The organism is Rhodoblastus sp. (genome assembly GCF_019449565.1).
In the GTDB taxonomy this organism is placed as follows: Bacteria; Pseudomonadota; Alphaproteobacteria; order Rhizobiales; family Beijerinckiaceae; genus Rhodoblastus.
The window spans coordinates 1-56,502 of the sequence record NZ_JAGRPM010000081.1; the positions used below are offsets into that span (position 1 = coordinate 1).

Genomic DNA, 56,502 nt, shown 5'->3' on the forward strand with positions numbered 1-56,502 from the left:
AGCGCCGGATAACGCTCAATAACGCCATGTCTATCACTCCAAAGACCCCCGCTGACGCCAGCCGGGAGAAGTTCAAACATGGGTCAAATCTCAGTGGAAATGCCCGCCCAAAGCGGGTCAGTTCTCAGTGGCAATCAACAACCCAACCTCTGGCCGCGTCGAATCTGTATACCTTCCACTCCAACCCGCCGCCTGGCTTCGGGCCTACGCCGAGGAGGGTGGGAGCGCCGCTGCAATCAATATCGATCACATGCAAGCGCGCGTCGATTACTAGGTCTCGAGGCGGAGCATGGAGAGGGTCGGGTTCCCAGCCCGTGGCGGTGTTCCGCAAGAACCCCGATTCTGTGTCGGACTGATAGAGCAAATCCGGGCCAGGCCCATGCCACCAGTTAGCAAAGCGGTACTGCGCAACAACCCGCCCGTCTCTGCTAACTACGAACGGCAACTTGTATTCGTCGTGCAGCTCAAAGGAATCTACTTTGGCCAAATAGGAAATCGTCGTCTTTTGACCGTTGATGCTGTAGCTCTGAAGAAGGTCGACGCGTCCGTCGCCATCGACGTCGGCGACAATTACTCCTAAGTCGGCGCCTTCAGCGGTCATAAATGGGACGGGTGGTTTGAACCCCGGGAGAGGGGCCCAAAAATTCGGCGCCGTTGGCCCATCGTTGCGGAAAGCGAACGCCTCGAGCTTGCCTGCGATTTGAGCGGCAAAGAGCAGGTCAGGCCGTGTACCGGTCGGCGCGAAGTGCGCGAACCGGTAGGCCGCCCCCAGGCGTTCTCTCCCCGCAAGCACGGCGGAACTTGGAAACGAATAATCAACCTTCTTCCACGCGATGGTTGGCTCCGAATATGTGAACCTCGTGGGGCTAAGCTCCTGTCCGTCGTCTCCGAACTGGTGCAGGGTGGACAGCACAAACCGGTCGGCATTCGAACGGTCTTTATATTCCAACTCATAACGAGAAGCCGGCATGCTCGGTCTATCGGCAACGACAGACTGTATGCTCTTCAAGCGCACATCCCGAACCAACAGACGACCGGCGATGTAGGACGTAAGCGGAGGCGCAGGATCATACTCGAAGGTTACGGAAGCAAACGGTGCGCGACGTACGTTAACACCGCCGGCAGGATTAGCCGTGCCTAGCCCCGTGTATTTTATGCTGGTAATATTGTAATCGCCGTTGTTGTCCGGCCGGTATTCGAACTGTATGTAATTACCAACCGTGTCAAAGACGAAGCTCTCAGCCATTGCCAATGTTTTATCAGAAAAATGGACTCTACTGTTATTAGAACCATCAAATGTAATAAGTATTCCACCCTTGGTTTGGACCCAAAAGACGGATGAGCCGAAATCGGCGCCAGTTTGCACAATCTTTGTCTGATCGTCGAATGCCTTCCTGTATTCGATTTTGCGGCTGCCCCCCGCGCCAGACTGTGAGATTGGGACTAAACGTTGGCCATCGAGATACAGTGCGTCACTCTCATCGAGATGCACACCAGCGATCGTGCCATCGGTAAACTGGTCTTTGGGGCCACGAGTGATTACAGATAGTCCGCTCAGTGACCAGCCGGGGCCCATGGCGCCGCCAATGGCTTGACTGTCGTACACTAACTGAATTCTGGGTTCGGTGCCTGCGGCTCCCGGCGCGATCTTGATCGGCACGGAATAACTCGCGCTGCCGGAGAGGGTCACATCGAATGAGCCGGGAATTGATCCGATTGCGACCTCGGCCAAAGCGAGATTCGCAACAAAAATGTTTACTGCAAGCGCGGCGAAAAGTGACAAATAGGTGCGACTGCGCATGCCCGCCCCCCCAACACATCAACAAAAATTCAATCCAATTCCTTGAACGTAACCACGAGTTGGCAGCCGAGGAAAAATCACAATTTCGTCAACTTATCGTCCAGATATCGCCTTGATACTCCGTTTTGAGGTAGCAAATGGCGGTGGACGGCGCGGAGGCCGAGCGGTTCGGACTGGACGAACTCGCCGCGTGGCTGGAAACGTCGCCGAGGGCAGCGCCCAGGAAGGCCGATCAGGACCGGGTCGATTCCGCGATCTGTCTGCTGGTCGCCATCCGCTGGCGCCTGCGTCCGCGCACGGAATGCGCGATGGTGGGCGACGTCGACGCCGGATACATGGTCGCCGCGGCGTCGCCGGCCGTCCGCGAGCGTCTCGGGGACGCCGCCGGGCGAATGGCGGTCGCGATCGACGGCGCCGTCCCCGGACGCCCTAAGGAAAAGGCGGAGCGGCCCGTCGTCGTGGCCGGCGCCTAGGCGTCCTCGAAGGGGCCGTTGATCACTTCGCGAGCCTGGGTGGTGGCGGTCATGATGACCTCCGCCGTCTCCCTTATCTCGTCGAGAATGGCGGCGAATTCCTCCGGCGAATTCGCCTCCTTGGCGAGGGCCACGTGGGTCCTGATCGCGTCAATCAAGAACACGACCTGAGTGTGCAAGACATCCATCGCTTCGATCGTCACGATCGCGCTCTCCATCAGGCGACTATGGAGCCATTTCGATATGGGAGTCGCGCGTCGTCATCAACCCCCGGACGACCCCGAAGGACGTAAGAAGAATTTTGCCCACGATCTTTCGTCGCGGCCGTTGCCGACTCACGGGATGCGTGCGACCTTGAAATTTAACGCTGCGCATATCTAGCTATCTGGATTTCCATGGTACGATTAAGGGATGAAGATTCGAATCGCCCACGGTTTCGAGGATGTGGCAGTGGTGGGTGAGGCGATCGAGCAGAGCCGTCGTCATCTTGGCGTCGCCGAACACCCCGGCTCATTCGCTGAAGCTCAGGTTCGTGGTGATGACGACGCTGGTGCGCTCGTAAAGCTTGCTGAGCAGATGGAAGAGCAAGGCGCCGCCGGAGGCGCTGAACGGCAGGTAGCCGAGTTCGTCGAGGATCACGAGGTCGGATCTGACCAGCCGCTCTGCAATCAGGCCGGCTTTCCCCTGGGCCTTTTCCTGTTCAAGCGCATTGACGAGTTCGACTGTGGAGAAGAAGCGCACCCTCTTGTGATGATGTTCGACAGCCTGAACCCCGAGCGCGGTCGCGACATGGGTCTCGTCGGTTCCCGGGCCGCCGATGAGGACGACGTTGTGGGCGCCGTCCATGAACTCGCAACGGTGCAGTTGGCGCACCAGCGCCTCATTGATCTCGCTGGTGGTAAAATCGAACCCGGCCAGATCCTTGTAGGCCGGAAAGAGGGCCGCCTTGATCTGGTACTCGACGGACCGGACCTCGCGTTCGGCGGTTTCGGCCTTCAGTAATTGCGAGAGCATGGGAACGGCTGCGTCAAAGGCAGGCGATCCTTGCTCCATGAGATCGCTGAGGGCCTGGGCCATCCCATGCATCTTCAGGCTGCGCAGCATGATCACGAGGGCGGCGCTGGCGGGGTCATGACGCATTGCGAGCCTCCCGTGTCCGGCTTTTGCCGCGTAGCGCATCGTAGCGCTCGACATCGGCGCGCGGCTCCTTGATCAAGATTAAAGCCTGCGGCGCGTCCACTTGAGGAGTTGTCGCCTCCTTGCCGTCGACCAGCCTGTGAAGAAGATTCAGGACATGGGTCTTGGTGGGAACGCCCGCGGATAACGCCATCTCGACGGCGCATAGAACGGCCTGCTCATCATGATGAAGGACAAGGGCGAGGATCTCGACCATTTCCCTGTCGCCGCCTGGACGCTTGAGAAGATGCTGTTGCAAGCGTCTGAAGGCCTCCGGCAGATCGACGAAGGGCGCGTCGTTGCGCAAGGCGCCCGGCTTGCGCTGGAGCACCGCCAGATAATGGCGCCAGTCATAAACCGTTCCTCCCGGCAGATGATGGGAGCGCTCGATGATCCGCGGATGTTCGCACAGGATCTGCCCTTCCGCGGCGATGACGATCCGCTCAGGGTAGACCTCACGCTGACCGGCCTGTTGGCGAAGGAAGCCGGCACACTATAGCGATTGCGCTCCAGATGAATGAGACAGGTCGGCGACACGCGCTTGGCGTGCTCGACGAAGCCGTCAAACGGTCGCGGCGGCGCCATGAGGCAAGCCGCTTCCACGGCCCAGACATCGGCGATGGTTCCAGGCTGGGTCCCATGCGGGATTTGCCGCCACAGTTCGATGCAGCGCTGTTCCAGCCAGTCGTTCAGGGCGCCCAGATCCGCAAAGGACGGCGTCGGCTGCCACAGCCGGTGGCGCGCGTCCTGGACGTTCTTTTCGAACCTGCCCCTTCTCCCAGCTGGACGCCGGATTGCAAAACTCGGCGTCGAACAGATAGTGGCTGACCATCGCGGAAAACCGAGCGTTTGCTGGACGATCTGAAAAAGGCGCTGGCGGAGCGAACCCTAAACGCTGAGATGGATCATCATCTGGCGACTGGCGACGCAGGCAACAGCCGCAACGGTTACGGCAAAAAAACTGTCACGACTGAGACCAGCCGGATCGAGCTGGATATCCCGAGAGAGCGGCAGTCGACGTTTGATCCGCAACTCATCGCCAAATATCAACGGCGTTTTCCGGGCTTCGACGAGAAGATCATCTCCATGTATGCGCGCGGCATGAGCGTGCGTGAGATCGTCGGACACTTGCGCGATCTTTATGGTGTCGACGTCTCGCCGGACCTGATTAGCGCGGTCACCGACGCCGTTTTCGACGAAGTCGCGGCCTGGCAGGCCCGCCGGCTCGGACCGGTTTACCCCTTGGTTTTCTTTGACGCCCTGCGCGTCAAGATCGGGGATGAAGGGCTGGTTCGCAACAAGGCCGTTCATGTCGCGCTCGGCGTTCGCGCCGACGGAGCCAAGGAAATTCTTGGGCTCTGGCTCGAGCAAAACGAAGGAGCCAAGTTCGGGCTCTTGAACGAGATGAAGCCCCCCGGAGTAGAAGACATCCTCATCGCCATCGTCGATGGGCTCAAGGGCTTTCCGGAAGCAATTGTCGCCGTCTTCCAGGAGGCGACTGTCCAGACTTGCATCGTGCGCGCAACAGCCGCGACTGGCAGCAATTGATCGAGATTTGCCATGTCGTCGATACGGTGTTGATCGATCCGGAGACCGTCTATGCGCCGCGACATGGCAATGATCGCCTGCTGCTCGGCCTCAAGGGCAGCCTCAATGAGTATGAACTCGATCTATTGCGGCAATGCTCCTTATCGGCGCGCTACGAAAAGGCTCGGCGCGGTGAACTCATCGTCATGGCGCCGGCGGCCTTTGTGAAGAGCCCGGCTTCGCCGGCGTCGATAGGGAACGCACGTTTGCGTTCTCAAGGCGCGAAAGCGTCCGCCGCTGGCCACGGCGGACCCATGGTCAACGGGCTCCTGCCGTTCCCGAAAAATAAAAACTGGACGTCAGCACCCGCTGGCGGACGAGCACGGATTCTCCCCAAAAGTTTCCCAAAAACGGACTTTTGAGAGCTGAAAAATAGCTAACTTATTGATTTAATTGGCGCTCCCTAGGGGACTCGAACCCCTGTTTTCGCCGTGAGAGGGCGACGTCCTAGACCGCTAGACGAAGGGAGCAGCGCGGAGAATCGTTCTATATCGGGGCGGGGCCGCCGCTGCAAGTCTTTCCCGCCAACAAGTTTTCGCGCGCCGCCGATGTCAACAGGCCGTTGAGCAAAAGGTCGGCGTGCAAGGCGATATAGGCCTCTTCGTCGATCTCGAGCCTCTGGTCGAAAATCAGGCGCATCAAGCTCAGAAACACCGAGGGCGCCACGACGAGTTCCGCCCCATGCTTCGCGATTTCGGGGCGGAATTCGCCGCTGGAGACGCCGGCCGCGAGCAATTCGGAGACCATGCGCATCGCCGGCGCGAAAAAATCCCGGTAATGGTGCTCCACAAGCCTTGGGAAGCTCTTGCCGTCCGACACCATGAAGCGAAGCATTTCACGCCCGTAGCGATCCCGCGCGCAGCGCCCATACATATAGATGAGAAATGCCTTGAGCTTTTCCGCGCAACTTCCATTCGCCGCCGCGAGCATGGCGCCCGCGTCTGACAGGATGCCCTGCGAGAAATGATCCACCATCTCCTCGAACAGGCGCTCCTTGGTGTCGAAATAGCAATAGATCGCGCCCTTGGTGACCCCTGCGCGCGCGGCGATGTCCTCCATGCGCGTGGCCGCGAAGCCGCGCTCGGCGAAGGCGTCGAAAGCGGCTTCCAGAATTTCTCCCGGCCTTTGGGCCTTGCGGCGCGCCCGCTCCTTCATCATTCTCACCCGCGATCTCATCCTTATTGACTTTCCAGTCAGTCAATAATAATCCTGATCCGGGCCAAAAGCCCAGCAGATTCTTCATTGCCTCGCCGCAAGGAGTCTTTATGACGGCCTTCCCCCGTCTCGCCGTTCTCATCCTGACCGCCCTGCCGCTTGCCGGCTGCGGAGAAAGCGCTGCGCCCGCGCCGCGCCCCCCCTTCCCCGTCGTCGCGCAAATAGCGCAGCCGCAATCCTATGAGAGCGACATCACCTTGACGGGGACGGTGCGCGCCCTCGTGCAGAGCGAACTCTCGTTCCGCATCAGCGGGCGCGTGATCGAGCGCAAGGCGGACATCGGCCAGCATGTCGGCGCGGATGACGTTCTGGCGCGGCTCGACCCGACCGAACAGGAGGCCGATCTCAAGTCGGCGGAGGCCGGACTCGCGGGCGCGCAGGCGACCAAGCGCCAGCTCGACGCCGCCTATGAGCGGCAAAAGGCTTTGCTCGCCAATGGCTACGCCACTCAGGCGGCCTATGACCTCGCGGAGCGGGCGCAACGCACCGCCGCCGGCTCGCTCGACGTCGCCACGGCGCAGGTCGCCACGGCGAAGGACGCACTCTCCTATACCTACCTGCGCGCCGGCCATCCGGGCGTGATCACGGGGCGGAACATCGAAGTCGGCCAGGTCGCGCAGGCCGCGCAGATGGCCTTCGTGCTGGCGCAGGACGGTCCGCGCGACGCGGTCTTCGCCCTTTATGAAGCCGCCTTCTCTCGCAAGCTCAGCACGCCAGAAATCGGTCTCGCACTGGTCGGCGACCCGTCCATCAAAACGGTGGGCAAGGTTCGCGAAGTCTCGCCCGTCGTCGACGCCAAGACGGGCACAGTTCAGGTGAAAGTCGAGATCGATCCCAACGGCCCGGCTCTGCCACTCGGCGCCGCCGTGACCGGTACTGGACGCCTGCGCCTCGACGACGTCTTCATCCTTCCGTGGACGGCGATGAGCGCCAAAGACGGCAAGCCCGCCGTATGGATCATCGATCCGGCAGACAAGACCGTTCATCTGCGGGCGGTCGATGTCGCGCGCTACAACAAGGAACGCATCATCATCGACGGCGGCCTCAAGCCCGGCGAAAGCGTCGTGATCGATGGCGGAAAATTTCTGCGCGAGGGACAAAGCGTCGCCCCCCGCGAGGGGGAGCATTCATGATGGCCAGGCTTGCGCACTTCCTGCCCGTTCTGCCGTTGGCCCTGGCCGCTTCGCTCGCCGGCTGCGGCAAGAAACCGGAGCCGCCGCCGCCCCCCCGCCCGGCGATGACCCTGTTGGTGGAGCCGAGCCCCGCCTTTGATATGGTGCTCTCCGGCACGGTCGAGCCGCAGGTGCAGACTCCCTTCGGCTTTCGCGTCATCGGCCGCATGATCTCGCGCCCGGTCAAGGTCGGCGATCGCGTCGAGGCGGGGCAGACCCTAGCGGCGATAGATCCGCTGTCGCTCGAAATGGCCGCCCGCGTGGCGACCGCCAATCTCGCCAGCGCCCGCGCGCAATTCGACAACGCCACCTCCACTGAGGCCCGCCAATCGGCCTTGCTCGAAAAGAAGACCACGTCGCAGGCCGCCTTCGACACAGCGGAGCAGGAGCGCGCCGCAGCCCAGGCCAACATGACGCAGGCCGAGGCGAATCTCGCCAAGGCGCGGGAACAGCTCTCCTACGCCGTCTTGAAAGCCGATTATTCAGGCGTTGTCACTGCAACCTCAGCCGAAGTGGGCCAGACCGTTTCGCCCGGCCAGTCGATCGTGACCCTGGCCGAACCGAGCCGGCGCGACGCGGTGATCGACGCCACCGACACCATTGTCGACGCCTTGTGGCTCGGACAAAAATTCAACGTTTCGCTGCAGATCAATCCGGCCGCGACGGTCTCGGGAACCATTCGTGAAATCGCGCCTGAATCCGATTCCGTGACGCGCAGCCGGCGCGTGAAGATCGCTTTGGACAATCCGCCGGATTCCTTCCGCATCGGCGCGACGATCTACGCTCGCCTTGCCAGTGAGGCCAGCGCCGCCATCCGCATTCCCGAATCCGCGCTGCTGCGTCAGAGCGACAAGGCGCGCGTCTTCGTGGTCGATCCGGCCAGTTCGAAAGTGACGCTGCGCGACGTCGAGATCGCGCCGGACCGCGAGGAAGGGCGCTGGATCGTACGCGCCGGTCTGCAACCCGGCGAGCGGATTGTCACCGCCGGCGTCCACCGCCTCAAGGAAGGCGAAACCGTTCGAATTTATGGGAGCGAGGCGAAGTGAGCCGATTCAACCTGTCCGACTGGGCGCTCGATCGCCGCTCGCTGATCTGGTATTTCATGCTCGTCTTCCTGCTGGCGGGTTTTTTCTCCTATCTCAAGCTCGGCCGCGAGGAAGATCCGAACTTCACCATCAAGACCATGGTGATCCAGGCCAACTGGCCCGGCGCCACCGCGGACGAAGTGACGCTGCAGGTCACCGAACGGATCGAGCGCAAGCTTGAAGAGCTGGAATCGCTCGATTTCACCCGCTCCATCACCACCGCTGGCGACACCATCGTCTTCGTCAATCTGCTGCCGACGACCAAGGCGCGCGATGTGGAGGGAATCTGGGTCCGCGTGCGCAATATGATCGCGGATATCAAGGGCCAGTTTCCCGCGGGCGTTCAGGGGCCCTTTTTCAATGATCGCTTCGGCGACGTGTTCGGCAACATCTACGCCTTCACAGCCGATGGACTGTCGCTGCGGCAATTGCGCGACCAGGTCGAATTCGCGCGCTCGCAGATCCTCACCGTTCCGAATGTCGGCCGCGTCGATCTGATCGGGGAGCAGAACGAAGCGATCTATCTGGAGTTCTCCACGCGCAAGGTCGCCGCGCTCGGCCTTGATCTGCAAGCGATCACGAACACGCTCGCGGCGCAGAATGCGGTGACGCCGTCTGGCTTCGTGCAGGCTGGCCCGGAACGGATCGCCGTGCGGGTGAGCGGGCAATTCACATCCGAAGAAAGCCTGCGCGCCATCAACCTGCGCATCAACGACCGCTTCTTCCCGCTCACCGACGTGGCGACCGTCCGGCGCGGCTATATAGATCCGCCAACCAAATTATTCCGCTACAAGGGCGAGCCGGCGATCGGCCTCGCCATCGGCATGAAGCAGGGCGCAAATCTGCTCGAGTTCGGCGCCGCGCTGGAAAAGAAGATCGAACATATCAAGTCGGATCTGCCGGTCGGCGTGGACATCTATCGCGTCTCCGACCAGCCCGCCGTGGTGGACGAGGCTGTGTCCGGCTTCACCCGCGGCCTGTTCGAGGCCGTGATCATCGTGCTCGGCATCAGCTTCATCAGCCTCGGGTGGCGCGCGGGCCTGGTGGTGGCCATCGCCATTCCGCTGGTGCTCGCCATCACCTTCCTGGTGATGCGCACGACCGACATTTCGTTGCAGCGCATTTCGCTCGGCGCTCTGATCATCGCGCTCGGCCTGCTGGTCGACGACGCCATGATCGCGGTTGAAATGATGGTCGCGCGGCTCGAAGCCGGCGACGACCTGCGCACCTCCGCGACCTATGTCTATACCAGCACCGCCTTCCCGATGCTGACTGGCACGCTGGTCACGGTGGCGGGCTTCATCCCGGTGGGCCTCAACAGCAGCGCGGCGGGCGAATTCACCTTCACTCTGTTCGTCGTCATCGCCGTATCGCTGATCGTGTCTTGGTTCGTCGCGGTGCTGTTCACGCCCTTGCTCGGCGTGACCCTGTTGCCGGCGCAGATGAAAGGCCATCACGAAACGGGTAAGGGCTTTTTTGGCCGCGGATTCGACCATGCGCTCGAATTCTGCATGAACCATCGCTGGCTGACGATCGGAGCGACGCTCGCCGTGTTCGCCCTTTCGATCTTCGGAATGGGCTTCGTGCAGCAACAGTTCTTCCCCAGCTCAGACCGGCCCGAGCTCATCATCGACTGGAACTTGCCGCAGAACGCCTCGATCCAGGACACCAACGACCAGATGGCCCGGTTCGAGCGTGAAATTCTGGCCGGCGACCCCGATATCGATCACTGGTCCACTTATGTCGGCGAGGGCGCCAAGCGTTTCGTGCTGTCCTTCGACGTGCAGCCGGCCAATATCGCCTTCGGCCAGATGGTCATCCTGACCAGGAGCATCGAGGCCCGCGACCGGCTGCGCGCCAAATATCAGGCCTGGCTGCGCAACGCCTTTCCCGGCACGGACGCCTTCGTCCATCTGCTGGACATCGGGCCGCCGGTCGGCCGCCCCGTACAATATCGCGTCAGCGGGCCGGACATCGAGAAGGTGCGCAACCACGCGCAGGCGCTGGGCAACATCGTCGCGAAGAATCGCCATCTCGGCGACGTGACCTTCGACTGGATGGAGCCGGCGCGCATGGTCCGCGTCAATGTGCTGCAGGACAAGGCGCGCACGCTCGGCGTGTCGTCGCAGGACATCGCCTCGACCCTCAACAGCATTGTCAATGGCGCGACCGTGACACAGGTGCGCGACGACATCTATCTTGTCGACGTTATCGCCCGCGCCCGCGACGACGAGCGCGCTTCCGTCGAAACGCTCCAGAACCTGCAATTGCCCGCCGCCAATGGCCAGTCCGTGCCGCTCGCCGCCGTAGCCAATTTCACCTATGGGCTGGAACAGCCGACGATTTGGCGGCGCTCGCGCCTACCCACGATCACGATCAAGGTCGCAGTCAACGACAGTGTGCAGCCAGCGACGGTCGTCACGGAGCTGGCGCCGGAGGTGAAGGCTTTCGCCGAGACCTTGCCGCCGGAATACAAGGTCGAGGTCGGGGGCGCGGTCGAGGAAAGCGCCAAGGCCGAAGGCCCGATCAATGCGGTCATGCCTTTGATGTTGTTCATCATGGCCACGATCCTGATGATCCAGCTTCAATCGTTCAGCCGGCTGTTCCTGGTCTTCGCCGTCGCGCCGCTCGCCATTATCGGCGTGGTCGTGGCCTTGCTGTCGAGCCATTCTCCGATGGGCTTCGTCGCCACGCTCGGCGTCCTCGCCCTGATCGGCATCCTGATCCGCAACTCGGTCATCCTGATCGTCCAGATCGAGACCTTGCTGAAGGAAGGCGTCGCGCCCTGGGACGCCGTGCGCGAGGCGACCCAGCACCGCATGCGGCCGATCATGCTCACCGCCGCCGCCGCGACGCTGGCGCTCATCCCGATCTCGCGTGAGATCTTCTGGGGTCCGATGGCTTATGCGATGATGGGCGGCATTGTGGTCGGCACGGCTCTGACCCTGCTGTTCCTGCCGGCGCTCTATCTGGCCTGGTTCCGCATCAAGCGGCCCGAGCAAGCTGGACATCCGGCCTGATGAGAGCCATTTAGGGATTGCGCCTTCACGTCGAGGCGCAATCGCCGCAATTACTCCTTGGGCCTGAAGATGGCGCGTGACAGAATCTGGCTCTGGCTGGCGGGCGGACTGTCGGTCGGTCTCGCGGGCGCCGCATTGGCGCTCTGGGCGATCTACGGGCCACTGGTATTCGTCACCGCCCTCAACGCCGCCTGGACCTGTTTTTAGGAAAGTCATGGCCGCGACCAAGGAAAACCCCTCCGGCAAGTCCCCTTCCGCCAAATCTTCCTCTCCCCGGCCGCGCGGGCTGCTGTGGCTTGTCGCCGGTTTCGCCGCCGCCCTGGCGCTTTCAGCGGCCGGCCTTTCGCTGCTGACGCCTGAAAAGCCCGGAGCGCCGGCGCCCGCCGCCATTGGCGGCCCATTCGTTCTGGAGACCGGCGACGGGCGGAAACTGTCCGATGCTGAACTGCGAGGCGCGCCTTTCCTGGTCTTCTTCGGCTATACGCATTGCCCCGACATCTGCCCGACGACCCTGTTCCAGATTTCCGAGATTTTGCGCGCATTGGGTCCTGAGGCGAAGATCAAGGCCCTGTTCGTCACTGTCGATCCGGAGCGCGACACGCCGCAAGTGATGCAGGATTATGTCGGCAGCTTCGACCCGCGCATCATCGGCCTGTCCGGCGACCGCGCGGCGATCAACAAGGTCATGGCCGAATATCGCGTCTATGCCCGCAAGGCCCCCGGCAAGTCGGACGAGTATTCGATGGATCACAGTGCGCTGGTCTATCTGATGGACCGCGACGGACGGTTCGTGCGCGGATTCAACATCGAGCGGCCGCCCGAGCAGGCTGCGGCGGAATTGCGCTCCGCGCTTGCGGCTCAGTAAAAGCCGATCGGAAAATATTTCAAATAAAGTTCGGTCAGCGCGCCGCGCTCGTCGAGACTTTGCAGCGCCCAGTTGAGCGTGCGCCGCAGGACCGCGTCGTCGGGCCGCACGGCGATGCCGATGCCCTCGCCGAAAAAAGCGGGTTCGAGGTAAGGCCCGCCCTGGAACCGGCAGCAGTCGCCCAAGTGCGGGTCGTTCATCCACAGTGCCAGGCTGACCGCGTCGCCAAAGGCGAGGTCGATGCTCCTGTCGCGCAAGGCCGCCATCATCGCGGCGCGATCGGGGAAGCTGCGGATCGTGGCGCGAGCGAAAAAGACCTTGAGAAAAGCCTCATGTGCGCCGCCTGACTCGACGCCGATGGTCGCCTGCCGCAAGCCTTCCGGCCGCGCGTCAAACGCCTTTGCGCGAGCGAGCGACACAAAACGGGCGGGCGTGAGATAATAAGGCGCGGTGAAGCGGACCCGCGCCCGGTTCGCCGGCGTCTCGCGCAACGAGGCGATAATGGCGTCGCCCTCTTTCGCTTCGAGCGCGTCAAGCAAATTGTCCCAGCGGCGCGGCTGAATCGTGCAACTCGCCTTCAGTTCCGTGCAGATCGCGCGCGCGAGGTCGATGTTGAAGCCGGCGAGCGCCCCGTCGGCGTTCAGGAATTCGAAGGGCGGATAATCATCGGATGTCAGGAAGCGGATCTGCTTCGGCGCGTCGGGACCGGGCGCAGCGGGTCGGTTATGGGGATCGAACAGGCTCGGCAGAAACACGTCCGGCCCTTGCCCCGCGGCGTGGGCCGGGAGGCCGGCAAGCTGCAAAGCCGACAGGAACCAAAGACATAGCCAAAATAGCTTGGCCTTGGCCTTAAAGTGTCGGATAAAGAACCCTGCCTGTCGAAAAAAGAAATTGCGCCCGCGCGTGGTCAAGTCCTGTTCCGATCCGCTCATGAGTTCTGGCTCTTTATACCGCAGCGGAGGGAGTTTTGAACCCGCCGAGGGCGCTGAATCGGCTCCCGAAATCGCCTTTCTCGCAGCCGCTGGCGTCGAGTCCGCCACGCTGGCTTATGCGGCGCGGCGGGCCCGCGAACTTGGCGTCGGCGCCGACGAGATCCTGATCGCCGAGGGCATCGTCGAAGAAGCCTTCTATTACGCCGCCCTCGCCCGGCGGCTGAATTGCCCCTATGTCGAACGCGCCACGTCGCTCGCGCCGGGTTTCGATTATCGCGCCGCCTTGCGCGCCAGCGTCGCCCGCGCCGATCCCGCGCTTGAGGATTTCGATTGGCTGATGGCGCCGCGCGGCGCACAGGTCCGCGCCCTTCTCACTTTGGGAGCAGAGGAAGGCCGAAGAATCGCGATCTGCGCGCCAAAAATCTTTTCCGCGCTCGTTCGCGCCAAGGGCCGGCGCGCGCTTTCCGACGACGCCAGCTTCGCCCTGTCGCGCGCCGATTCCCGCCTCAGCGCCAATGCGCCACAATTGCGCTGGAGCAATCTTTTCAGCGTCGTGCTCTGCCTCGGCGTGATCGCGGGCCTTTCGGCCTTGTCCCCCGCGCTGCTCGCCGCCGACTCGGCCCTGCTCTCCATTCTGTTCCTGGGCGGAATCTACATCCGCCTCTGCGCCTTCGCCGCCAGCCTGAAGACGCAGCGCGGCGCGCATCCGAGCTTGAGCGAGCGCGCCCTGCCGCTCTATTCGATCATCGTGCCAATGTATCGCGAGGCCCGCGTCGCGGCGCAATTGCTGGCCGCGATCAAGGCGCTCGACTATCCCGCCGCCAAGCTCGACGTGAAGATCGTGCTGGAGCACGATGATGACGAAACCGCTGAGGCCCTGCGCGCCGCCGCGCCGCCGGCCTATGTCGAGATTGTCGTCGCGCCGCCCGGCGCGCCGCGCACCAAGCCGCGCGCGCTCAATGTCGCCCTGCCGCTGGCGCGGGGGCGGCTGCTCGCCATTTTCGACGCCGAGGACCGGCCCGAGCCCGAACAATTGCGCCTCGTGGCCGCCGCTTTCGCCGCCGCCGGGCCGCGCCTCGCCTGCCTGCAGGCCCGGCTCGCCATAGACAACGGCCATGAGGGCTGGCTGCCCTATTTCTTCGCCATCGGCTATGCGGCTTTGTTCGACGTCCTCAATCCGGGCCTCGCCGCGCTCGGCTTGCCAATGCCGCTCGGCGGCACCTCCAATCATTTCCGCACCGACATCCTGCGCCGCGTCATCGGCTGGGACGCCTGGAACGTCACCGAAGACGCCGATCTCGGCCTGCGCTTTGCCCGCTTCGGCTATCGCGTCGGCGCGATCGAGGCCACCACTTTCGAGGACGCCCCGACGGAGCTGAACAACTGGATGGGCCAGCGATCACGCTGGATGAAGGGCTGGATGCAAACCTTGTCCGTCTTCCTGCGCTCGCCGCGCCGCCATTACCGCGAGATCGGCGCCGTCCAGACCTTCGCCGCGCTCTGCGCCATGTCGAGCCTGCTGGCCGGCCCCTTGTTCGGCCCCTTCTACGGGCTGCGCCTCGCGGGTGACGCGCTCTGGGGAGACCTGCTGGCGCCGCAGACCTTCGAACAGTTCACCCTGGCGAGCATCAGCCTCGGCATCGCCTTGTTCGGGACGCTGGCCTTCGTCCTGCCGCCTCTGCTCGGCATGAAGCGGCGCGGGATGAGGGCCAATCCGAGGCTCCTGCTCGCGCCCGTCTATTTGGCGTTGCTGAGCGTCGCCTCATGGCTCGCGCTATGGGAATGGACGCGCAAGCCCTTCGTCTGGAACAAGACCGCCCACCTGCCCCGCCCGCCAGTCCCTTAAACTACAGACGCCCCTCAGGCGGGGGCGGAGGCCAAAAACTTGCCGGCCAGCGCGTCGGCGATCAAGGCGCGCGTGTTGTCCACGCCATAAAGCGCCACGAAAGAGCCGAAGCGCGGGCCGCGCGCCTCGCCGAGCAGGACCTGATAGAGCATGGCGAACCAGTCATTCGACACGCCCGGTTTTTCCGGCGTCGCGCCCTTGGCGGCAAAATTCTGGTAGCGCGGGATCGGACGCGCCACGTCATAAAGCAGGGTCTGGACGTCCTCCGCGCTCGGCGCCGGCGGCAGGCCGGCGAGCGCCGTGGCAAGCTGCTCCAACGCCTCGCGCTCCACGTCGTCGGCGGCGCGATAGACCTTTTTGGGCCGCACGAAATCGCGGAAATAGACCACGGCGTAATGGATCATGCGGTCGAGGCGCGGGAATTTCTCCGGCGTCGCCTCGGGCGCATAGCGGCGCAGGAAGCCCCACAGCACGGCGGGATCCTCGCTATTGGCCACCGCCGCCAGATTGAGCAGCATGCCGAACGAGATCGCTGCGCCCTTGGCGTCCGCGCCATGGTGGATGAATTCGGGCGGCGGCGGATCGCCGGCATGGATATGCCAGGCCGGATTGCCCAGCCGCAATTTCCAATCCTGACGCGGATAAGCGTCGAGGAAGGCGAGATATTCGTCCACCGCCTTTGGAATGACGTCAAAATAGAGCCTCTTCGCCTCGCGCGGCTTCCAATACATGAAAAAGGACAGCGATTCCGGGCTGGCGTAGCGCAACCATTCGTCGATCGTCAGGCCATTGCCCTTGGACTTGGAAATCTTCTGGCCGTTCTCGTCGAGAAACAGCTCGTAATTAAAGCCTTCCGGCGCCGCGCCATCCAGTGCGCGGGCGATCTCGCTCGACAGCTTGACGGAATCGATCAAATCCTTGCCGGCCATTTCATAATCGACGCCGAGCGCACACCAGCGCATCGCCCAATCCGGCTTCCATTGCAGCTTGCAATGGCCGCCCGTCACGGGCGTCTCGAAACGCTCGCCTGTCTCAGGGTCGCGCCAGGCGACAAGGCCGCGCGCGACGTCGATCTCATCGAGCGGAACCTGCATGACATGGCCGCTGCGCGGATGGATCGGCAGGAAGGGCGCATAAGAGGCGGCGCGCTCGGCGCGCAGCGACGGCAGCATGATTTCCTGGATCGCGTCATAGCGCGCGAGCATTTTCAGCAGCGTCGCGTCGAAGCGACCCGATTGGTAATAATGCGTCGCGGAGGCGAATTCATATTCAAAGCCGAAAGCGTCGAGGAAGGCGCGCAGCCGCGCATTGTTATGCTCGCCGAAGCTGGGATATTCGCCGAATGGGTCCGGCACCTGGGTCAGGGGCTTGCCGAGATGGGCGCCGACCAGCTCCTTGTTGGGAATGTTCTCCGGCACTTTGCGCAAGCCGTCGAGATCGTCGGAAAAAGCCAGCAGCCGCGTGGCGACCCGCCCTTCCGTCAGCGTCTCGAAGGCGTGGCGCACCATGGTCGTGCGCGCGACCTCGCCGAAGGTTCCGATATGGGGAAGGCCCGACGGACCGTATCCGGTCTCGAACAGCACCTGTTTCTGCCCGGTGCGCTCCACCCTGGCCACGAGCTTTTTCGCCTCCTCGAACGGCCAGGCGTTCGATTGGCTGGCGAAAGCGGCGAGTTGGGACGCGATCTCGTTCATTCCTGGATTCCCCGCCTTCATTCCTCGACGGGCGCTCCGCCGTTACTGTTCTTTCGGAAAGGTCCGCTTTTAACTGCTGTGCGCCGCTGGCGGAAGGGCAAAAAAAATGCTGTAAATCGGCCGGTCCCGAGGGAGACGCATTTGGCCCTGATTTATAAAATCCTGAACGCGGAGATCTGGCGCGCGGCGCTCGCGCGCGGCGCTTTCGACGGCGCCGGCATCGATCTCGCCGACGGCTATATCCATTTCTCGACCGCAGCCCAGGTCGAGGAGACAGCGGCCAAGCATTTCGCGGGTCAGGACGATCTCCTGCTCGTCGCGGTCGAGGCGGAAAAGCTTGGCGACAAGCTGGTCTATGAGGTTTCGCGCGGCGGCGCGCTCTTCCCTCATCTTTACGCGCCCTTGCCCACCGCTCTGGCGAAATTCGCGCTTCCCCTCAACCGCCGCGCCGATGGCGCTCTCGATTTTGCCGGACTGGTGGAATAATGGGCTTTTTCGATTCCCTTGCGCTTCCCCTGCTGCATTCCATCGACGCCGAGCGCGCGCATCAGATGACGGTCTTCGCGCTGGAGCGCATGCCGCTGCCGCCATTGCCGAAGGATGATGACGCACTGGCGCAAAATATCTTCGGACTGGATTTTCCCAACCCGCTCGGCATGGCGGCGGGCTTCGACAAGGACGCGCGCGTCCCGGACCCCTTGCTTCACATGGGCTTCGGCTTCACGGAAGTCGGCACGCTGACGCCGCGCCCGCAGCCGGGCAATCCCAAGCCGCGCCTGTTTCGTCTCCATGAGGATCGCGGCGTCGTCAACCGCTTCGGCTTCAACAATGGCGGGCACGCCGCGGCGCGGGCGCGCCTGCTGAAACGCAGCGGCAGGGGCGGGATCGTCGGCGTCAATATCGGCGCCAACAAGGATTCCATCGACCGCGCCGGCGATTATGTCGCCGGGATCGAGGCCTTCGCCGATCTCGCCTCTTTTTTCACGGTCAATATTTCCTCGCCTAACACGCCCGGCCTGCGCGACCTGCAACAGGCGGCGGCGCTCGACGACCTGCTCGCCCGCGTTCTGGACGCCCGCGACGCCTTCGCCGCGAGTGGACCGCGCCGCCCGGTCCTACTGAAGATCGCGCCCGATGTCGCCCTCGCCGATCTCGACGACATCGTCCGCGTCGCCCGCGCGCGCGCCGTGGACGGCATGATCGTCTCCAACACCACGATTTCACGACCCGATTCCCTGCGCGACGACGCCCGCAAGGAAAGCGGCGGCCTTTCCGGCGCGCCGCTGTTCGCGCTTTCCACGCGGATGCTCGCCCAGACCTACATCCGGGTCGAGCGGCAATTCCCGCTGGTCGGGGTCGGAGGCGTGGATTCGCCCGAAGCCGCCTGGGCCAAGATCGAGGCCGGCGCCACCCTGGTCCAGCTCTATTCCGCGCTGGTCTATGAGGGCCTCGGGCTGGTCGACCGGATCAAGGACGGGTTGGTCGAACATTTACGCGCGAGAAAATTGCGGCAGATTGGCCCGGCGGTGGGCAGCGGCGTCAAGGACTGGCTCTAGCCCCGGCCAGGACGCCGTCAAAACTCAAGTTCCCGACGCAAAAAAGCGCGGCGAAAGATCCGCCGCGCCTTCGTCATTCCGAAATGTCCGCTCGGGCCTTACTGACCAGGCATTACTTGGCCAGATCGTTATAGGCGACCCGGTCAAGGACGGTGGCCTTCATGGCCTGGGCGCCGTTCAGGCAGTCGAACTGAACGAGCTTGCCTTCCGCCGTGTCGAGACGGGCGGGCTTGTCGACATCCACGGTCATCTGGACGCGCATGGACGAAGCGGCGGACGGCGCACGATCTTCGCGATAGGCGTCGGCGACGATCACGTTGAGCTTGCAACGGCCATCAGCCTGCGAAAAATAGCCGCCGAGCTGCTTCGAGCCGACGTCGAGCATGATGCCCTGATAAGGCTTGACCGTACGGACCATATTGTCTTCAGCGGCGGCGAAGCCCGCCGAAGCGACGAGGCCGGCGGCGGCGAGAATGACGGCGGTGAGGCGACGTGCTTTCTGCATTGTTCGATCCCTTCGAAATCTCTGCATCCGATTGGATGAGCCGGTCAGTCCGAGTAGCCGGACCTCCGGTCGGCGCCGCGCGAGGAGCGACGTCTATACTAAGGTCTATAATATTGCAGTGCAGCACGAAATTTGCAGTGCGAAAATTGCATAGCTGAGCCGCATATCGCGCATGGCCTGGCTCAAGGAGCGGGCCAAACGAGGTTTGGCCCGGATTTCGCTTTGCGATCAATGGCCTCCCAAATGGGCGGCCGCTCTATTATGATGGATCCATGATCGATCCCCGCCTTCATTCTCCCGCCGTCGCCCGCAATCGCGACGCCATTCTCGAGGTTCTGCGTCGCATATTGCCGACAAGAGGGCTGGTGCTCGAAATCGGCAGCGGCTCCGGCGAACACGCCGTGCATTTCGCCGCCGCCCTGCCCCGGGTGACTTTTCAGCCCTCCGACATCGATCCGAACGCCCGCGCGAGCATCGACGCCTGGACCGCCAAAAAGCGACGGCAGAACATTCATCCCGCCGTCGCCCTCGACGCCACGCGCCCGCCCCGGCCCGTGTGCCGGGCCGACGCCATCCTCTGCATCGACATGCTCCACGTCGCGCCATGGGCCGCGACCGAAGGCCTGTTCTACCAGGCCTATGACCTGCTCCAGCCGGGCGGCGCGCTTTACCTTTACGGGCCCTTCCTGCGCGAGGGCGTCCAGACGGCGGAGGGCAAGCTCGCCTTCGACGCCAGATTGCGCGCGCATAATCCCGAATGGGGATTGCGCGACTTGGCCGCCGTCGAGGCGACGGCGCGCGCCAATGATTTTTTCGCGCCGGAGATCGTCGAAATGCCCGGCGACAATTTGAGCGTGACGTTCAGACGTTTCTAGGCATAGGCGCCGCGCAAGCGCGGCGCACACTTCTAGGCATAGACGCGCCGCGCAAGCGCGGCGCTTCTGGCCCGGATAACATTGTCGATGAACTGGCGCGCGCTCTCGGGCCAGGTGTAACGCGCGGCGTGGGCGCGGCAGGTTTCGCGCGAGAGCGCCAAGGCCCCGAGGCAGGCCGCGCGCAAATCCTCGCTCAAGACGCCGATGCGAGGATCCGTGACGACGTCCAGCGGACCCGGGACAGGGAAGGCCGCCACCGGCGCGCCGCAAGCCAGCGCCTCAATCATCACATTGCCGAAAGTGTCGGTGCGGCTGGGAAAGACGAAGACATCGGCCGCCGAATAAAAGCCCGCGAGTTCGTGGCGCGCTTTCACGCCGACGAAACGGCTCTTCGGGAACCGCTCCCGCAGTAACGGTCGCGAGGGGCCGTCTCCAACCACGATTTTCGACCCGGGCAAGTCGAGGGCGAGGAAGGCCTCGATGTTTTTCTCGGGCGCGACGCGGCCGCAATAGAGAAAAAAAGGGCGCGGCAGGTCAGCCAGTTCGCGCGGCAATTCATCGATGGGGCGGAACAGGCTCTGGTCCACGCCGCGCGGCCAGAGCATCGGCGGCTGGAAGCCGCGCGCGGCGAGATCGCCGGCAAGGGTCTGGGTGGCGACCATGAGGCCCGCGCTGCCGGCATGGAACCGCCTCAGGGCGGCATAGGACCAAGCGGCGGGGATCGGCCAGCGCGCCTCCACATATTCTGGGAAGCGGGTGTGATAGGAGGTGGTGAAGATTTCGCCGTTGCGCGGGCACCAATAGGTCGCTGCGACGCCGAGCGGGCCTTCGGTGGCGATATGGACGTGATCAGGCCGATGTGCGCGGATCAACTCGCCGACGGCCTTTGCGCTGGTGAGCGCGAGGCGGATTTCCGGATAGGACGGCGCCGCGATGGTGTGGAACTGGTCCGGCCCGATGACTACGAATTCATGGCCGAGCTTTTCGCCCGCCGCGATCAGGTTGGAGAGCGTGACGACGACCCCATTGACCTGGGGACGCCAGGCGTCCGTGACGATGCAGATCTTCACAGGAGGCGCCCCCCGGATGAGGGGCGCGGAAGGCGCCGGCTGCGGTCGGCGACGCGACGCAATTCATTCTCGGGTTCGCCATGGCTCATGCAGCCCCCGTAGCAATTCGATGTGACCGATTTAATAAAAACTCCGGTCGCCCGCTCGAACGCCTCAGGAAATGGCTAAAAGCCTCAGTTCTTGCCCCGCATGTTGAGCAGCCGAAGCGCCAGCCAGACCGGGAGCACGATGGCCGCGCCCGCCGCGAGATATTCCGCGATGTCGCGAATCGCCTCGAAGCCCATGTTCCAGAAACGCTCGACGATATGGCGCAGCCCGACGAGGACGTCGATGGGCCGGATATCGAGCCAGATCAGGAAGAAGCCGACGATCAGCGAGAGAAAGAGCAGCCGCACCGCGACCGAGGAGGGCGAGCCGCCGAGGAATCGCTCCAAATCGTTTGGTTCGCGGCGCTGCGCCGCCGCGAGATCGGACTCGCGGGGCTCGAACGGATGGCGCGCCGGGCTGTTGTTTTCGGTCATGGCGGTCTTCTCGCGGAATAGGATGAGGTCAGAGCGTTGAGGGCGGGGTCTTGGGGCCGGACTCGCGGAACAGTTGCATCATCCTGCGCATGAAGCGTTCGGCGCGGTCAAGGGCGCGGTCGAAACGGCGCTCCTCCTCGACCTCGGCCGCCTGCGGCGCGGCGGGCGCAGCGGCTTTCAGCCGCGTGTTTTCCTTAGCGAGCCGGTCGATCTCCGCCTCCAGCGCCGCGCGCTCGTCGGCGCCGGCGCGGCACTGGACCTGGCCGGACGCCAGCGTGCAGAGCGAAACCTGGCCGGTGCGGGTGTCGAGCCGCAAGAAGCCGTCGGCGACCGGCGTCATGGCGAAACGGCCATTGGCCGAGTCGGGGGCTTCAAACGGAGCGGCGGAGGGAGGCGCCGGTTCGGCGCGCGCCGAAATCGCCCCGGCGATGGGCATGAACGCCACCGACGCAATAGCGAGGCGGAAGATTCCGGCTGGGGCTTTCCTCATGGTCGCGCGCCTTTCCGGCCGGTTCGCGCCGGCCTTGCGGCCCGGCGGCCAATGCGGAAAGCGGGCGCCGGCGGGATGAATTCTCGCCCTTGAAATAGGCGGCTCCCGGCCCGGCGCCAGAGGATGGGCGAAATTTAATCGCCCATCGCGCCGGCTGAAATATCGCTCATCGCCTCGATGCGGGCTGCGGCGATCACGGCCTGGGTGCGGCTTTCGACGCCGAGCTTCTGCAGGATCGCCGAGACATGGGCCTTCACTGTCGCCTCGGACACTGAAAGCTCATAGGCGATCTGCTTGTTGAGCAGGCCTTCCGACAGCATCATCAGCACCCGCACCTGTTGCGGCGTCAGCGAAGCGAGCCGGCGCACGCTGTCGGCCGTATCGCGATCGACCGGACCGTTCAGATCGACGTCGGACGGCGCCCACAAATCGCCCGCGAGAACGGCGCGGATCGCCGATTGCATGGTCTCCATGTCCGTGCTCTTCGGAATGAAGCCGGAAGCCCCGAAATCAATGCACAGGCGGATGACATTACGCTCTTCGCGGCCGGACACCACAACGACGGGCACGCCCGGATATTGCGCGCGCAACATCATCAGGCCCGAATAGCCGCGAACGCCCGGCATGGCGAGATCCAGCAGGATCAGATCCACTTCGGAATTGGCCTCAAGGGCCTTGGTCACGCCTTCCAGCGCGCCGCACTCGACAATTTCTGCTCCCGCCACGGCGTTGGCGACAGCCTGCCGCAAGGCTCCCCGAACCAGTGGGTGATCATCTGCGATCAAAATACGCGTTGTCTGATGCTCCACTCTTCCCACCTCAGGCACGAGACATTATCTCCAGCCAGCGCTGGCGCGCATCAGCCGGTACAACACTTGTCAATTGTACTTCTTTCATTTCTATACTCAAGTCGAACAGCCATAAAGGAGAATTTTCATCCTGCAAAGGTTACGAAAAAGGCTGAGGTTTCCCTTCGCATCCGCGGAAATTTTTTTGCGCCGCAGCAGATGACGTGGAGCGACCGATCCATCCGGCGCGCGACTCGCAAAACTGCGCTCTTGAATATCACGATATGAAGACTTGTCACTTTTCCGCATCCGCGCCGGCGAATTTCGTAGGTTCGGCTCAGCTTTTAGCGCCAGAACGCAGCCTTTCCTCGACGGCCCGCAGTTCCGCCTCCCGGCGGAAAAGATAGTCCCGGGTGATTGGAAGGGCCTCGAATTTCCTGACCAGCTGAAATTGCAGGACGACACAGCCCTCGTAGCGAAAGGCGCATTCCGAGGCGGCGAGATAGAATTCCCAGATCCGGCAGAACCGCTCGCCAAATATTTCCCGCGCCGCGTCGCGGTTCGCCTTAAAGCGCGCGCGCCAATGTTCGAGCGTCAGCGCGTAATGTTCGCGAAGAACCTCCAGATCGGCCACAGCGAGTCCGGCGCGCGCAAGCGAAGGCGCTATTTCCATCAGGGAAGGAATATAGCCGTCGGGGAAGATATATTTGCGCAGCCAGGAACTGGTCGGCGCGGGAGCTCCTAAATGCCCGATGGTGTGGACCAAGGCCACGCCGTCTTCCGCCAGCAATTCGGCGACCCGCGCAAAGAAGGCGTCATAGTTTTTCGGGCCGACATGTTCGAACATGCCGATCGAAACGACCCGATCGAAACTTCCCCCGACTTCGCGATAATCCTTGAGCGCGAAATGGACCGTGTCCGCCAAACCCGCGCTTTGCGCCCTTTGCCGGGCGAGTTGGAGCTGCTCGCGCGCCAGGGTCACGCCGAGAACCTCGGCGCCGCAGTTCTGGGCGAGATAAAGCGCCAGTCCGCCCCAGCCGCAGCCGATATCGAGAACCTTCTGGCCGGGAGAGAGCGCGAGCTTGGCGGCGATGTGACGTTTCTTGGCCAGTTGCGCGGCTTCGAGGCTGGCCGAGGGCGTCTCGAAATAGGCGCAGGAGTATTGCAGGTCATCGTCGAGGAACAGCCGGTAGAACCCTGCGTCGAGATCGTAATGATGCGAAGCGTTGGCGCGGGCCCGGCCCGGCGCGACGCCGGGTCCCAACCTTTGCCACAGGCTTTGCAGCGTCCGCAGTGCGGTCAGAAGCCCAGGGCCGCCGGGCGCGACGATGTTTCGCGCGCCCAGCGCCAGCAGATTATAGAGATCGCCCAGGATCAGTTCGAACCGTCCATCGGCATAGAGTTCGCCCAAACCCATTTCGGGATCGCGGATCAGCTCCCATTCGGCAGCCTTGTCCGCGAACCGGAGGCCGCAGAACGGCGGCCTGCCATCTCCCACGACAAAGGCAGGACCGGTGGACGTCCGGACCTCCAATGAACCCTTTCGAATAAGCCGCCGCAGAAAATGTTGAAGCAACCAGGACATGGCCTGACCGGACGCTGGGAACTAATCCGCCGATTTCGGCGGGTGGATCTCTTAGAATTCATTTCAGCTGGCGTGCGTTCCCTTGGCCTCTGCCGCTATTTCAGCCGTTTTGGGTGAAACCGCGCCGTATCGGCGCCAAGGTCCTAAAACAGGCAGCTTGCTTATGCCGAAAAAAACGCCAAAAGTGATCCAGCGCAAGGAAGCCGCCCCTCGTTCCATGGTTGGGTGTCGCATCCGGGAAAGGGTTCATCCTTGCCGCAGGTGCAATAAAATTGCGACAAAGTGCCGCTCGCGAGAGCGACAGAAAGTCTGTATAGCAGGCAGTCGCTTGAGGGAATGTTCAGCCGCGACGGGACGCGCCCGCGCGGCGCGTGGTCCAGAGGACAGCGAAGATGCAGTATCGGCAGATTTTCGAAAACGCGATCGGCAAGCTCAAGACAGAACAGCGCTACCGCGTCTTTGCCGATATTGAGCGCGATTCCGAACGTTTCCCGCATGCGATCTGGCGCGACCACAGCGGCGCCGCGCATGACATCACCATCTGGTGCTCCAACGATTATCTCGGCATGGGCGTGAACCCCGAGGTGATCGCAGCGATGAAATCCGCCACCGCCAAGCACGGCGCCGGCGCCGGCGGCACCCGCAATATTTCCGGCACCAGCCATCCGCTGGTCATGCTCGAAGCCGAACTGGCCGATCTTCACGGCAAGGAAGCCGCCCTGGTTTTCACCTCGGGCTGGATTTCCAATCTCGCCGCCATTTCGACCATCGCCGACCTGCTGCCGAACTGCCTGATCCTCTCAGACGCGCTCAATCATAATTCGATGATCGAGGGCGTCCGCCGCTCCTCCGCCGAACGCAAGATCTGGCGCCATAATGACGTCGCCCATCTCGAGGAACTGCTTGCCGCCCAACCGCTGGAGCGCGCCAAGCTGATCGTATTCGAAAGCCTTTATTCCATGGACGGCGATATTTCGCCGATCAAGGAGATCTGCGACCTCGCCGAAAAATACAACGCTATGACCTATATCGACGAGGTCCATGCGGTCGCCATGTATGGCGCGCGCGGCGGCGGCGTCGCCGAGCGCGAAGGCCAGATGCACCGCATCGACGTGATCGAGGGCACGCTGGCCAAGGGCTTTGGCGTGATCGGCGGCTATATCGCGGCGTCGCCGGCGATCTGCGACGCCGTGCGCTCCTTCGCCCCGAGCTTCATTTTCAGCACCGCGCTGCCGCCGGCCGTCTGCGCCGCCGCCGCCCAATCAGTGCGCATCGCCAAGACCCGCCCGGAATTGCGCATGGCCCACCAGCGCCAGTCCTGGCTGACCAAGCACGCGCTCATGCGCGCCGGGCTGCCCGTACTGCCCAATCCGTCGCATATCGTGCCGGTCATGGTGGGTGACGCGCAATTGTGCAAGGCGGCCAGCGACATGTTGCTGGAGCGCCACGGCATCTACATCCAGCCGATCAACTATCCGACCGTTGCGCGCGGCACGGAGCGGCTGCGCATCACGCCGACGCCGCATCACGGAGACGCCCATATCGCCCATCTGGTCGAGGCTCTGGTCGATGTCTGGACAACCTTGCGCATTCCCTTCGCCGAGGTCAGCGACGTTGAGTCGCCCTTCGCCAATGACGCGCATTGCACTTATCCGGCCATGAAACGCGCGGCTGAGTAAGCCGCGCCCCCCTCATCCGGCGCTGACGCGCCACCTTCTCCCGCAAGGGGAGAAGGCACGGATGCATCACTTCTTCAATAACTCCAGCACCGCCCGTGACGGATAGCCATCCGCCTTGGCGACGCCCGACTTGCGCTGGAAGGCGTGGATGGCGAGCCGCGTCACCGGCCCGAAGCGCCCGTCGATCTTGCCGTCATACAAGCCGCGCGCGGTCAGGCCGCGCTGGATCGCCTCGCGCTCGGCCTGATCGAGAGGCTGCGCCTCATTCGGCCATTTTTCGCGCAGAACGGGACGCCCGGCGATCCTGTCGGCGAGGACCGAACCGGCAAAGGCGTAAGAATCCGAAAAATTATAGGCCTTGAGCACGAAGAAATTCTCGCTGAGCAGAAAGGCCGGGCTTGGCGCGCCCGCTGGGAAAAACAGCATGGCCTCCCCGGCGGCTGGCAGCGCGCCGCCGTCGAGCGCCTTGAAACCGGCGCGGGCGAAGGCCGAAAAATCCGCGCGCAGCATCGCATAGTCGAAACCTGCTGGAACCTGCGCCTCGATCAGCGGCGGCAAGCCGGGCCGCCAACCGGACTCCTTCAGGAAATTGGCGATGGAAGCCAGCGAATCCGGCCCGCTCGACCAGATGTCCGGCGCACCCCGACCGTCAAAACTGCGGGCGTATTTCAGATAGGCGGAAGGCATGAATTGCGGATCGCCCATCGCGCCTGCCCAGGAGCCGCGCAATTTTTCGCGCGCGATCCCCCGCTGCATCAGAACCAGACCCGCGACGAATTCCTGGCCATAGACAGGATTGTCCGGGTGCAGGAAGGCGAGCGTGGCGAGCGAGCGCAAGACATCGCGATCGCCGTGCGAGGCGCCGAAATCGCTTTCCATGCCCCAGAGCGCGACGATCATCTCTGGCGGCGCGCCATATTGCGCCGCGATCTGCCGCAGCGGCCCGGCGAATTTGTTGGCGCTAGCCTTGCCCTTGGCGGCCCGCGCGGGCGAGGCCGCCTCTTCGACATAGGTTTTCAGGGGCCGCACGAATTCGCCCTGAGCGGCGCGCTTCCCGGCCAGAGATTGATCGACGGTCAGCCCCGACGCGACTGAATCGAAAATTTCAGCAGACACGCCCGCCGCCCGCGCAGGGGCGCGCAGGCTTTCCACGAAAGCGCCGAAATCGCCCGCGCCCTGTCCAAATGCCTCTCTCAGAGCCGGAACCGAGGCGAGACTGGCGGCGAAGACAAGAAATTCACGGCGTTTCATGCGGGACGACCTTTTGCCGCTTGGCGGATTCCGCCAGGGCGATGCCTGCAAGGCCCAGCGCCATGGCCCCGGCATGATAGAGGTGAAACGGCTCGCCAAGCAAAACAATCGCGAAAATGGCGCCGAACAGCGGCGTGAGATTGGAGAAGATGCCGGCGCGGCCCGGTCCGATCAGCTCCACCGCCCGCATGAAGAACAGCTGGCTGAGCAGCGAGGGCGCCAGAGCGACGAAGAGCACCAGGGCAAACCCCTTGCCGCTCGGCCAATAGGCGCGGCCCAGCGCGATTTCCGCCGCCAGAAAGGGCAAGGAGGCCGCGAAGGCCGCGAGCGCCATGCCGGCGAAGAAGACCAGGGGCGGCAGATGCGGGCGCCCACGCAAGGCGATGGTATAGCCGGCGTAAAGCGCGCAGGCCGCGAGCATCATCAGGTCGCCAAGATTGAACGACAGGTCGCCGAGATGGGCGACGTCGCCACGCGTGGCGATCAGCCCGACGCCCAGAAAGGAGACGGCCATGCCCGCGATCTGGCGCGGCGTGACAGGCTCGCCTTTGAAAAGAACCGCTCCGGCGAAGACCATCGGCGGGATCGCGCCCTGCAACAATGTGATGTTCACAGCGCTGGTCCAGTAGCCGGCGAGATAGAACAGCACATTGAAGCCGGTAAAGCCGCACAGGGCCATGGCGGCCAGAAAACGCCAGTTCCGCCGCAACTCGGGCAGATGCGCCAGAAAGGGCGCGCGGACGATCGGCAGCAGCACGGCGCAGACAAACAGCCAGCGCAGAGCGACCAGGGTCATGGGCGCAACCGCGCCGACCGCCGCGCGGCTGACGACGCCATTGGCGCCCCACATCGCCGTGGTCAACACGAGCAGAAGGACCGCGCGTTCATTCAGGCTCCGCGCGGCCCGGCCGAAGAATGCGCGCAATTCGGACGCTTTCCAAAAGAGGATCGGGCGTGGACCTTGGCCAAGAATCGCCCTGCCGTCCAGCGGAAGAGCCTTGCAAACGCGGCAAGTCCCATTGGCGATCGCGGCAAGCGCCTTTGGCATGAGCCAATCGCCGAAAAGGCCCTGGCGGAAAAAGCGCCTGAACTTGGTCGAAAAAAATACGCAATCTCTCGCGCATCATGCGGCCCCGCTTCGGCCTCCCGCGCTTTGAGTCCTTTCATGCTCCCCATTTTTCTCACCAAATTTTCGCTCCCTAAACATTCGCTCCCCAAGATTTCCTTTGCCGCTCTTTCCCTTGTCGCTCTTTCCGGCGCCGCGCCGGCGCTCGGCGCCGAACTCGACGCCGCCTCGCGGATCGACTCCGTCACGCTTTATCCCGACGCCGCCGTCGTGACCCGCGTCGCTGAAATCGCTTTGCCGGCGGGCGAAAGCCGTCTCGTCTTTCATGGCCTGCCGGGCGGGCTCGACCCCACGACGCTGCGAATCGGCGGCGAGGGCGACGGGCGCCTCGTTCTGGGCGCCGTCGATGTCCGCAAGGCGCCCGCCGCGACCGGCGAGAGCGCGTTCGACGCGCAAATCAAGGCTCTCCGCGCCGAGCGGGCCGCAGCGCAGGTTAAAATCGACGCGCTCGCGGCGAAACAGGCGATGACCCAGCTCTACGCCCAGTCGGGGCCGGACAGGCAAGGGGAAAAGGGCCTCAAGCCCGAGGACTGGAACACGGCCTGGGACGCCGTCGGCGTCGCGCTGGCCAAAAACGGCGAGGCCTTGCGCGAGGCGCGCGCGGCGGGCGAGGAGATCGACGCCCGCATCAAGGCGCTGGAAGCCGCCCGCCCGGCGCAAGCGCCCAAGGGCGCGGCCCGTGACGTCACGCTCGACGTCGAAGCTCCGGCCGGCGGCAAATTCCGCCTCGCCGTGACCTATCGCGTGGCCGGCGCGCGCTGGACGCCAGCTTACGAGGCCCATCTGACCACTGGCGGCAAGGACGGCAAACCCCAGCTCGAACTCAAGCGTCGCGCGGTCGTGACGCAGGCCACCGGCGAAGACTGGACCGACATCGCCTTGACGCTCGCAGCCTTCCGCGCGACCGGAGCCGTCGCCGCGCCGGAAGCCGTCCCGCGAATCATCGCCTTTTACGAGCCGCCGGTCGCGCGTCCTGTCGCGGCGGAGGCGCGAAACGCGACAGTCGCCGCCGCCCCGCCTCCACCTGCGGACGCGGCTCCGGCGCCGGCGCTCGCCAAGGCCGAGACACGGCAGGCGCAGCTCGAATCCGGGGCCTATCAGGCGAGCTTTCTCGCGCCGGGCCGCGTCAGCCTCGCCGCCGACGGTTCGGCGAAAAATATCGCGCTGGCCTCGCAAAGCCCGCAGGCGGAATTGTCCTGGCGCATGACGCCCGCGCTCGACCCGCGCGCCTTCCTCTCTGTCCATTATGTCAATGGCGAGGAAGCGCCGCTGCTGCCCGGCCCGGTCGCGATCTATCGCGACGGAGCCCTCATCGGGCAGGAGCGGCTGCCGCTCGTCGCGCCGCATGAGGCGGGCGATCTCGGCTTCGGCGCGGACGAGCGCGTCACCGTCCAGCGCACGCCGGTCAAACGCAAGGAAAACGAACCCGGCTGGTTCGGCCAGACCAAGGTCGAGACGCGGGAATTCAAGACGATCGTGCGCAATCTGCACGACTTCCCGATTAACGCCGTCGTCACCGACCAGACGCCTTTTTCGGAGAATGCGGCGATCGTCGTCGAGACCTTGCCGCAGACCACGCAGCCCGACGAAAAAGACCCGGACGGCAAACGCGGACTGCTGCGCTGGCGCTTCGCTCTTGGCCCTGATCAAAGCAAGGAAATCCGCCTTGCCTACCGCATGAAATGGCCGGCTGACCGCGAGGTTGTCCTCCCCTGAGCGGAAGCGGGGCCGCTAGTACCGATTAAGACGTAGGAACGCCCCTCCCAAAAGGGCCGATTCGCCGGAAGGAGTTCATGCTAGCTTTGTCATGTTTCAACACAGATTTTTCCAAATCGAGACGCGCCAAAAAAACTTTCTGGAGCGGGACGACATTGTAGACGGCATTCACAAGCGGGCTGGCTCGCCAACGGGAGACAAATATGCCGGTTGCACTCGTGGTCGAGGACGAGCCCGAGATCTCGGCATTTGTCATTGCCGCGTTCAGGCAGTTCGGCTGCGATGCTTTTGCGATTGAATCTGTTGACGACGCTTTGACCATTTTGGAAACCTCCAGCGATATTTCCGTCCTGTTCATCAACCTCGCGGAACAGCGCGATGAACTCGAGCTGGCGCAGATCGTTTCGAGACAGTGGCCGAAAATCAAGCTCGTCCTGCTGTCCGCCCGGCTGGACAGTCTGCGCGCCCTGCCGCCAGCCATTTTCATGACCAAACCCACCAATCCCGCCGCGATCATCGCCATCGTCAAGCGCGTCACGAACGAGACCGGACAGGTCCGGCCGCAAGGCAAGCCTCTCCACTGAAGGGAATTAGCGCGGCGGATGTTTGCAAGGCGTCAACCTTTCGCCCTTAGGTTGCGGCGTCTCCGAGCCCGCCAGACCCTCGCGCCAAGGACCCTCCATGACCGCGCTTTGCCGTTTTTCCCTGCTCGCCAGTCTTTTCGTCCTGCCCGCGCTCGCGCCCGGCCTGGCGCGGGCCGCCGATATCTCGCTCGACAATGTCGCGCTGCCGACCGGCGAAAAATCGAAAATCGCCTTCAAACATATCGAAATCACCGACACCAATCTGACGCAGGAAGAAGCGGCGAAGCTTTTTTCCGGCGCGGCAACCAATGAAGAGGCCGCCGCGCTGATCGGCAAGTTCAAGGCCGCCCGCATAACCATTCCCGAGGCGACGGCGACGTCGGACAAGCCCGGCGCGGTCGTCTTTCACGACTTCAAGGCCGAAGGGGTGGACCAGGGCGCCGTCGCGCATCTCACGCTCGGCGGCGTGGACGCGGATCTTCCTGTCGAAACGGGCGGCAATCTCACCTTCAAGAGCCAGCCCCTGACCGTGGACGGCGTGCAGATCCTGCATCTGGCCGACGCTATCCGGACCCGTGAGGCGAAGACCGCCACGCCCCGCGTCGCCCATGTGTCGTGGAGTGGCTTCGACCTCAGCATTCCGGACAAGGACACCCCCGCCACGGCCGACGGCGGCAACCTGATCCGCCTGCATCTCAACTCGGCGACGGTGGACCAGAGTTTCGACGGCGACGCGCCGCTCAAGAGCCGTTTCGCCGTCAATGGCCTGAGCCTTTTCCTGCCCAAGTCCTCACAGAGCGGCGCGATGCTGACGGCGCTGGGCTATGACAAGATCGACGCCTCGCTCAAAGTCGATGGAAGCTATGATCCGGCCAAACAGATCTTCTCGCTCGACGATTATCTGATCGAGGCCGCCAATATCGGCTCGATCGAGCTGCGCGGCCAGGCGTCGGGCCTCGACAGGGCGGCTTTCGGCGGCGACGCCAAGGCCAAGAGCGCCGCCATGGAAGCGGCTGCGCTCCAGTCGCTCGAACTCCGCATTGTCAATTCCGGCGCGCTGGACAAGGCCGTCGCCATTGCCGCCCTTTCGGCCAGCAAGACGCCCGACGCCGTCAAGAAGGAGTGGAGCGCCCTCGTCGCGCAAGGTCCGCTGATGATGCCGGACGCACCCGCCGCCGCCGCCATTTCGCAAGGCCTCGTCAATTTCATCGCCAATGGCAAGAGCTTGACGCTGAGCCTGAAAGCGAAGGCGCCCGCGCCGAAATTCGCGGAGCTGGAGGGACTGGAAGCGCCGCAGCAGGCTCTTGCCCGTTTCGACGTCACCGCCGTCGCCGAAGGAACCGCCCCCGCCCTGGCCATCCTCGCCACACCGACGCCGCCGGCGCCTGACGCCCAGGCGCCCGCCGACGCAGGGAAATTGACGGGGCTCGCCGCCTGGAGCGCCCTCGTCGGCAACACAATCACGGGCAAGGATTCGGAGGGCTCCCCGCTCAGCGAGTTCTATGCCGCCGACGGCTCGGTGAAGCAGCTGGACGACGATGAAGTCGCCACCGGAAAATGGGCCATGCGAGGCGACAAGGCCTGCTTCATCTTCGCCGGCGAGAAGGAAGAGACCTGCTACGCGGTCGAGGTCGCGGGGAACGTCGCCACCTTCTTCGACGAGGACGGCGACGGCAAACGCTACAAAATCCTCAAGGGCAACGCCAAAAATCTCTGACGCCAAAAATGACTGAGGGCGCCATTCCAGCCTTCGCCCCCATCGGGCGGAGGCTTTTTTTTTGGCGGTCGAGGCGACAGGCAAAGCCGCAATTCCGCCAATATGGATGCTTAGCGCTTCGGGGGCTCTGGCGCGTCCCGGTTGAGGACGGGCGCCCGCAATCGGTTTGAGTGCTGTATTTGAGCTTCAACCCGGCCTATTATGGGTTTGATGACAAGGAAATCGACCATTCAGCGCCGCATGACCGCAGAACCGCCCGTCGTGACCTATGTGAAGTCGGTCAATGATACGCCGGGCGGCCGCCAGCAGCCGGAACCGACGAGCCCTATCCATTTGGAATCCTTTACGCCCCGCCGATCCGCCTGGAGTCTTTTGCGGCAACCCTCGCTTTGGCTCCAGACGCTTCAGGAGGCCGATCTCGAACTGGTGCGAATCCTCTCCCGCACGGCGCATTCCTCAATCGGGCGGCTCTGCGCGATCGGAATCAGCAAGCTTGGCAATGGCTGGGTTTACATCCCGCTGGCTATCGTGATTCTCGCCTGCTGGGGCCTGTCCGGCTACAAGCTGATCCTCTTCGGCTGCATCAACGCGGGCGTGACGCACAGCCTCTATCCGCTGCTCAAGCGACGCTACCGCCGCCGCCGCCCCTTTCTCATCGACCCCGAGCTGTCGTCCCTGCTGGCCACGCTCGATGAACATTCCTTCCCCAGCGGCCACACCATGACCATGACCGCCGTGCTGACGCCCATCGTCATGCTCTGGCCGTCCTTCGCTATTCCGGCGGCGCTGATGCTGCTCTGCCTGGCCTGGTCGCGGGTCGCGACCGCCCACCATTACCCCAGCGACGTGATCGCGGGCGGCTTGCTGGGATTTGGCCTCGGCTATCCAATCGCCCTGGGCCTGATCGCGATCTGGTAGGGCCGCGCCGGAAGCGCCGCGGTCCCGCGGCGCCCGCCAAATCAGGAAGCGGCGCGCCGCGCCATCATGTCTTCATAAACCGCGCCAATGCGCTCAATATGCCGCGCCATGGTCGGCGGGTCTGACCAGAAGCGCTCATAGGACGCAACCGACATTTTCCTGATCAGATCGTCATCTTTAAGCAGTTCGAGCTTGATCGCCAGATCGTCGGCGTCCTGGCTCTTGAACCAGAAGCCGGTTTCGCCATCCGCCACCTCGTCGCGGCCGGCGCAGACGTCGGACACGATGATCGGCAAGCCTGTCGCTTTCGCTTCCAGAATGGTCAAGGGCTGGCCTTCATACCAGAGCGAGGGAAACACCAGGGTGCGGGCGTCGCGCATCAATTGCTTGACCTGCGCCGGCGATCGCCAGCCCAGAAGCTTCGCTTCCGGGTAACGCGCGCGAAGCTCGCCGGTGGACGGGCCGTCGCCGGCAAAGACCGGCGTCACCCCGGCCTTGCGCGCCGCCTCGGCGAAAAAGAACGGGCCTTTTTCGGGCGACAGCCGTCCGACGAAAAGAAAATCGCCCTTGGCCGGCTCGGGCTTGCGTCCGAGGTCTTCCGCATCGATGGGGTTGGAAATGCGATGCATGCGCGCGCCCTTCGGCACGCGCGGCGACACAATCGCCGATTGAAAATCCGAGATGACGATATAGTCCGAGAAAAGCTCCGGCATATGCGCCGCGTCATTCATTCCCAAATGCCGGAAGCAGCGCCAGAGCTTGCTTTGATAATTGCGGTTGTCGCAATTGGTCGTCCAGCAGGCGGTGGATAGCGGCTCCAGATGGCAGACGCGGTTTTGCGAATAGTCGTAGAAGCCGCCATTCGGGCAGTACAGAAAATATTCGTGGAAGGTGTAGAGCGCGGGAACGCCAGCCGCGCGGACCGCGGGCGCGAAGGAGCCCGACATAGCCTTCGCCCAGCCATGGACGTGAACGATGGTCCGATCGCGCGGCAGCCGCGCCAACAGCTTTTTCATCTCGCGCGCGGCGGTAAAATTCCAAATCCCCTGAACCGCGCCCGCCGCCTTGGACGGATTGCCGATCAGATCATATTGGCCAAGGCAGACGGTTTCGACGCCCGCATCCGTCAGGCGCTGATCCACTGGCCCGGCCGAAGCGAATATGATCGGTTCATAGCCGGCCTCTTTGAGTCCAATGGCGCTTTGCAGCGCGACCTTCGCCTGACCGCCCGTGATCGAGGCATGATCGATCACGATCACAATATGGAGCTTTTCGCTCATTGGTTTCGAGACCTTCCTGGCGCGCCGTTCCGTGCGCCACCCTAGCGCCAAAAGTTTTTATTCTTCATTGCGGCTCACGGCGCAGCGGCGGCGCGATCCGCGCCCGGCGGCTGCGGCAAGGAAGCATTAAACGGGATCCGCTAAGCTGGTCGCGGACCTCTCGCCGGAGCCGCGATGACAGATGCACTTCTCCAAAACCCGTCGTCCCGCACCTTCGATATCCGCAAGATCGTCGCGGATCTGGGCTATCCGTCGCATTGGAATTGGTGCTGGGAGAATTACAAGCCGACCGTGATCGAACTGTCGCGCGCTCGCGGATTGCGCCGTCACCTCGAAATCGGCGCCGGCCGCGACCCCCTGTTCCAACCCGGCGAGGCCGCCCAACTCGGACTGGATATTACGCTCAACGATATTTCGGCGCATGAACTTTCGCTGGCGCCGTCCGGCTATGGCAAAGTGGTCTGCGATATCGCCTCGCCGCAGGCGCCGGATATTCTGGGACGCGACAAATATGATCTCGTCTATTGCCGGATGGTCATGGAGCATGTGCCCAATGTCGCGGCGATGTGGCGCAATATCAACGCCATTCTGGCGCCGGGAGGCGTCGCCTTGGCCTTTTTCCCGACGCTTTACGCCGCGCCCTATGTGCTGAACAGCCTGATGCCGGAAAAGCTGTCGCGCTTTCTGCTGGAGACGATCTTTCCCGAGCGAAAGCAGGATGGCGGCGATCCAAAATTTCCCGCCTATTATAATTACTGCTTCAGCAGCGAAGCCAGGATGATGCCGATGCTGCGCCAGGCGGGCTTTTCCGAGGCGGTCATCCTGCCCTTCTGGGGATATGCCTATTTCTCGAAGTTTCCGGGCGTCAAACAGGTCGACGCCGCCTTCAATCGTCTGGCGGAACGCCGCGACTGGCGCTCCGTCTCAAGTTTCGCCTATGTAATCGCGACCAAATAGGCGCGAGGCCAAAAAAAAGCCTCGCCCGAAATCCCGGGCGAGGCTGAAAAGGCCAGATTGGGCTTGAGGTCAGACTTCCGTCATGACCTTGGCGACGCATTCGCTGACGTAATCGATGTTCTTCTCATTCAGCGCCGCGACGCAGATGCGGCCGCTGTCCAGCGCATAGACCGCGTATTTTTCGCGCAGCGCGATGGCCTGCAGCGCCGTCAGGCGCGAATAGGAGAACATGCCGTTCTGGCGAGTGATATAGGAGAAGTCGCGGCCCGGCAGGCGCTCCGAAAGCTTGTCCGCCAGCAGCTTGCGCATCTTCTTGATGCGCTCGCGCATGCCGCCCAGTTCCTCATCCCATTGCTTGCGCAGGGCCGGATCGGCCAGCACCAGAGCCGCCGAAGCCGCGCCATGGCCCGGAGGCGACGAATAGGTGATGCGGGCGATGCGCTTGAGCTGGCTCAGCACGCGCGTACGCTCCGCCGCGCTGGCGGTGAGCACGCTGAGCGCGCCGACGCGCTCGCCATAAAGCGACAGCGACTTCGAGAAGGAGAAAGACACGAACAAAGGCCCGCCGTCCGACGCGAACAGCCGCACGGAAAAGGCGTCCGCCTCAAGCCCCTCCGCAAAGCCCATATAGGCCGTGTCGAGGAAAGGCGTCAGGCCGCGCTCGCGCACCATTTTCGCGATCTGGCGCCACTGGTCATGCGACAGGTCGAGGCCGGTCGGATTGTGGCAGCAGGCGTGCAGCAGCACGATGTCGCCCGCCGGAATGGCCGAGAGCGTGTTGATGAGGCCGGCGAAATCCAGTTCGCCGTCAGCGCCGTAATAGGGATAGGTTTCGACTGTGAAGCCGGCGGCGCTGAAGAGGGCGCGATGGTTTTCCCAGCTCGGATCGCTGATCCACACCTTTGCGTTCGGCGCAATCACGCGCAGCAGCTCCGCGCCGAGCTTCAGGGCGCCGGTGCCGCCGAGCGCCTGCACCGTCGCGACCTTGGCGAGATCCGCCGAATCCGCGAAAACCATCTGCGCCACCGAGGCGTCATAGGCCGGCAGCCCGTCGATCGGCACATAGGTGTGGGGCGCGGTCTTGGCGAGCAGGGCTTCTTCCGCCTGCTTCACGCAAGCCAGCAATGGCACCTTGCCGTTCTCATCCTGATAGACGCCGACGCCGAGATTGACGCGATGGGGCGCCTTGTCGGCGACAAAGGCTTCGGTGAGGCCCAGGATCGGATCGCGGGGAAGCTCCTGAACATTTGCGAAAAGGCTGTCTTGCATGGATGCGCTCGGCTTTGTTTTGCGATTGGCCGCTTGTTAGCGCATTTTGGGGATGAAAGGCCAGTTGCATTTCCGCCCAATAGATTTTCGGGCAATGCGGAAAGGGAACAAGCCGAAGCGGGCCGGGTTACGCAATTGTAATCCGGCGTTAAGAGCTTCGCCCTCTTTCAGCCACGGTTACTGGTCCCTATATGTTCCTGTCGGCGGCCGGCTTATGCGGCCGCTTCGGACGCGCCGCGGTTGGGCGTTCGGCTTAGGAGGGTTTGATGGCTGCTGCGTTACCAATTTTCGCAGGCGATAACGGCCTGTCCCGCTATCTCGATGAAATCCGGCGTTTCCCGATGCTGGAGCCCCAGGAGGAATATACTCTCGCCAAGCGTTGGCGCGAGCATTCCGACTCGGACGCCGCGCATCGTCTCGTCACCTCCCATCTCCGGCTCGTGGCCAAGATCGCCATGGGCTATCGGGGCTATGGCCTGCCGATCGGGGAAGTGATCTCCGAGGGCAACATCGGCCTGATGCAGGCGGTGAAGCGGTTCGAGCCGGAAAAAGGCTTCCGCCTGGCCACCTATGCCATGTGGTGGATCCGAGCCTCGATTCAAGAATATATTTTGCGTTCCTGGAGCCTTGTGAAACTCGGCACCACCGCAAACCAGAAAAAACTGTTCTTCAACCTGCGCAAGGCCAAGAGTCAGATCTCCGCCTTCGAGGACGGCGACCTGCGGCCTGAAAACGCCGCGGCCATCGCCACCAAGCTTGGCGTGAGCCAGCAGGAAGTGCAGGAAATGAACCGCCGCCTGAGCGGCGACGCCTCGCTCAACTCGCCGCTGCGCGAAGACGGCGACGGCGAATGGCAGGACTGGCTGGTCGACGAAAGCTCCAGCCAGGAGAGCATATTGGCCGAATCGGAAGAATCGGCCAATCGCCGTGCGGCGCTGGCCTTGGCGCTCGGCGTGCTGAACGAGCGCGAGCGCCGGATCTTTGAAGCGCGCCGCCTGTCCGAGGATCCGATGACGCTGGAGGACCTCTCCACCGAATTCGGGATTTCGCGCGAACGCGTGCGGCAGATCGAGGTGCGCGCCTTCGAGAAGGTGCAGCAGGCCGCCCGCGAAGGCGTCGCCCGGGTCGAAGCCGCCCCGCGCCCGCTACGGCTGACCCCACCGCCCGCCGCCGCTCCGGCGCCGGCTCGGGTCTGAACGCTCCGCCCGGTACGGACCACATGAATGAGAAAAGCCGCCCTTCGGGGCGGCTTTTTATTTTCCCGCGCGGGCGGCCAGCTTCAGGGCTGCGTCTTCCATTCGTTGAAGACGTCGTTGATGATCTGCGATCCGCCCACGCCCTTCTCGAAGGTGACCTTTGCGATCTTGCCGTTCGTGAGGTTCATAGGGATGTCGAACCAGTTGAGGTTGCGGATCATCTCGACATTCTGCGCCTCGGCGGAGGAATAAAGCCCCACGAGGAAGACATTCGGCGCGATATCGACCTGCATGCCCTGAAGCGCCGCCCCGCGCGGAGCGTCGTCGCGGCGCATTTCCGGCACATTGATCGTGCGGACGCTGCCGACCGTCGAATCAGCCGAGGGATCGAAACGGAGGGTCAAGGTGTGGCTCGCCGAGAGCGCGGCGTCGTAATTTTTCTCGATGGTCATCGAGGTCTTGAGGCCCGCCTCGGGAATATCGATATCGGCGCGGATGGCGCTGGATAATTGCTGGTTCGGCCCGCGGTTCGCCGCGTCGCGCCGCCAGACCACCGTCCCGACATAGGTTTTGACGCCACCCGGCTCGGAAGGCGCCTGCAGCAAGATCGCCGCGCGATAGGCGATCGGAATATTGGAGGCGGGGCCGGGCGCCGGCGCCGCTGGGGCCGGCTGGGGCGCCGAACCGGCGTCTTCTCCGACCCGCTGGCCGATCTTGCCGCCGGATTTCTGCTCCGTCGCCTCGGGCGCAGGCGCCAGCTTGGCGAGGTCTTCCGGCCTGTCGCGCAATTTCCAGGCCGCGAAGGCGACCAGCGCGACCACTAAGGCCAAGGCGCCGGCGATAATGGCGAACCGGCGCAACCCGCCGGCCTGGTTTAGCTTGGGCTTGGGCGCGGCAGGACGCAGCGCCTCGCGCGGGGCGACGTCTTCCTCGGCCGTCGGGCCGGCTTCGTCGAGAGATTCGGCGACTGACGGCGGCTCATCAGGCCTTTCCGCACCTTCGGCCGACGGCTCAGGTTCGGCGTTGGGCTCGATGCGGGGCTCGTCATGCGGCGGCGGCTCGGGCGCGTGCTCGGACTCGGGTTGCGGCGTGGCCTCGAACGCCAACGGCGGCTCCGCTTCCGGCGGCGGCGCGGCGACGGCCTGCTCCAGCTCGAGGCGCGCGATCGCCTCCTCCAGCGCATTGGCCTCGCGTTCGATCGCGTGATCCGGCGCCGGCGGCTGCATGCCGCGCAATTGACCCAGCAAAGCCTTGCGGGCGCGATCATAGATCGCGGTCCTGGCTTCCGGCGTCGAGTCCTTCAGGCCGGAAATTGCTTTGGCCAGCAGCGGATAATAATCAGCCATTTCGCGCCTTTGTCTTATCTTTCAGGCCTGACGACGGCGCGAGCAAGCAGCGCTGCAAGCGCGGGGCTGTTTCTCCCCAGGCTCCCTTTCGCCCGCAGCGGGCCCGGACTGGGGAGAGGCGCCCCCCGCCGACGTCAATCCTGAAACGGATTATGCATCAAAATAGTGTCTTCGCGCTCGGGACTTGTCGAGAGCAAGGCGACCGGCGCCTGAATCAATTCCTCGACCCTGCGCACATATTTGATCGCCTGCGCCGGCAATTGCGCCCAGGAGCGCGCGCCGCCGGTGGGCTCGCGCCAGCCTTCGATGGTCTCATAGATCGGCTCGACCCGCGCCTGCGCCGCCTGCGAGGCCGGCAGGTAGTCAATCGTATCGCCGTCGAGCTTGTAGCCGACGCAGACCTTGAGCTGTTCGAAGCCGTCGAGAATGTCCAGTTTAGTCAGGGCGATGCCGTCGATGCCCGAGGTCTTGACGGTCTGGCGCACCAGCACCGCGTCGAACCAGCCGCAACGCCGCGCGCGCCCCGTAACGGTGCCGAATTCCCGGCCCTTCTCGCCGATGGCGCGGCCCGTCTCATCGAGCAGCTCCGTCGGGAAAGGCCCCTCGCCCACGCGGGTCGTGTAGGCCTTGGCGATGCCGAGCACATAGCCGATCGCCTTCGGGCCGAGGCCCGCGCCCGTCGCGGCGTTGGACGCGACCGTGTTGGACGAGGTGACGAAGGGATAGGTGCCATGGTCGATATCGAGCAGCGCGCCCTGTGCGCCCTCGAACAGGATCCGCTTGCCGGCGCGGCGCAGGTCGTCGAGCAGGGCCCAGGTCCGATCCATATAGGGCAGGATCTGCGGCGCCACTTCTTCCAGCTCGGCGCGGATCGTCTCAGCCTTGATCTCTTCGAGACCGAGGCCCCGGCGCAGGGCGTTGTGATGGGTGAGCAGGCGCGCGATCTTGCCGTCGAGCGTCGTGAGATCGGCGAGATCCATCACGCGAATGGCGCGGCGCCCGACCTTGTCCTCATAGGCCGGGCCAATGCCGCGCTTGGTCGTGCCGATTTTGGCGTCGGCGGCGGCGGAATTTTCGCGCAGGGCGTCGAGTTCGCCGTGCAGCGAAAGGATCAGCGGCGCATTTTCGGCAATGCGGAGATTTTCGCGCGAAATCGTGACGCCCTTGGCGCGCAGTTCGGCGATCTCCTTGACGAGATGCCGGGGGTCGACGACGACGCCATTGCCAATGACCGAGAGCTTGCCGGGACGGACGATGCCGGACGGGAGCAGGGACAACTTATAGGTGACGCCGTCGATGACCAGCGTATGACCAGCGTTGTGCCCGCCCTGATAGCGCACCACCACATCGGCCGAGACGGACAGCCAGTCGACGATCTTGCCCTTGCCTTCGTCGCCCCACTGGGCGCCGACCACCACCACATTCGCCATAGTCCCGGCTCTGTCTCTTTTAAGCTGCGTCCTGGCTACGCCAGCCGCTCCGCTTGTTTAGTACGCTGCGCTCTGACCTACGCCAACCGCTTCGCTTGTTTAGTACGGTACGCTGCGCTCTGGCCTACGCCAACCGCTACGCTTGTTTGGTATGCTTCGCTTGTCGCACGCGCCGCGCGTCGCAACGCAAAAACCCCAGCGCTGGGCCGGGGCGATCGCAAAAGACCGCCTACCGGATCAACGCGATGAAGTAAAGCGTTTCCGCTTTTTCGAAAGCAGCCAGCACCCGGTAAAACCGGCAAAAAACGCGGTTAAATATTAGGGTTAAGACCTATTTAAAACTTTGCTGGCAAAACTTCCCTCAGTGAACACGCATTCGGGCCGCGCGCCCTGCACACGAAGGGATTTTGTCATGGGCAGCTTGAAAGCCCTCACTCTCGCGAGCGGCGTCGCTCTGGCCGTCCTTCCGATGGCCCATATCCCGGCGGCCTTCGCCGCGGATCTGTTGCCGCCTCCGCCCCAGCTGGAGCCGCCGCCCCTGCGCGGACCGGTCGAAGAGGTCGGGTTCTATATGCGCAGCGACATTGGCGTCGCCGCGGTGTCCGCCTCCAACCTGCGCTCGACCTTCACCGACGGCAGCACGCTGGCGAGCCTCGGCGCCGTCGACGGTCCCGTCAGCGTCGGCGACAATTTCATCCTGAGCCTCGGCCTCGGCTGGCAGTTCAACCAGTGGTTCCGCGCCGACCTAACCGCCGAATATCGCGGCTCGAGCAGCTATTCGTCGAGCGTCACCTATCAATGGGGCAACGCCCTTACCAACGCCTCCGGCTGTTATCCCGGCTCCGGCCTGGTCTGCGGCGACCAATATAACGGCACCGTCAAGACCGGCCTGTTCCTGGCCAATGGCTATGTCGACGTCGGCAGCTGGTACGGCTTCACGCCTTATGTCGGCGGCGGCATCGGCCTTGCCGTCTACCAGACCAGCGGCGTCAAGGACGTCGGCCTTTATCCGACGGCCGGCGCCTTCGGCTTCGCGCCCAATTACACCGGCACAAACTTCGCCTGGTCGCTCACCGGCGGCGTGGCCTATGCCATCGCGCCCAATCTCAAGCTCGACGTCGCCTATCGCTACGTGAACATGGGCGCGTTCAAGACCGGCGCGATCGGCTGCAACTACACGGTCGCGGGCAGCTGCCACGGCGAGATCCAGAGCTTCAACATGGCGTCGAACGACCTGCTGTTCGGCCTGCGCTGGTTCACGCCGGTCATGGCCCCGGTCCCGGTCCTGCAAACCCGCTACTGAGCGACGCGCTCTTTCCAGGTTTTGGCCTTCCGCGGTCGCGCGGAAGGCCTTTTTGCTATTTGACGCCGGGTTTTCACGCCGCGCTGCGCCGCAAAAGAAAAACAACGCCCGTTTTTCGAAAGTTTTCTCGCAAAGACGGCGTTAAGGTTAAGTCGTGATTAACCCTCTTCCTTCACAGTCTTTCCATGATTGGCGCAGCGTCGCGCAGTGGCAGTCGAAGAGGAAAGACATGCGTAGGACCATTCATGCGGCCGCCGCCGCGCTCTTGGCCTGGACCGCCGGCGGAACGCTGGCCGCCGAAGCAGCCGATCTCAGCCTGCCCCCGCTCTACCAGCCAGAATCGTCGCCCATCGTCGAATTGGGCTCGGGCTGGTATCTGCGCGCTGATATGGCCGCTTATGACATGAGGTACAATCCGGTCATTTATGGCGACCTCGACGGAAACCACGTCCGAACGAACCTCAACAACACCAATTTCGGCGCGACGCTCGGCTTCGGCTACCAGTTCAACAGCATGTTCCGCGTTGACCTGACCTACGATTATATGACGCCCTTCTCCCGGAATCAGGGCGTCGGCTTCGTCAGCAACACCAATGGCGGCAGCCTGCCCTTCGCACAGGCGACGGGCTGTCCCGCCACCATCGACCCAACGAACCCCGCCAAAATCTATACGATCACCTGTTCGGCGGACTACACGACGAAAGTTACCGCCAGCGCCTATCTCGCGAACGGCTATCTCGACCTCGCCCACTGGTACGGCGTTACGCCTTATATCGGCGCCGGCGTCGGTCTGTCCTATGTCCAGACGCAGACGAAAGTCGTGTTCCGCGATTTTGGCGGGAACCTCTATGGCACCGGCACGAGCTATTGCGGCGGCAACACGGGCCTTTCCGGATTTTCCTGCTTCGATCTGGGTTATTGGAACAATAACGGCCCCAAGACGACCAAATACAACTTCGCTTATGCGCTCATGGCCGGCTTTTCATACGACATTTCCAGCCTGCTCAAGGTTGATATCGGCTATCGCTATCTCAATCTCGGCTCGAACATTTCGTCGCAGGAATTCCGCGCCGGCGTCCGCATCACGCCGGACGGCTGAGGCTCACTCTTCCGAATCGGCGCCGTTGGCTTCGTCCTCGGCGTCGGCGATCCGGGCTCCGATGGCCGCCGCAAGGCGGCCTTCGTTTGACTCGCCCCGTTCGGCGAAACTGAGCGCGGCGACGCTGGCGTTGAGCGCCGCCTCGCGGCGCCGGTAATCCGGGATCTCCCCCGCGCGCGGCTTGGGCACGCGGGCGTCATCGCAACCGAAGGACTCGAACCAGGCGATGTCGGCGGCGGTCAGGCCGGCCAGACTCAGGCGTTCGCGCATTGACGCGTCCATTGGTCCCTCCTAACGCTTCCCGCCACCGGCCGAGACCTGCTCCGCGCCTGGCGCCAACGGGAAGACGACCTCGACCAGAGTACCTTCGTTCTTGCGGCTCTTGATGGAGAAGCCCGCGCCATTCGCTTCGGCCAAAGCCTTGGTCAGCGGCAGCCCGAGGCCCGTGCCGCCGCGCGACGGCGCCACCTGACGGAAAGGCTCCAGCGCGGCGCCCAGCTCGCTTTCCGTCATGCCGATTCCGGTATCCTTGACGCGCAGCACGGCATGGCCCGAGTCGCTGAGCGCGGTCGAGACGATGACCTGTCCGCCCGGTTCATTATAGCGCACGGCATTGGCGAGCAGGTTCAGCACGATCTGGCGCAATGAGCGCTCGTCGGCGTTAATCGGCGGCAGCCGCGTCGCCAAAGCGAGCCGGGTGATGACCTTTTCGCGATTGGCCTGAGGCTGGATCAGCGACACGCATTCCGCCACGATGCGATTCGCGTCCACCGGTGCCACGGAAAGATCCAGCTTGCCAGCCTCGATCTTGGACAGATCGAGCAGGTCATTGACCAGGCTCATGACATGGGCGCCGGAGGCATGAATGTCGCGCAGATAATCCTTGTAGCGTTCATTGCCGACCGGCCCGAAGCGCTCGTCCATGATCACCTCGGCGAAGCCGAGAATGGCGTTGAGCGGGGTGCGGATCTCATGGCTGACCTTGGCGAGAAATTCCGACTTCGCCTGGTTGTCGCGCTCAGCCCGCGCGCGCGCCTCGTCCATCGCGCGTTCGGTCTGCCGCCAATGGCTCATGTCACGCAGGATAAGGCAATATTTGCCCTCCACCGCCTTGCCAAGCCGGCCGATGGTCAGATGCAGCGGCATGGTCGCGCCCTGCCGCGTGCGCCCGATCGCCTCGCGCCCGCGCTTCTCCGCCCCGGCCTTGGCGCGGGTGAAATATTCGAGCGCCGATACATGGGATTCGCGGGCGAGCAGAATGTTGAAATTCTCTCCGGCGACCTGGTTGCGGTCATAGCCCAGCAAGGCCTCCGCAGCGCGGTCGAGACCAAGTATCGCCCCATCGGCATTGATGAGGACAACGCCGTCGGCGGCGGCCTCCACCATGGACTGGATTTCGTCTATCTCCGATTCGCGCTGGCGCAGGCTCGCCTCGATCACGCCGATCCGCTGCTCCAGCGCCGTGGCCGAAGGGCGGATCAGAGTCACGAGATCCGCCGGGCCGCCGTCCCAATCGACGCGCGCGCAATGGGCGTCGGCGGATATGGCCTCGCCATTGGCGCCGCGCAGCAGCAGCGTGCGCTTCTGTCCTGGCGCCAGTTCCGCCGCGACGAAACGGCTGGACGCCCGCAGCCCCCCCGCCGCGCTGAAGGCGGCGAGATCAGGATAGCCGAGCCAGTCTAGCGCGATGCGATTGGCATGGAGCAGAATGCCGCCGCGGCTGGCGACGAGGCCGACCGGCAGCGCCTCCGCGAACCGCGCGTCGAATGTTTCCGACGGGCGCTCTTCACTTTCCGCAGGGTGGTTTTGGGCCGTTTCGGCCGCAGCCGGCTGTTCGTCGATTTCTTGCGGTTCTTCGCGCCGAAAGACGGGCGGAGCGGCGGGAGCCTCGTCTCCCGCTTCCAAAGGTCCACGTGCGCCGAGCGCGCGGGCGATTTCACGAAAGGCCGAACGTTCATGCGGCGCCAACGCGACCAGCGACGATTCCGTCTCTTCGCCGTCACGAGACGGCGCTCCATTCGCCTCCGCGCTCGCGGAAAATTCCACAGGCTCGCCGCTTGCTACAGGCCGGACATGAGTCAGGGGCCGCAAGGGCACGACGACGCCCGAAAATTCCGGTGGCCAGATCCCGGCGGGACTGGTCTCGACCGGCGACGCTTCGGCAGGGTCCGCCCCCAATTCCGTATCGGAGGGCGGAAGCTCGGACAGAAAGACTTCCTCGGTCGCCGGCTCATCATTCGCGGGCGGCTCGTCCGCAGCGGACGCCTCCTGCGTCTCCGCGTGGAACGGGCCAGCGACGAAGGGCGCTTCCCGCAGGCGGTCGAGGTGAATGACGCCGAAACCGCGCCAGCCTTCGAAATGCGCGCCATGATCGAATACGGGCAAGGCGCCGAGCGTCACGGGCGCGGCGGCAGAGGCCCCCGCGATCGGCCAATCGACATCGACGCGGCTGAACGTCGCCTGGGCCCGCAAGGCCTCGGCCAGTTCGCCGCTCGGGTCGAAGCCCAGCGTCTCCGCCGCCTCGATCAGATCGCGGCCGACCAGATCGGCGCAGCCCGGGCCGACGATCTCGGCCAGTGGCGGCGTCACCTGAAGCACGATGTTTCGGGAATCGGTGCGCCACAAGAAGCGCGCGGGGACAAGGCCGGGAAAACGCGTCCGCAGCCGCGCGCGGATCGCGCCGAGGCCATCATCCTCGACTGTCTCGTGGGTGGTTTCGGGGCGGGGTTCGAGCGGGGAATCGGACGGCGCCGCCGGCAGCGCGGCGGCGGGCCGCGCGCGGGGCCGGCCGCCACGCAAGCCGAGGCCCGCGAGAACGAAAAGCGGGGGATCGCCCGCCGTGCGGCGGCACAAGGCGGTGATCGCGCCCGGCAGATCCTCGCCGTTGAACGACAGCCGCTCCAGCCGCGCCGCCGCGCCGGGAAGAATGCTGCGCGCGAGCTCGGCGAGGCGCCGCGAACCGGGGAGGTCGGAGCCGAACAGTCTTCCCGTCAAGGCTTCGCAGTCGCGGGCGCTAAACAGACCGAGCGCCGAATCATTGGCGAAGATCACGCGCGCAGGGTCTCCCCCGGCGACCAGGACCGGAGCGCCCGCGCGCGCCAGCGAGGCGACCGCCGGATCGGCCAAAGCCGCCGCGATTTCCGCGCCTTGTCGCCCGTTCGCGATTTTATCAGCCATGCGTCAACTGGCTCCTTTGGAGCGTCTGGCGCGGCCGCGCGACTCTGCGGCCGGAATCGGGGTTACATTAACGAAAAGCTAACCACGTCGGCAGCCCCGAATCCATAATTGATCCATTTCATTCCCAGCGAACTGACCTTATGATTAACGTCGTCTCGCTGCGGGTGCGAGAACCGTTTTGCTGCGCCGCACAAAGACCTATTGCGGCGCAACAAAACTTTGATTATAAAGCAAAGCGCAATACCTATTTGGCGCGGGCGCGAGAATTTCGACAACAGCCCGGCCGTTCACAGCAAGGGATGACCATGAGCAACCTCAACCTCGAAATTCCTGCCGAAGTTCGCGAATTCGCGGAAAAGACCGTCGATCAGGCCCGCAAGGCTTTTGACAGCTTCGTCGCCGCCGCGCAGAAGGCCTCCGCCCAGTCCGAAGCCGTCGCGGAGACCGTCTCCAGCAACGCCAAGGAAGTCAGCTCCAAGGCGATTAGCTTCGCGGAAGCCAATGTCAAGGCCGCCTTCGACCTCGCCGAAAAGCTCGTCAAGGCGAAGGACCCGAAGGAAATTCTCGCGATCCAGTCCGAGTTCCTGAAGAGCCAGGTTTCGGCCGTTCAGGAGCAGGCCAAGGTTCTCGGCGAAGCCGTGAAGAAGGTTGTCGCGACCTCGACGGACGCCAAGTAATGGCGAGCGGTCCGCGCAAAACCAAAACTGCTGCGCCGGCCGCCGAAGCGCCGGTCGCCAAGATCACCGCGGAAACGGTCGCCGCTCCCGCTGCGGCCGTGGCCGAGGTCAAGAAGGTCCAGGCTGCCGCCAAGCAGGCCGCCGCCGAGACCGTGGCCTCGCTGGAGACCTCGTTCACCGCCGCGAGCAAGAGCCTGCAGGCTTTTTCCGCCAAGGCGGTGGAAGCCTATCAGGCCAACGCCGCCGCTTCGGTGGAATATGTGCAGGCCCTCGCCGGCGTCCGCAGCGTGAGCGAGGCCATCTCCTTGCAGAGCGAACATTTGCGCAAGCAATATGAGACGCTGACCGCGCAGGCCAAGGAGCTGACCGCTCTGGCGCAGCAGGTCGCCGCCGATGCGGCCGGCCCGCTCAAGGAGCATCTGGACAAGGCCTTCAAGTCCAACTGATTCTTTCGGCGAAGCCCTGCGCTTCGCCGATCGACATCCCGGACCGGCCAATCCACAGGCTCGAATTTTGAGCGCGCGATGCACTTGCAATCGCGCGCTCTCTTCTTTAGGTTCCGCCGACAAATCGGCCGCCATAGCTCAGTTGGTTAGAGCGCTAGATTGTGGATCTAGAGGTCCCCCGTTCAAGCCGGGGTGGCGGTACCATTTCAAATCATCTCATCATTATTGAAATCATTGGTTCCCAACGGTGTGCCCGACCGTTCGGCGATGATTCCGGGATTCATTTGGCCGGCGCTGCGCGGCGATATCGGTCGCTCCCGTGACCGCTTCGCTCCGCGCATTTCATCTCATCATGACGATCGGCCGTCTGAAGGCCGCCGTTTTTTGCTGCAAGGCGTCAAAAGCAGCGCGATTTGCACGAATTGACCCCTGGCCCGTTCCCCGGGCGCTCACGGAACCGGCCGTAACTCAGGGGGTTAGTAATGAGCTGGTCGTGATCGCAAATGATTTCATCGAGGACCGGATATAAAAAGGAGCTTGCTCATGAAAACCCACTTGATCAAAGCAGCTCTCGTTCTCGCCACTCTTTCCATTCCTCTCAATGCGCAGGCTCAGGGCGTTATTCAAGGTGGCCAGCGAGGCGCCGCCGAAGGTGGGCGCGCGGCTGGCCCCGTTGGCGCGGCAGTTGGCGGCGTTGTCGGTGGAGTCACCGGGGGCGTTGTTGGCGGCGTCAAAGGCGTGGTAGGCGCACCCCAGCGCCATCACCATGGGCGACGTCATCATTACCACTCGTCGCGGTGACAGCCGGGAAGGTCAGCCGCGTGAGCGCGTCCATTAGCCCGACGAAGCGTTGGGGGCCGACTCCCCCCAAAGCCGAAGCCCGATCGCGCTAAGGCGTCTTGCCGGCCCAAAAAACTCTTGCGGCGCCGAAAAAACCTTGGCGCGCGCAAAATCCTTGGCTATGCCGGTTCGGCTGACTTTTCTAGCGCCGGCCCCACAATGTGTGAGCTTCTCGGTATGAGCGCGAATGTCCCGACCGACATTCGCTTTTCCTTCGCCGGCCTCGCCCGGCGCGGAGGCGGCGCGGGCCCGCACCGCGACGGCTGGGGCATCGCATTTTACGAAGGCCGGTCGGCGCGCGCCTTCCACGATCCGGAGCCCGCCGCGAGTTCCGACATCGCGCGCTTCGTCGGCTCGCATCCGATCAAGAGCCGCACGGTCATCGCCCATATAAGGCAGGCCAATCGCGGACGCGTCACTCTCGCCAACACCCATCCCTTTTCCCGCGAGCTGTGGGGCCGCGTCTGGACCTTCGCCCATAATGGGCAACTGCGAGGGGTCAAGGCCCTGCCGCTCGATTTCTATGGCCCGGTCGGGACCACCGACAGCGAACACGCCTTCTGCTGGATGCTCGACCAGTTGCGGATGCGTTTCGAATCCCTGCCCCCGCCGCCGCAGCTCGACCGCGAAATCCTTCAGCTCAGCACGAAACTGGCGCGGCTCGGCGTGTTCAACATGCTGCTCAGCGACAGTCGCTCGCTCTATGCCTTCTGTGGCAAGCGACTCGCCTGCCTCACGCGCCGGGCGCCCTTCGGCGAGGCCACCCTGATCGACGAGGACCGCAAGGTGAATTTCGCCGAGGAGACCGGGCCTAACGATTGCGTCACCGTGGTCGCCACTGGGCCCTTGACGAGCGACGAAAGCTGGACCGCCATCAAGCCCGGCACGCTGCTCGCCTTGCGCGAAGGCCAGGTCGCCGCAACCCTCTTCATCGAGCCGCCGGGCGGCGAAAAGCCCGCGCGCGCCAAAAGGACCGTTCCATGCTGATCGACGGCGAAAAACGCACCGCCATCTGGCCCGACCCCAATGGCGAGGGCGTCGTCATTCTCGACCAGACCCGGCTGCCCCATGTCGTGGCCAATGTGCTACTGCACGATCTCGCCGACGCCGCCAGCGCTATCAAGGACATGCTGGTGCGCGGCGCGCCTTTGATCGGCGTCACCGCCGCCTATGGCGTGGCGTTGGCGATGCGGGCGGATTCGTCGGACGCCGCCTTGGCTTACGCGGCGGAGGTCTTGCGCGCGACGCGCCCGACCGCCGTCAACCTCGCCTGGGCGCTGGCGCGCATGACCAGTTTTCTCCAACCCATGCCGGAGGAAATGCGCCGCGACGCCGCCTTCGCCTTCGCCAAACATCTCGCGGAGAAGGACATCGCCTGCAATGAGGCGATCGGCGAGCACGGCCTGACCCTGATTCGCGCTTTGGCGGAAAAACGCGGCGGGCAGCCCGTACGCATCCTCACCCATTGCAACGCCGGCTGGCTCGCCACCGTCGATTGGGGCACCGCCACGGCGCCGATCTACAAGGCGCAGGCGGCGGGCATCCCGCTGCATGTCTTCGTGGACGAGACGCGGCCGCGCAACCAGGGCGCCTCGTTGACCGCCTTCGAACTGGGCCAGCAGAAGGTCCCGCACACGCTGATCGTCGATAACGCCGGCGGCCATCTGATGCAGCGTGGCGAGATCGACATGGCCATTGTCGGCGCCGACCGCATCGCCGCCAATGGCGACGCCTGCAACAAGATCGGCACATATCTCAAGGCGCTGGCGGCGCGCGATTGCGGCCTACCCTTCTATGTCGCCGCGCCGGTCTCGACCTTCGATCCCGCGCTGGCGGAGGGCCGCCTCATCCCCATCGAGGAGCGCGCACCCGAGGAAGTCACCTTTATGCCGGGCCTCGCGCCCAATGGCGAAGTGATTTCCGTGCGCATCGCGCCGAAGGATACGCCAGCCCGCAATCCGGGTTTCGACGTCACCCCGGCGCGGCTGGTCAGCGGCATCATCACGGAAAAGGGCGTGTTCGAAGCGAGCACGGAGGCGCTGGCGGCGCTGGCCTGACGCCCGGAGCGCCGCGCATGGGTCGACGAGGTCGGTCGGGTCAAGGCCCCGTTTCAGGGGAGACGCCTCTTTTGTGGCCAGATAATCAAGCTACTGCGACAGAAGCCGTCGCTCCAATCCTCTCGGCCCGTTCGGCCAGTATCGCGCGAATAGCCATCGGCACTTGACGGCGCGCTTTGGCGCGCGGATAGGGCAATTCGCTGATCGGCTTGCCATCGGGATAGAGCGCCTCGTGCTCGGCCCAATTATCGAAGGCCAAACGCTCGACATTGTCGACGAATGTCTCGGCCGGCGTGTTTTCGGCGAGGATCAGCGAATGATCGTCAAGTTCGACGTGAAAATATGTGAACACCTCCGGAACGGCGCCTTCGCGAATGATCGACAGCCCGTTGACCAGCGCGCCTGCGTGAATCAGCACCCCGCCGACCAGCAGCGCGTGGTCTGGCGAAAGCACGAGGTCGCGCGACGGAAGATTTTCGCCAAGAGCGCCGGCCTTGACGCGGATCGGCCAAACGCGAATGGGGTCGGCGAACAGGGTCGAGATCGTCTGCCGTCCAAGCCAGACCACGGGTTTTACGGCGCCGTCGGCGGTCAACACCAGATCGCCACGCTTGAGGGTTTCCACGGCCACCTCGCCATAGGGCGTAAGGATTTGCGTGCCGGCCATGAAGCAGATCGCTAGCACGACATCGACTCCGGTCCCGCCGTCAGAGACAAGCTGCAAGTTTCCCGCGCCAAGGGTGGAGGGCTGGAAAGCGAGCGTCGCCTTTTGCGCGCCATTGACGATCGTCGCGACGCCAGTCGTCTTATTGTAGGAAATCGCAGCGCCGGCGGCGGCGATCCCGTCGATGTCGATCACGTCTCCAGCGACGAAATTCTCCAGCAAGGGACTGGAAAACTTAGACGCATTATCGACGATCAGCTTGCCCCCTGCGCCGAAGACGATCGCCGTGGCCTGGAGGGTCCAAAAGACCTCCAGCGAGCCATTGAGCAGCACCGTCGGAATCGAGTCACTCTCGCTCAGCTTCCACGTCGCGCCCGCATCAACCTGAAGCGTACTGAAATTCTCGAAATCGCCTGTGGGCCCGATGATCGCGCTGAACACGCCGGCCGACGTTCCCGCCAGCTCCAATGTGCCGCCGCCTCCGACGACCAGACCGTTGAAGATCGCGCCGGGCTCGACGATGAGGCGGTTGGCCGCGTTGGTGACGGCGAAATCGACAGAATAGGTGGCGCCGGTGATGACGCCTGCATTGGTCACCGTGCCGGCGTTGCCGGCGATATAAACGCCACAGGATCCAGCGGCCGTTGCCGTGATCACGCCGTAATTTGTCACGGTCTCCGTGGTTTTCGACCCCGGAGCGTTTGAGAGAAGCACGCCATAATCGTCGCCCTGCAGCAAGGCTGACGCGTTGTTGGCGCCGTTGATGACGACGCCTCCCATCTGGAAATAGGCGGCGGCTTTTGTGCCGCGCATGGTTCCGTCATTTTGCAACGTGCCCGAGTATCGCGAGAAGAACACGGCGGATGGGCCGGTCCCGGACGTCGCGTTGAGGCACGTCACCTCGCCGCCGATTTCGTTGATCAGCGTGCCGCCGTTGAAGAAACCGACGCCGTCGTCGAATGTGGCGTTCAGTTGGCCATAGTTGTCGACCATGCCGTAAGAGCGCTCGATGAAGATCGCATCCTCGGCGCCGGTGATTGATCCGCTCGCGTAATTGATGACGGTTCCGCCATCTTGGAGGCCGACGCCGTAGCCTTCGGACGTGATTGTCCCGTAGTTTTTGACTGATCCCGTCCCGTATTCGATATTGACGCCGGAAACAGGGGCTATGGCCCCGGCTGTCGGCAATCCGCTCGAATGAATGGAAGCATTGAGAGCGTTGGTGACCGTGCCGCCGCCGCCGAGATATATGCCGCCTGTGCCGGAGACCGACCCCTCATTGGTTACGATGCTGCCCGGACCTTGAAGGTAGATCCCGTCGGTTCGGACCGCGCCGTTCGACGTGATCGTCCCCTTGTTGGAAACGGTCCAGACGGCTGTTTCGTTGCCGTAAACGCCGTGATCCGTCGCACTCAGGATCGATACGCCGGAGTCGACGAGCAGGGTCGTATGAGGCGCGGACAGCACAACGACGCTGGTTTGGTTGGCGGATATCTCGGCCGTCGCGCTTGTCCCCACAAGCGGCGTGGGCGGGATCGGCGCGGGGGGCGCTGGCGGCGTCGATGAGGCGAGCACGACCTCGAGTCCAGTCCCGCCATCGGAAACAAGCTGCAAGGTTCCCGCGCCAAGGGTGGAGGCTTGAAAATTGAGCTTTACTGTTTGCGCGCCTTTGACGATCGTCGCGACGCCAGTCGTCGTATTGTAGGAAATCATGGCGCCGGCGGCGGCGATCCCGTGGATGTCGATCACGTCTCCAGCGACGAAATTCTCCAGCAAGGGACTGGTGAAGCTGGACGCATTATCGACGATTAGCTTGCCGCCCGCGTAGAAAAGGACAGAAGTTGCTTTAAGGCTCGAGCCGACCTCCAGAACGCCATCGAGCAGCACCGTCGAAATCGAGACGCTCGCGCTCAGCGTCCATATCGCGCCTTCGTCGACCTGGAGGGCGCTGAAGCCCCGGAAATTGCCGGTAGATCCTATGCTCGCGCCGAACGTGCTCGCCGAAGTCCCGGCCAGCTCCAATGTGCCGCCGCCTCCAGCGACCAGACCATTGAATTTCGCGCCGGGATCGACGATCAGGCGGTTCCCCGCGTTTGTCACTGCGAAATAGACAGAATACGCGCTACCGGTGATCGTGCCGGCATTGGTCACCGTGCCGCCATTGCCGTCGATATAGACGCCGTAGGACCCGGCGGCCGTTGCCGTGATCACGCCGTAGTTTGTCACCGATTCCAGGCTCGTCGAGCCTGGGAGGTTGGAGAGGTACACTCCAAAATTGGCGCCCTGCAGCAAGGCCGACACATTGTTGACGCCGTTGACGACCGTGCCGCCCGCCTGGAAATAGGCGCCCGCTTCGTCGCCGCGCATCGTGCCGTCATTTTGCAGCGAGCCCGAGAATTCGTGGAATTTGACAGCGGAGGAGCCCGACGCCGACCCTGTCGTCACGCCTCCGATCTCATTGATCAGTGCGCCGCCATTGTAGAAGCCGACTCCGTCGCCAAGGGTCGCCGTCAGCTGGCCGAAATTGTCGACAGTGGCGGAGGCGCGGACAGAATAGACCGCGTCGGTGACGCCGGTGATGGACCCGCTCGCGTAATTGGTGACGGCGCCGCCCGCTTCGAGAGCGACGCCATAGCTTTTGGAGCCGATCGTTCCGTAATTGAGGACCGTACCGAATCCATATTCGACATCTATGCCGGAAACAGCGGGCGCGCCGACGGCTGCCGGCGATCCGCCCGCGCTGATGCTGGCGTTGAGGGCGTTGGTCACGGCGCCGCCGGCGCCAAGAAAAACGCCGCCCGAGCCGGAGATCGACCCGTCGTTCTCAACAAAGCTGCTCGGACCTTGAAGATAGATCCCGTCGGTCCCGGGCGCGCCGCCCGAGGCGATGGTTCCCTTGTTGGTCACGGACCAGACGGCTTTTTCATCGCCGTAAACGCCGTCGGGCGTTGTGGTCAGGATCGATGCGCCGGAATCGACGACAAGGGTCGGGTCCGCGGCGGACAGCTCGACGACGTCGGTTTTGTTGCCAGACACCTCTGCCATGACGCCCTCACGGAACGACGCGCATCGATCAGGCGACCATCACTTTTCTGAACGAGAGCCATGAGCATCGCCGGCACGACCACAAAGAATGCGTCATTCAGCGATTGACCTCAGCCCCCATTTCGGTTGCCTTGGCTTTCCTTCGGCAACAAATTATACCGCTTACGCAGTATTGGCTAGCCGACGGATGAGCCGCCAACCACATGGCTGCGCCTATTGCAGGCACATTTTTCACCTTATGGTTAGCGAGCCGGCCGTCAGCTTCCGGCTGAATTGTTGGAACGAAATGGTGTGCGACGCCGCCGCCTCGACAACATTCCACATCGCCTCCTGTCCGTCAGATCCGAGCGAACGCGGACCAGCCTGACACAGCGCCTCGCAGTCTCACACGCTCCCCATCGGCCGCCATCCAAAACGGTCCTTGATCCGCTGCATCAGGGCGTCGCGGACGCTGCGATAGGCTTCGAGCTTCTGGTCGCGGGCCGCGTCGATATGGGTGACGTCTTCCGTCGCCCAATATTCCACCGGAATGTCGAGGTGGCGCGTCAGCTCCAACATGCGGTGATGAGCCTCGGGCGACAGCGTCACGATCAGCTCATATTGCGCCAGATCGACCTCGTCGAAGGTCCGGGCGACATGGCTCATCATGTCCATTCCCGCCTCGGCCATCACGCAAAGCGCGAAGCCGTCCATGTCCAGCGCGCGCACGCCGGCGGAGGCGACCTTGAGGCTCGGCCCGAACAGCAGGCGCGAGAGGCCCTCCGCCATGGGCGAACGCACGCTGTTCATGGTGCAGGCGAACAGAACCGCGCCGGGACGCGAAGCTGTCGGCATCAGCCTTTCCAATGCAGCGCTGTGACGAGCGTGAAGATGCGCCGCGCGGTGTCGAAATCGCATTCGATCTTGCCGCGCAGCCGTTCGGCCAGCAGTTGCGCGCCCTCATTGTGCAGGCCGCGCCGGCCCATGTCGATCGCCTCGATCTGCGAGGGGCTGGCGGTGCGGATCGCCGCGAAATAGCTCTCGCAGATCATGAAATAGTCCTTGAGGATGCGGCGGAAGGGCGTGAGCGACAGGATGTGGGCGATGATCGGCTCGCCCTCCTCGTCCCGGATGTTCAGGGCGAGCTTGGACTCGTGCAGCCCGATATGAAGCTGGTAGGGGCCGCTGACGTGGCCCGGCAAGGCGAAGGCGTTTTCCTCGATCAGGTCATAGATCGCGATCGCCCGCTCGTGCTCCTGGTCGGGACTGCCGCGGCCAATCGACGCCTCGTCGAGCGTGATGTTGATCAGCCGGTTGCGGCGCAGGCTGTCGAGATGCTGCATGGCCTCATGCCTGCTCAAGTCTCAGAGCCACGGACAAGGCGTGTGCGTCGAGACGCTCCGCCCGGCCGAGCACGACCGCCGAGGGGCCGATGGCGCGCAGGCTCTCGGGCGAACATTTCAGCAGCGAAGTGCGCTTCATGAAGTCCAGCACATTGAGGCCGGAAGAGAAGCGCGCGGACCGCGCCGTTGGCAACACATGGTTGGAGCCGCCGACATAATCGCCAATCGCCTCGGGCGTATAGGCGCCGATGAAAATGGCCCCGGCGTTGCGCACGCCCGCTTGCAGCTCCTCGGCGTTGACCGCCATGATTTCGAGATGTTCGGCGGCGATGCGGTCGGCGAGCGGCAGAGCCTGCGCCAGCTTGTCCACCACAATGACCGCCCCGAGTTCGGTCCAGCTCTTTTCCGCGATGGCCCGGCGCGGCAGGGTTTCGAGCCGCGCGACGACCGCCGCCTCGACCGCATCGGCCAGGGCCCGGTCGTCGGTGATCAGGATGCTCTGCGCCGCCGTGTCATGCTCGGCCTGGGCCAGCAGGTCGATGGCGATCCATTCCGGATTGGCGGTCTTGTCGGCGAGGATCAGCACTTCCGACGGGCCGGCGATCATGTCGATGCCGCATTGGCCGAACACGCGGCGCTTGGCGGCGGCGACGAAGGCATTGCCCGGCCCGACGATCTTGACCACCGGCGCGATGGTTTCCGTGCCATAGGCCAGAGCCGCGACGGCCTGCGCGCCGCCGATGCGATAGATTTCGTCCACCCCGGCGATATGGGCCGCCGCCAGCACCAGCGGCGACAATTTGCCGTCGGGCGCCGGCGCGACCATGACCAGGCGCTCGACGCCCGCCACTTTCGCCGGAATGGCGTTCATCAGCACCGAGGAAGGATAGGAAGCCGTGCCGCCCGGCACATAGAGGCCGGCGGATTCGACCGCGCTCCAGCGCCAGCCAAGCTCCACGCCCGCATCGTCGGTAAAACGCAGGTCGCTCGGGCGCTGCCTTTCGTGAAAGGCGACGATGCGGTCGCGCGCCAGCTCAAGCGCGGCGATTTGCTCCTTCGGGCAGGCGGCGACCGAGGCCTCGATTTCCGCGCGCGAGATGCGCAAGGTTTCGGGGGTCAGCTCGATGCGGTCGAAACGGCGCGAATA

Annotated in this window: 49 protein-coding genes, 2 tRNA genes and 3 pseudogenes (1 of these 54 only partly in view); 27 read left to right on the forward strand and 27 right to left on the reverse strand. The window is 63.8% G+C overall.

Annotation, left to right across the window (positions count from 1 at the left end; all coding sequences use genetic code 11):
• Positions 1–124 precede the first annotated feature (124 nt).
• Positions 125–1,801 carry a SpvB/TcaC N-terminal domain-containing protein gene (locus tag QZ409_RS18025; protein WP_296714051.1) on the reverse strand — a complete coding sequence of 559 codons (1,677 nt, stop codon included), beginning with the start codon at positions 1,799–1,801 and terminating at the stop codon, positions 125–127.
• A 137-nt stretch (positions 1,802–1,938) separates the two neighbouring features.
• On the opposite strand from QZ409_RS18025, the gene QZ409_RS18030 reads away from it, so the two are divergent.
• Positions 1,939–2,274 (forward strand): hypothetical protein, encoded by a 336-nt coding sequence (locus tag QZ409_RS18030; RefSeq protein ID WP_296714053.1) that lies wholly within the window; start codon positions 1,939–1,941, stop codon positions 2,272–2,274.
• Here the strand turns inward: QZ409_RS18030 and QZ409_RS18035 are convergent.
• From QZ409_RS18035 to QZ409_RS18045, 3 genes and pseudogenes are all read right to left on the reverse strand, one after another.
• Positions 2,271–2,477 (reverse strand): hypothetical protein, encoded by a 207-nt coding sequence (locus tag QZ409_RS18035; protein WP_296714054.1) that lies wholly within the window; start codon positions 2,475–2,477, stop codon positions 2,271–2,273. The two genes, QZ409_RS18030 and QZ409_RS18035, sit on opposite strands and share 4 nt — an antisense overlap.
• 229 nt (positions 2,478–2,706) lie before the next feature.
• Positions 2,707–3,414 (reverse strand): annotated as a pseudogene (istB, locus tag QZ409_RS18040) (IS21-like element helper ATPase IstB); the annotation flags it as partial.
• Positions 3,404–4,300: pseudogene (locus tag QZ409_RS18045) on the reverse strand (IS21 family transposase); the annotation flags it as partial. The pseudogenes QZ409_RS18045 and istB, both read right to left, overlap by 11 nt.
• Between QZ409_RS18045 and QZ409_RS18050 the strand changes: the two are divergent.
• Positions 4,300–4,968 (forward strand): annotated as a pseudogene (locus QZ409_RS18050) (IS256 family transposase); the annotation flags it as partial. The pseudogenes QZ409_RS18045 and QZ409_RS18050 sit on opposite strands and share 1 nt — an antisense overlap.
• Entirely contained in the window at positions 4,959–5,399 is a 441-nt protein-coding gene (locus tag QZ409_RS18055; protein WP_342394857.1) for a hypothetical protein, read from the forward strand. The pseudogene QZ409_RS18050 and the gene QZ409_RS18055, both read left to right, overlap by 10 nt.
• 32 nt (positions 5,400–5,431) lie before the next feature.
• On the opposite strand, the gene QZ409_RS18060 is transcribed toward QZ409_RS18055, so the two are convergent.
• Together QZ409_RS18060 and QZ409_RS18065 are read right to left on the reverse strand one after the other, a co-directional pair.
• Positions 5,432–5,507: transfer RNA gene (locus QZ409_RS18060), tRNA-Glu, on the reverse strand.
• A gap of 16 nt (positions 5,508–5,523) precedes the next feature.
• Positions 5,524–6,195 carry a TetR/AcrR family transcriptional regulator gene (locus QZ409_RS18065; protein WP_296714228.1) on the reverse strand — a complete coding sequence of 224 codons (672 nt, stop codon included), beginning with the start codon at positions 6,193–6,195 and terminating at the stop codon, positions 5,524–5,526.
• Positions 6,196–6,302: 107 nt separating this feature from the next.
• Between QZ409_RS18065 and QZ409_RS18070 the strand changes: the two genes are divergently transcribed.
• The 5 genes from QZ409_RS18070 to QZ409_RS18090 all read left to right on the forward strand — a co-directional run bounded on the left by QZ409_RS18070 (position 6,303) and on the right by QZ409_RS18090 (position 12,394).
• Positions 6,303–7,385 (forward strand): efflux RND transporter periplasmic adaptor subunit, encoded by a 1,083-nt coding sequence (locus QZ409_RS18070; RefSeq protein WP_296714056.1) that lies wholly within the window; start codon positions 6,303–6,305, stop codon positions 7,383–7,385.
• Positions 7,382–8,470, forward strand: a complete 1,089-nt coding sequence (locus QZ409_RS18075) for an efflux RND transporter periplasmic adaptor subunit (protein WP_296714059.1) — start codon at positions 7,382–7,384, stop codon at positions 8,468–8,470. The genes QZ409_RS18070 and QZ409_RS18075 overlap by 4 nt, the downstream gene beginning before the upstream one ends.
• A complete protein-coding gene (locus QZ409_RS18080) occupies positions 8,467–11,529 on the forward strand; it encodes an efflux RND transporter permease subunit (protein ID WP_296714061.1) in 3,063 nt (1,020 codons plus the stop codon). The genes QZ409_RS18075 and QZ409_RS18080 overlap by 4 nt, the downstream gene beginning before the upstream one ends.
• Before the next feature lie 69 nt (positions 11,530–11,598).
• Entirely contained in the window at positions 11,599–11,736 is a 138-nt protein-coding gene (locus QZ409_RS18085) for a hypothetical protein (protein WP_296714063.1), read from the forward strand.
• Between the two features lie 7 nt (positions 11,737–11,743).
• The gene (locus tag QZ409_RS18090) at positions 11,744–12,394 is read left to right on the forward strand and encodes an SCO family protein (RefSeq protein ID WP_296714064.1); all 651 of its coding nucleotides are present in this window, start codon (positions 11,744–11,746) and stop codon (positions 12,392–12,394) included.
• Here the strand turns inward: QZ409_RS18090 and QZ409_RS18095 are convergent.
• Positions 12,388–13,149 (reverse strand): transporter substrate-binding domain-containing protein, encoded by a 762-nt coding sequence (locus QZ409_RS18095; protein WP_296714067.1) that lies wholly within the window; start codon positions 13,147–13,149, stop codon positions 12,388–12,390. The two genes, QZ409_RS18090 and QZ409_RS18095, sit on opposite strands and share 7 nt — an antisense overlap.
• Before the next feature lie 175 nt (positions 13,150–13,324).
• Between QZ409_RS18095 and QZ409_RS18100 the strand changes: the two genes are divergently transcribed.
• The gene (locus QZ409_RS18100) at positions 13,325–15,172 is read left to right on the forward strand and encodes a glycosyltransferase (RefSeq protein WP_296714069.1); all 1,848 of its coding nucleotides are present in this window, start codon (positions 13,325–13,327) and stop codon (positions 15,170–15,172) included.
• Positions 15,173–15,186: 14 nt separating this feature from the next.
• Here the strand turns inward: QZ409_RS18100 and QZ409_RS18105 are convergent, their stop codons facing one another.
• Positions 15,187–16,866, reverse strand: a complete 1,680-nt coding sequence (locus tag QZ409_RS18105; protein WP_296714072.1) for a lysine--tRNA ligase — start codon at positions 16,864–16,866, stop codon at positions 15,187–15,189.
• 141 nt (positions 16,867–17,007) lie between these two features.
• Between QZ409_RS18105 and QZ409_RS18110 the strand changes: the two genes are divergently transcribed.
• Both QZ409_RS18110 and QZ409_RS18115 read left to right on the forward strand, forming a co-directional pair.
• A complete protein-coding gene (locus tag QZ409_RS18110; protein WP_296714075.1) occupies positions 17,008–17,352 on the forward strand; it encodes a DUF952 domain-containing protein in 345 nt (114 codons plus the stop codon).
• Positions 17,352–18,422, forward strand: coding sequence for a quinone-dependent dihydroorotate dehydrogenase (locus tag QZ409_RS18115; RefSeq protein WP_296714077.1), 1,071 nt, complete (start codon positions 17,352–17,354; stop codon positions 18,420–18,422). The genes QZ409_RS18110 and QZ409_RS18115 overlap by 1 nt, the downstream gene beginning before the upstream one ends.
• Positions 18,423–18,534: 112 nt before the next feature.
• Here QZ409_RS18115 and QZ409_RS18120 read toward each other — a convergent pair whose 3' ends face one another.
• Positions 18,535–18,927, reverse strand: a complete 393-nt coding sequence (locus tag QZ409_RS18120) for a hypothetical protein (RefSeq protein ID WP_296714080.1) — start codon at positions 18,925–18,927, stop codon at positions 18,535–18,537.
• A gap of 272 nt (positions 18,928–19,199) precedes the next feature.
• On the opposite strand from QZ409_RS18120, the gene QZ409_RS18125 reads away from it, so the two are divergent.
• Positions 19,200–19,802: a DUF938 domain-containing protein gene (locus QZ409_RS18125; protein ID WP_296714083.1), complete on the forward strand. Its 603-nt coding sequence runs from the start codon at positions 19,200–19,202 to the stop codon at positions 19,800–19,802.
• Positions 19,803–19,834: 32 nt separating this feature from the next.
• On the opposite strand, the gene QZ409_RS18130 is transcribed toward QZ409_RS18125, so the two are convergent.
• From QZ409_RS18130 to QZ409_RS18150, 5 genes are all read right to left on the reverse strand, one after another.
• On the reverse strand, positions 19,835–20,872 hold the full coding sequence (locus QZ409_RS18130) for a glycosyltransferase family 1 protein (protein WP_296714085.1): 1,038 nt from the start codon (positions 20,870–20,872) through the stop codon (positions 19,835–19,837).
• A 173-nt stretch (positions 20,873–21,045) separates the two neighbouring features.
• Positions 21,046–21,393, reverse strand: a complete 348-nt coding sequence (locus QZ409_RS18135; RefSeq protein WP_283367279.1) for a DUF6460 domain-containing protein — start codon at positions 21,391–21,393, stop codon at positions 21,046–21,048.
• A gap of 28 nt (positions 21,394–21,421) precedes the next feature.
• Positions 21,422–21,883, reverse strand: a complete 462-nt coding sequence (locus QZ409_RS18140; protein WP_296714090.1) for a hypothetical protein — start codon at positions 21,881–21,883, stop codon at positions 21,422–21,424.
• A 134-nt stretch (positions 21,884–22,017) separates the two neighbouring features.
• Positions 22,018–22,692: a response regulator transcription factor gene (locus QZ409_RS18145; protein ID WP_283367277.1), complete on the reverse strand. Its 675-nt coding sequence runs from the start codon at positions 22,690–22,692 to the stop codon at positions 22,018–22,020.
• Between the two features lie 316 nt (positions 22,693–23,008).
• A complete protein-coding gene (locus QZ409_RS18150; RefSeq protein ID WP_296714092.1) occupies positions 23,009–24,088 on the reverse strand; it encodes a cyclopropane-fatty-acyl-phospholipid synthase family protein in 1,080 nt (359 codons plus the stop codon).
• A gap of 560 nt (positions 24,089–24,648) precedes the next feature.
• Between QZ409_RS18150 and hemA the strand changes: the two genes are divergently transcribed.
• A complete protein-coding gene (hemA, locus tag QZ409_RS18155; RefSeq protein WP_296714094.1) occupies positions 24,649–25,935 on the forward strand; it encodes a 5-aminolevulinate synthase in 1,287 nt (428 codons plus the stop codon).
• A gap of 66 nt (positions 25,936–26,001) precedes the next feature.
• Here the strand turns inward: hemA and QZ409_RS18160 are convergent, their stop codons facing one another.
• Together QZ409_RS18160 and QZ409_RS18165 are read right to left on the reverse strand one after the other, a co-directional pair.
• Positions 26,002–27,186, reverse strand: coding sequence for a lytic murein transglycosylase (locus QZ409_RS18160; protein WP_296714096.1), 1,185 nt, complete (start codon positions 27,184–27,186; stop codon positions 26,002–26,004).
• The gene (locus QZ409_RS18165) at positions 27,173–28,111 is read right to left on the reverse strand and encodes a DMT family transporter (RefSeq protein WP_296714099.1); all 939 of its coding nucleotides are present in this window, start codon (positions 28,109–28,111) and stop codon (positions 27,173–27,175) included. The genes QZ409_RS18160 and QZ409_RS18165 overlap by 14 nt, the downstream gene beginning before the upstream one ends.
• A 240-nt stretch (positions 28,112–28,351) precedes the next feature.
• On the opposite strand from QZ409_RS18165, the gene QZ409_RS18170 reads away from it, so the two are divergent.
• From QZ409_RS18170 to QZ409_RS18185, 4 genes are all read left to right on the forward strand, one after another.
• The gene (locus QZ409_RS18170) at positions 28,352–30,028 is read left to right on the forward strand and encodes a mucoidy inhibitor MuiA family protein (protein WP_296714103.1); all 1,677 of its coding nucleotides are present in this window, start codon (positions 28,352–28,354) and stop codon (positions 30,026–30,028) included.
• Positions 30,029–30,246: 218 nt separating this feature from the next.
• Entirely contained in the window at positions 30,247–30,612 is a 366-nt protein-coding gene (locus tag QZ409_RS18175) for a hypothetical protein (protein ID WP_296714105.1), read from the forward strand.
• Between the two features lie 97 nt (positions 30,613–30,709).
• Entirely contained in the window at positions 30,710–32,329 is a 1,620-nt protein-coding gene (locus tag QZ409_RS18180) for a hypothetical protein (protein ID WP_296714108.1), read from the forward strand.
• Positions 32,330–32,569: 240 nt separating this feature from the next.
• Positions 32,570–33,247 carry a phosphatase PAP2 family protein gene (locus QZ409_RS18185; protein ID WP_296714109.1) on the forward strand — a complete coding sequence of 226 codons (678 nt, stop codon included), beginning with the start codon at positions 32,570–32,572 and terminating at the stop codon, positions 33,245–33,247.
• A 41-nt stretch (positions 33,248–33,288) separates the two neighbouring features.
• Here the strand turns inward: QZ409_RS18185 and QZ409_RS18190 are convergent, their stop codons facing one another.
• Entirely contained in the window at positions 33,289–34,527 is a 1,239-nt protein-coding gene (locus QZ409_RS18190) for a glycosyltransferase family 4 protein (protein ID WP_296714111.1), read from the reverse strand.
• Positions 34,528–34,701: 174 nt separating this feature from the next.
• Here QZ409_RS18190 and QZ409_RS18195 point away from each other — a divergent pair, with 174 nt between their 5' ends.
• Positions 34,702–35,484 (forward strand): class I SAM-dependent methyltransferase, encoded by a 783-nt coding sequence (locus QZ409_RS18195; protein WP_296714112.1) that lies wholly within the window; start codon positions 34,702–34,704, stop codon positions 35,482–35,484.
• A gap of 69 nt (positions 35,485–35,553) precedes the next feature.
• On the opposite strand, the gene QZ409_RS18200 is transcribed toward QZ409_RS18195, so the two are convergent.
• Positions 35,554–36,753 carry an amino acid aminotransferase gene (locus QZ409_RS18200; protein WP_296714117.1) on the reverse strand — a complete coding sequence of 400 codons (1,200 nt, stop codon included), beginning with the start codon at positions 36,751–36,753 and terminating at the stop codon, positions 35,554–35,556.
• A 266-nt stretch (positions 36,754–37,019) separates the two neighbouring features.
• On the opposite strand from QZ409_RS18200, the gene rpoH reads away from it, so the two are divergent.
• A complete protein-coding gene (rpoH, locus tag QZ409_RS18205; protein ID WP_296714120.1) occupies positions 37,020–37,949 on the forward strand; it encodes an RNA polymerase sigma factor RpoH in 930 nt (309 codons plus the stop codon).
• Positions 37,950–38,032: 83 nt separating this feature from the next.
• Here the strand turns inward: rpoH and QZ409_RS18210 are convergent, their stop codons facing one another.
• Together QZ409_RS18210 and QZ409_RS18215 are read right to left on the reverse strand one after the other, a co-directional pair.
• Positions 38,033–39,295: a hypothetical protein gene (locus QZ409_RS18210; protein WP_296714122.1), complete on the reverse strand. Its 1,263-nt coding sequence runs from the start codon at positions 39,293–39,295 to the stop codon at positions 38,033–38,035.
• Positions 39,296–39,429: 134 nt separating this feature from the next.
• Positions 39,430–40,725, reverse strand: a complete 1,296-nt coding sequence (locus QZ409_RS18215; protein WP_296714124.1) for an adenylosuccinate synthase — start codon at positions 40,723–40,725, stop codon at positions 39,430–39,432.
• Positions 40,726–41,137: 412 nt separating this feature from the next.
• Between QZ409_RS18215 and QZ409_RS18220 the strand changes: the two genes are divergently transcribed.
• Together QZ409_RS18220 and QZ409_RS18225 are read left to right on the forward strand one after the other, a co-directional pair.
• A complete protein-coding gene (locus QZ409_RS18220; protein ID WP_296714127.1) occupies positions 41,138–42,028 on the forward strand; it encodes an outer membrane beta-barrel protein in 891 nt (296 codons plus the stop codon).
• A 229-nt stretch (positions 42,029–42,257) separates the two neighbouring features.
• The gene (locus QZ409_RS18225; protein WP_296714129.1) at positions 42,258–43,127 is read left to right on the forward strand and encodes an outer membrane beta-barrel protein; all 870 of its coding nucleotides are present in this window, start codon (positions 42,258–42,260) and stop codon (positions 43,125–43,127) included.
• 3 nt (positions 43,128–43,130) lie between these two features.
• Here QZ409_RS18225 and QZ409_RS18230 read toward each other — a convergent pair whose 3' ends face one another.
• Positions 43,131–43,409 carry a hypothetical protein gene (locus QZ409_RS18230; protein ID WP_296714132.1) on the reverse strand — a complete coding sequence of 93 codons (279 nt, stop codon included), beginning with the start codon at positions 43,407–43,409 and terminating at the stop codon, positions 43,131–43,133.
• 9 nt (positions 43,410–43,418) lie between these two features.
• Positions 43,419–46,304: an ATP-binding protein gene (locus QZ409_RS18235; RefSeq protein WP_296714135.1), complete on the reverse strand. Its 2,886-nt coding sequence runs from the start codon at positions 46,302–46,304 to the stop codon at positions 43,419–43,421.
• 305 nt (positions 46,305–46,609) lie between these two features.
• Between QZ409_RS18235 and QZ409_RS18240 the strand changes: the two genes are divergently transcribed.
• From QZ409_RS18240 to QZ409_RS18255, 4 genes are all read left to right on the forward strand, one after another.
• Positions 46,610–46,981, forward strand: a complete 372-nt coding sequence (locus QZ409_RS18240) for a phasin (protein WP_296714137.1) — start codon at positions 46,610–46,612, stop codon at positions 46,979–46,981.
• Positions 46,981–47,427: a phasin family protein gene (locus QZ409_RS18245; protein ID WP_296714140.1), complete on the forward strand. Its 447-nt coding sequence runs from the start codon at positions 46,981–46,983 to the stop codon at positions 47,425–47,427. The genes QZ409_RS18240 and QZ409_RS18245 overlap by 1 nt, the downstream gene beginning before the upstream one ends.
• A 127-nt stretch (positions 47,428–47,554) precedes the next feature.
• Positions 47,555–47,631 (forward strand) — tRNA-His (locus tag QZ409_RS18250).
• Complete coding sequence (locus QZ409_RS18255; RefSeq protein WP_296714141.1) at positions 47,620–47,853, forward strand: hypothetical protein; 234 nt, start codon at positions 47,620–47,622, stop codon at positions 47,851–47,853. The genes QZ409_RS18250 and QZ409_RS18255 overlap by 12 nt, the downstream gene beginning before the upstream one ends.
• A 42-nt stretch (positions 47,854–47,895) precedes the next feature.
• Here QZ409_RS18255 and QZ409_RS18260 read toward each other — a convergent pair whose 3' ends face one another.
• Complete coding sequence (locus QZ409_RS18260) at positions 47,896–48,210, reverse strand: hypothetical protein (RefSeq protein WP_296714144.1); 315 nt, start codon at positions 48,208–48,210, stop codon at positions 47,896–47,898.
• Positions 48,211–48,426: 216 nt separating this feature from the next.
• Between QZ409_RS18260 and QZ409_RS18265 the strand changes: the two genes are divergently transcribed.
• Together QZ409_RS18265 and mtnA are read left to right on the forward strand one after the other, a co-directional pair.
• Positions 48,427–49,254 (forward strand): class II glutamine amidotransferase, encoded by an 828-nt coding sequence (locus QZ409_RS18265; RefSeq protein ID WP_296714148.1) that lies wholly within the window; start codon positions 48,427–48,429, stop codon positions 49,252–49,254.
• The gene (mtnA, locus tag QZ409_RS18270) at positions 49,248–50,324 is read left to right on the forward strand and encodes an S-methyl-5-thioribose-1-phosphate isomerase (RefSeq protein WP_296714152.1); all 1,077 of its coding nucleotides are present in this window, start codon (positions 49,248–49,250) and stop codon (positions 50,322–50,324) included. Before QZ409_RS18265 ends, mtnA begins: the two co-directional genes overlap by 7 nt.
• Before the next feature lie 85 nt (positions 50,325–50,409).
• On the opposite strand, the gene QZ409_RS18275 is transcribed toward mtnA, so the two are convergent.
• The 4 genes from QZ409_RS18275 to hisD form a co-directional block, all read right to left on the reverse strand.
• Positions 50,410–54,033: a Hint domain-containing protein gene (locus QZ409_RS18275; protein WP_296714154.1), complete on the reverse strand. Its 3,624-nt coding sequence runs from the start codon at positions 54,031–54,033 to the stop codon at positions 50,410–50,412.
• 384 nt (positions 54,034–54,417) lie between these two features.
• On the reverse strand, positions 54,418–54,867 hold the full coding sequence (locus QZ409_RS18280; protein WP_296714156.1) for a low molecular weight phosphatase family protein: 450 nt from the start codon (positions 54,865–54,867) through the stop codon (positions 54,418–54,420).
• Positions 54,867–55,355 (reverse strand): UPF0262 family protein, encoded by a 489-nt coding sequence (locus tag QZ409_RS18285; protein WP_296714158.1) that lies wholly within the window; start codon positions 55,353–55,355, stop codon positions 54,867–54,869. Before QZ409_RS18285 ends, QZ409_RS18280 begins: the two co-directional genes overlap by 1 nt.
• 4 nt (positions 55,356–55,359) lie before the next feature.
• A protein-coding gene (gene hisD, locus QZ409_RS18290) for a histidinol dehydrogenase (RefSeq protein WP_296714161.1) crosses the window boundary here: on the reverse strand, positions 55,360–56,502 show its 3' portion. It continues 153 nt past the right edge of the window; 1,143 of the gene's 1,296 nt are visible here — the last part of the coding sequence; its start codon lies beyond the right edge, outside the window — the gene reads right to left on this strand; it ends in the stop codon at positions 55,360–55,362.

Bases quoted from the DNA above. Each gene is read 5' to 3' on its own strand.
- QZ409_RS18115 (WP_296714077.1), top strand. From the start codon at position 17,352: ATGGGCTTTTTCGATTCCCTTGCGCTTCCCCTGCTGCATTCCATCGAC.
- QZ409_RS18265 (WP_296714148.1), top strand. From the start codon at position 48,427: ATGTGTGAGCTTCTCGGTATGAGCGCGAATGTCCCGACCGACATTCGC.
- mtnA (WP_296714152.1), top strand. From the start codon at position 49,248: ATGCTGATCGACGGCGAAAAACGCACCGCCATCTGGCCCGACCCCAAT.
- QZ409_RS18030 (WP_296714053.1), top strand. From the start codon at position 1,939: ATGGCGGTGGACGGCGCGGAGGCCGAGCGGTTCGGACTGGACGAACTC.
- QZ409_RS18105 (WP_296714072.1), bottom strand. From the start codon at position 16,866: ATGAACGAGATCGCGTCCCAACTCGCCGCTTTCGCCAGCCAATCGAAC.
- QZ409_RS18240 (WP_296714137.1), top strand. From the start codon at position 46,610: ATGAGCAACCTCAACCTCGAAATTCCTGCCGAAGTTCGCGAATTCGCG.
- QZ409_RS18190 (WP_296714111.1), bottom strand. From the start codon at position 34,527: ATGAGCGAAAAGCTCCATATTGTGATCGTGATCGATCATGCCTCGATC.
- QZ409_RS18245 (WP_296714140.1), top strand. From the start codon at position 46,981: ATGGCGAGCGGTCCGCGCAAAACCAAAACTGCTGCGCCGGCCGCCGAA.
- QZ409_RS18225 (WP_296714129.1), top strand. From the start codon at position 42,258: ATGCGTAGGACCATTCATGCGGCCGCCGCCGCGCTCTTGGCCTGGACC.
- QZ409_RS18220 (WP_296714127.1), top strand. From the start codon at position 41,138: ATGGGCAGCTTGAAAGCCCTCACTCTCGCGAGCGGCGTCGCTCTGGCC.
- rpoH (WP_296714120.1), top strand. From the start codon at position 37,020: ATGGCTGCTGCGTTACCAATTTTCGCAGGCGATAACGGCCTGTCCCGC.
- QZ409_RS18275 (WP_296714154.1), bottom strand. From the start codon at position 54,033: ATGGCAGAGGTGTCTGGCAACAAAACCGACGTCGTCGAGCTGTCCGCC.
- QZ409_RS18135 (WP_283367279.1), bottom strand. From the start codon at position 21,393: ATGACCGAAAACAACAGCCCGGCGCGCCATCCGTTCGAGCCCCGCGAG.
- hemA (WP_296714094.1), top strand. From the start codon at position 24,649: ATGCAGTATCGGCAGATTTTCGAAAACGCGATCGGCAAGCTCAAGACA.
- QZ409_RS18065 (WP_296714228.1), bottom strand. From the start codon at position 6,195: ATGATGAAGGAGCGGGCGCGCCGCAAGGCCCAAAGGCCGGGAGAAATT.
- QZ409_RS18180 (WP_296714108.1), top strand. From the start codon at position 30,710: ATGACCGCGCTTTGCCGTTTTTCCCTGCTCGCCAGTCTTTTCGTCCTG.
- QZ409_RS18235 (WP_296714135.1), bottom strand. From the start codon at position 46,304: ATGGCTGATAAAATCGCGAACGGGCGACAAGGCGCGGAAATCGCGGCG.
- QZ409_RS18215 (WP_296714124.1), bottom strand. From the start codon at position 40,725: ATGGCGAATGTGGTGGTGGTCGGCGCCCAGTGGGGCGACGAAGGCAAG.
- QZ409_RS18085 (WP_296714063.1), top strand. From the start codon at position 11,599: ATGGCGCGTGACAGAATCTGGCTCTGGCTGGCGGGCGGACTGTCGGTC.
- QZ409_RS18200 (WP_296714117.1), bottom strand. From the start codon at position 36,753: ATGCAAGACAGCCTTTTCGCAAATGTTCAGGAGCTTCCCCGCGATCCG.
- QZ409_RS18170 (WP_296714103.1), top strand. From the start codon at position 28,352: ATGCTCCCCATTTTTCTCACCAAATTTTCGCTCCCTAAACATTCGCTC.
- QZ409_RS18025 (WP_296714051.1), bottom strand. From the start codon at position 1,801: ATGCGCAGTCGCACCTATTTGTCACTTTTCGCCGCGCTTGCAGTAAAC.
- QZ409_RS18280 (WP_296714156.1), bottom strand. From the start codon at position 54,867: ATGCCGACAGCTTCGCGTCCCGGCGCGGTTCTGTTCGCCTGCACCATG.
- QZ409_RS18150 (WP_296714092.1), bottom strand. From the start codon at position 24,088: ATGGGTTTGGGCGAACTCTATGCCGATGGACGGTTCGAACTGATCCTG.
- QZ409_RS18230 (WP_296714132.1), bottom strand. From the start codon at position 43,409: ATGGACGCGTCAATGCGCGAACGCCTGAGTCTGGCCGGCCTGACCGCC.
- QZ409_RS18140 (WP_296714090.1), bottom strand. From the start codon at position 21,883: ATGAGGAAAGCCCCAGCCGGAATCTTCCGCCTCGCTATTGCGTCGGTG.
- QZ409_RS18210 (WP_296714122.1), bottom strand. From the start codon at position 39,295: ATGGCTGATTATTATCCGCTGCTGGCCAAAGCAATTTCCGGCCTGAAG.
- QZ409_RS18070 (WP_296714056.1), top strand. From the start codon at position 6,303: ATGACGGCCTTCCCCCGTCTCGCCGTTCTCATCCTGACCGCCCTGCCG.
- QZ409_RS18160 (WP_296714096.1), bottom strand. From the start codon at position 27,186: ATGAAACGCCGTGAATTTCTTGTCTTCGCCGCCAGTCTCGCCTCGGTT.
- QZ409_RS18100 (WP_296714069.1), top strand. From the start codon at position 13,325: ATGAGTTCTGGCTCTTTATACCGCAGCGGAGGGAGTTTTGAACCCGCC.
- QZ409_RS18285 (WP_296714158.1), bottom strand. From the start codon at position 55,355: ATGCAGCATCTCGACAGCCTGCGCCGCAACCGGCTGATCAACATCACG.
- QZ409_RS18195 (WP_296714112.1), top strand. From the start codon at position 34,702: ATGACAGATGCACTTCTCCAAAACCCGTCGTCCCGCACCTTCGATATC.
- QZ409_RS18075 (WP_296714059.1), top strand. From the start codon at position 7,382: ATGATGGCCAGGCTTGCGCACTTCCTGCCCGTTCTGCCGTTGGCCCTG.
- QZ409_RS18125 (WP_296714083.1), top strand. From the start codon at position 19,200: ATGATCGATCCCCGCCTTCATTCTCCCGCCGTCGCCCGCAATCGCGAC.
- QZ409_RS18185 (WP_296714109.1), top strand. From the start codon at position 32,570: ATGACCGCAGAACCGCCCGTCGTGACCTATGTGAAGTCGGTCAATGAT.
- QZ409_RS18090 (WP_296714064.1), top strand. From the start codon at position 11,744: ATGGCCGCGACCAAGGAAAACCCCTCCGGCAAGTCCCCTTCCGCCAAA.
- QZ409_RS18260 (WP_296714144.1), bottom strand. From the start codon at position 48,210: ATGATGACGTCGCCCATGGTGATGGCGCTGGGGTGCGCCTACCACGCC.
- QZ409_RS18120 (WP_296714080.1), bottom strand. From the start codon at position 18,927: ATGCAGAAAGCACGTCGCCTCACCGCCGTCATTCTCGCCGCCGCCGGC.